Source organism: Pantoea sp. Ae19-2 (assembly GCF_059801205.1).
Map to the genome: position 1 here is coordinate 2,241,243 of NZ_JBCHWE010000001.1, position 56,234 is coordinate 2,297,476.

At 54.2% G+C, this 56,234-nt stretch carries 59 protein-coding genes, 3 tRNA genes and 1 pseudogene (2 of these 63 cut by a window edge); 23 read left to right on the top strand and 40 right to left on the bottom strand.

What is annotated here, in order from left to right; translation table 11 throughout:
* Positions 1-1,551, top strand: the final stretch of a protein-coding gene (gene rne / locus AAIE03_RS10355; RefSeq protein WP_498562994.1) for a ribonuclease E. It extends 1,743 nt beyond the left edge of the window; the window shows 1,551 of its 3,294 coding nt (coding positions 1,744-3,294); its start codon lies off the left edge, out of view; its stop codon occupies positions 1,549-1,551.
* 282 nt (positions 1,552-1,833) lie between these two features.
* Here the strand turns inward: rne and flgL are convergent, their stop codons facing one another.
* The 11 genes from flgL to flgB all read right to left on the bottom strand — a co-directional run bounded on the left by flgL (position 1,834) and on the right by flgB (position 11,766).
* On the bottom strand, positions 1,834-2,796 hold the full coding sequence (gene flgL / locus AAIE03_RS10360; protein WP_013025357.1) for a flagellar hook-associated protein FlgL: 963 nt from the start codon (positions 2,794-2,796) through the stop codon (positions 1,834-1,836).
* A 14-nt stretch (positions 2,797-2,810) separates the two neighbouring features.
* A complete protein-coding gene (gene flgK, locus AAIE03_RS10365) occupies positions 2,811-4,451 on the bottom strand; it encodes a flagellar hook-associated protein FlgK (protein ID WP_072136625.1) in 1,641 nt (546 codons plus the stop codon).
* A 124-nt stretch (positions 4,452-4,575) separates the two neighbouring features.
* A complete protein-coding gene (gene flgJ / locus AAIE03_RS10370) occupies positions 4,576-5,520 on the bottom strand; it encodes a flagellar assembly peptidoglycan hydrolase FlgJ (RefSeq protein ID WP_013025355.1) in 945 nt (314 codons plus the stop codon).
* The gene (locus tag AAIE03_RS10375) at positions 5,520-6,629 is read right to left on the bottom strand and encodes a flagellar basal body P-ring protein FlgI (RefSeq protein WP_014606133.1); all 1,110 of its coding nucleotides are present in this window, start codon (positions 6,627-6,629) and stop codon (positions 5,520-5,522) included. Before AAIE03_RS10375 ends, flgJ begins: the two co-directional genes overlap by 1 nt.
* Positions 6,630-6,638: 9 nt before the next feature.
* Positions 6,639-7,343 (bottom strand): flagellar basal body L-ring protein FlgH, encoded by a 705-nt coding sequence (locus AAIE03_RS10380; protein ID WP_014593420.1) that lies wholly within the window; start codon positions 7,341-7,343, stop codon positions 6,639-6,641.
* A gap of 65 nt (positions 7,344-7,408) precedes the next feature.
* A complete protein-coding gene (gene flgG / locus AAIE03_RS10385; RefSeq protein ID WP_013025352.1) occupies positions 7,409-8,191 on the bottom strand; it encodes a flagellar basal-body rod protein FlgG in 783 nt (260 codons plus the stop codon).
* Positions 8,192-8,208: 17 nt separating this feature from the next.
* Positions 8,209-8,967 (bottom strand): flagellar basal body rod protein FlgF, encoded by a 759-nt coding sequence (locus AAIE03_RS10390; RefSeq protein WP_014593419.1) that lies wholly within the window; start codon positions 8,965-8,967, stop codon positions 8,209-8,211.
* Between the two features lie 20 nt (positions 8,968-8,987).
* Complete coding sequence (flgE, locus tag AAIE03_RS10395) at positions 8,988-10,235, bottom strand: flagellar hook protein FlgE (RefSeq protein WP_014606134.1); 1,248 nt, start codon at positions 10,233-10,235, stop codon at positions 8,988-8,990.
* A gap of 26 nt (positions 10,236-10,261) precedes the next feature.
* A complete protein-coding gene (gene flgD, locus AAIE03_RS10400; RefSeq protein WP_013025349.1) occupies positions 10,262-10,933 on the bottom strand; it encodes a flagellar hook assembly protein FlgD in 672 nt (223 codons plus the stop codon).
* Between the two features lie 12 nt (positions 10,934-10,945).
* Positions 10,946-11,350, bottom strand: a complete 405-nt coding sequence (gene flgC, locus AAIE03_RS10405; protein ID WP_013025348.1) for a flagellar basal body rod protein FlgC — start codon at positions 11,348-11,350, stop codon at positions 10,946-10,948.
* 2 nt (positions 11,351-11,352) lie between these two features.
* Positions 11,353-11,766 carry a flagellar basal body rod protein FlgB gene (gene flgB / locus AAIE03_RS10410; protein WP_015700561.1) on the bottom strand — a complete coding sequence of 138 codons (414 nt, stop codon included), beginning with the start codon at positions 11,764-11,766 and terminating at the stop codon, positions 11,353-11,355.
* 153 nt (positions 11,767-11,919) lie between these two features.
* Here flgB and flgA point away from each other — a divergent pair, with 153 nt between their 5' ends.
* The 3 genes from flgA (at position 11,920) to AAIE03_RS10425 (ending at position 13,422) form a co-directional block, all read left to right on the top strand.
* Entirely contained in the window at positions 11,920-12,579 is a 660-nt protein-coding gene (gene flgA / locus AAIE03_RS10415; protein WP_013025346.1) for a flagellar basal body P-ring formation chaperone FlgA, read from the top strand.
* Between the two features lie 103 nt (positions 12,580-12,682).
* On the top strand, positions 12,683-12,985 hold the full coding sequence (gene flgM, locus AAIE03_RS10420) for a flagellar biosynthesis anti-sigma factor FlgM (protein WP_013025345.1): 303 nt from the start codon (positions 12,683-12,685) through the stop codon (positions 12,983-12,985).
* Between the two features lie 5 nt (positions 12,986-12,990).
* Positions 12,991-13,422, top strand: a complete 432-nt coding sequence (locus tag AAIE03_RS10425; RefSeq protein WP_013025344.1) for a flagella synthesis protein FlgN — start codon at positions 12,991-12,993, stop codon at positions 13,420-13,422.
* 371 nt (positions 13,423-13,793) lie between these two features.
* Here the strand turns inward: AAIE03_RS10425 and AAIE03_RS10430 are convergent, their stop codons facing one another.
* From AAIE03_RS10430 to rimJ, 5 genes are all read right to left on the bottom strand, one after another.
* Positions 13,794-15,485 carry a methyl-accepting chemotaxis protein gene (locus tag AAIE03_RS10430; protein WP_498562995.1) on the bottom strand — a complete coding sequence of 564 codons (1,692 nt, stop codon included), beginning with the start codon at positions 15,483-15,485 and terminating at the stop codon, positions 13,794-13,796.
* A gap of 356 nt (positions 15,486-15,841) precedes the next feature.
* A complete protein-coding gene (gene murJ / locus AAIE03_RS10435) occupies positions 15,842-17,380 on the bottom strand; it encodes a murein biosynthesis integral membrane protein MurJ (RefSeq protein ID WP_498562996.1) in 1,539 nt (512 codons plus the stop codon).
* Between the two features lie 121 nt (positions 17,381-17,501).
* A complete protein-coding gene (locus AAIE03_RS10440; RefSeq protein WP_498562997.1) occupies positions 17,502-18,422 on the bottom strand; it encodes a Gfo/Idh/MocA family protein in 921 nt (306 codons plus the stop codon).
* Positions 18,423-19,064, bottom strand: coding sequence for a DUF480 domain-containing protein (locus AAIE03_RS10445; RefSeq protein WP_013025340.1), 642 nt, complete (start codon positions 19,062-19,064; stop codon positions 18,423-18,425).
* Between the two features lie 15 nt (positions 19,065-19,079).
* Positions 19,080-19,670, bottom strand: a complete 591-nt coding sequence (gene rimJ, locus AAIE03_RS10450) for a ribosomal protein S5-alanine N-acetyltransferase (protein ID WP_014606141.1) — start codon at positions 19,668-19,670, stop codon at positions 19,080-19,082.
* A 433-nt stretch (positions 19,671-20,103) separates the two neighbouring features.
* Between rimJ and AAIE03_RS10455 the strand changes: the two genes are divergently transcribed.
* From AAIE03_RS10455 to AAIE03_RS10490, 8 genes are all read left to right on the top strand, one after another.
* Positions 20,104-20,667, top strand: coding sequence for a lipoprotein (locus AAIE03_RS10455; RefSeq protein ID WP_014593411.1), 564 nt, complete (start codon positions 20,104-20,106; stop codon positions 20,665-20,667).
* A gap of 156 nt (positions 20,668-20,823) precedes the next feature.
* On the top strand, positions 20,824-21,867 hold the full coding sequence (gene pyrC, locus AAIE03_RS10460) for a dihydroorotase (protein WP_498562998.1): 1,044 nt from the start codon (positions 20,824-20,826) through the stop codon (positions 21,865-21,867).
* Between the two features lie 62 nt (positions 21,868-21,929).
* Entirely contained in the window at positions 21,930-22,175 is a 246-nt protein-coding gene (gene dinI, locus AAIE03_RS10465) for a DNA damage-inducible protein I (RefSeq protein WP_013025336.1), read from the top strand.
* A 145-nt stretch (positions 22,176-22,320) separates the two neighbouring features.
* Entirely contained in the window at positions 22,321-22,593 is a 273-nt protein-coding gene (locus AAIE03_RS10470; RefSeq protein ID WP_014606143.1) for a hypothetical protein, read from the top strand.
* A 247-nt stretch (positions 22,594-22,840) separates the two neighbouring features.
* Positions 22,841-23,095: a biofilm formation regulator BssS gene (gene bssS / locus AAIE03_RS10475; protein ID WP_013025334.1), complete on the top strand. Its 255-nt coding sequence runs from the start codon at positions 22,841-22,843 to the stop codon at positions 23,093-23,095.
* 96 nt (positions 23,096-23,191) lie between these two features.
* Positions 23,192-24,307 carry an N-methyl-L-tryptophan oxidase gene (gene solA / locus AAIE03_RS10480; RefSeq protein WP_014593410.1) on the top strand — a complete coding sequence of 372 codons (1,116 nt, stop codon included), beginning with the start codon at positions 23,192-23,194 and terminating at the stop codon, positions 24,305-24,307.
* A 295-nt stretch (positions 24,308-24,602) separates the two neighbouring features.
* The gene (locus tag AAIE03_RS10485; RefSeq protein WP_014593409.1) at positions 24,603-25,178 is read left to right on the top strand and encodes a cytochrome b; all 576 of its coding nucleotides are present in this window, start codon (positions 24,603-24,605) and stop codon (positions 25,176-25,178) included.
* Between the two features lies 1 nt (position 25,179).
* A complete protein-coding gene (locus tag AAIE03_RS10490) occupies positions 25,180-25,755 on the top strand; it encodes a YceI family protein (RefSeq protein ID WP_498562999.1) in 576 nt (191 codons plus the stop codon).
* Positions 25,756-25,793: 38 nt separating this feature from the next.
* Here the strand turns inward: AAIE03_RS10490 and trhO are convergent, their stop codons facing one another.
* A complete protein-coding gene (trhO, locus tag AAIE03_RS10495; protein WP_019105715.1) occupies positions 25,794-26,843 on the bottom strand; it encodes an oxygen-dependent tRNA uridine(34) hydroxylase TrhO in 1,050 nt (349 codons plus the stop codon).
* A gap of 260 nt (positions 26,844-27,103) precedes the next feature.
* Here trhO and AAIE03_RS10500 point away from each other — a divergent pair, with 260 nt between their 5' ends.
* Positions 27,104-28,027: a Kdo(2)-lipid IV(A) acyltransferase gene (locus AAIE03_RS10500; RefSeq protein WP_013025329.1), complete on the top strand. Its 924-nt coding sequence runs from the start codon at positions 27,104-27,106 to the stop codon at positions 28,025-28,027.
* Between the two features lie 26 nt (positions 28,028-28,053).
* Here the strand turns inward: AAIE03_RS10500 and AAIE03_RS10505 are convergent, their stop codons facing one another.
* Entirely contained in the window at positions 28,054-28,662 is a 609-nt protein-coding gene (locus AAIE03_RS10505; RefSeq protein ID WP_028715004.1) for a TetR family transcriptional regulator, read from the bottom strand.
* A 114-nt stretch (positions 28,663-28,776) separates the two neighbouring features.
* Between AAIE03_RS10505 and AAIE03_RS10510 the strand changes: the two genes are divergently transcribed.
* The 3 genes from AAIE03_RS10510 (at position 28,777) to AAIE03_RS10520 (ending at position 31,325) form a co-directional block, all read left to right on the top strand.
* Positions 28,777-30,264: an MFS transporter gene (locus tag AAIE03_RS10510; protein WP_498563000.1), complete on the top strand. Its 1,488-nt coding sequence runs from the start codon at positions 28,777-28,779 to the stop codon at positions 30,262-30,264.
* 144 nt (positions 30,265-30,408) lie between these two features.
* Complete coding sequence (locus tag AAIE03_RS10515; protein ID WP_013025326.1) at positions 30,409-30,759, top strand: DUF3147 family protein; 351 nt, start codon at positions 30,409-30,411, stop codon at positions 30,757-30,759.
* Positions 30,760-30,923: 164 nt separating this feature from the next.
* A complete protein-coding gene (locus AAIE03_RS10520; RefSeq protein ID WP_013025325.1) occupies positions 30,924-31,325 on the top strand; it encodes a MysB family protein in 402 nt (133 codons plus the stop codon).
* Here AAIE03_RS10520 and AAIE03_RS10525 read toward each other — a convergent pair.
* The 3 genes from AAIE03_RS10525 to AAIE03_RS10535 all read right to left on the bottom strand — a co-directional run bounded on the left by AAIE03_RS10525 (position 31,316) and on the right by AAIE03_RS10535 (position 35,786).
* Complete coding sequence (locus AAIE03_RS10525) at positions 31,316-31,555, bottom strand: YceK/YidQ family lipoprotein (protein ID WP_013025324.1); 240 nt, start codon at positions 31,553-31,555, stop codon at positions 31,316-31,318. The genes AAIE03_RS10520 and AAIE03_RS10525 overlap by 10 nt on opposite strands.
* A gap of 147 nt (positions 31,556-31,702) precedes the next feature.
* Positions 31,703-34,255 (bottom strand): glucans biosynthesis glucosyltransferase MdoH, encoded by a 2,553-nt coding sequence (gene mdoH / locus AAIE03_RS10530; protein ID WP_013025323.1) that lies wholly within the window; start codon positions 34,253-34,255, stop codon positions 31,703-31,705.
* Positions 34,248-35,786: a glucan biosynthesis protein G gene (locus tag AAIE03_RS10535; protein ID WP_041457564.1), complete on the bottom strand. Its 1,539-nt coding sequence runs from the start codon at positions 35,784-35,786 to the stop codon at positions 34,248-34,250. The genes mdoH and AAIE03_RS10535 overlap by 8 nt, the downstream gene beginning before the upstream one ends.
* Positions 35,787-36,067: 281 nt before the next feature.
* Between AAIE03_RS10535 and mdoC the strand changes: the two genes are divergently transcribed.
* The gene (gene mdoC / locus AAIE03_RS10540) at positions 36,068-37,192 is read left to right on the top strand and encodes a glucans biosynthesis protein MdoC (RefSeq protein ID WP_019105717.1); all 1,125 of its coding nucleotides are present in this window, start codon (positions 36,068-36,070) and stop codon (positions 37,190-37,192) included.
* Between the two features lie 31 nt (positions 37,193-37,223).
* On the opposite strand, the gene AAIE03_RS10545 is transcribed toward mdoC, so the two are convergent.
* Complete coding sequence (locus tag AAIE03_RS10545; protein WP_019105718.1) at positions 37,224-38,684, bottom strand: phospholipase D family protein; 1,461 nt, start codon at positions 38,682-38,684, stop codon at positions 37,224-37,226.
* A 156-nt stretch (positions 38,685-38,840) separates the two neighbouring features.
* On the opposite strand from AAIE03_RS10545, the gene AAIE03_RS10550 reads away from it, so the two are divergent.
* Complete coding sequence (locus tag AAIE03_RS10550; protein WP_014593402.1) at positions 38,841-40,001, top strand: glycoside hydrolase family 1 protein; 1,161 nt, start codon at positions 38,841-38,843, stop codon at positions 39,999-40,001.
* Here AAIE03_RS10550 and AAIE03_RS10555 read toward each other — a convergent pair.
* From AAIE03_RS10555 to AAIE03_RS10580, 6 genes are all read right to left on the bottom strand, one after another.
* On the bottom strand, positions 39,992-40,165 hold the full coding sequence (locus AAIE03_RS10555) for a hypothetical protein (RefSeq protein WP_014606151.1): 174 nt from the start codon (positions 40,163-40,165) through the stop codon (positions 39,992-39,994). The two genes, AAIE03_RS10550 and AAIE03_RS10555, sit on opposite strands and share 10 nt — an antisense overlap.
* A gap of 32 nt (positions 40,166-40,197) precedes the next feature.
* Positions 40,198-40,341 carry a hypothetical protein gene (locus tag AAIE03_RS10560; RefSeq protein ID WP_014606152.1) on the bottom strand — a complete coding sequence of 48 codons (144 nt, stop codon included), beginning with the start codon at positions 40,339-40,341 and terminating at the stop codon, positions 40,198-40,200.
* A gap of 157 nt (positions 40,342-40,498) precedes the next feature.
* Positions 40,499-41,878, bottom strand: coding sequence for an efflux transporter outer membrane subunit (locus tag AAIE03_RS10565; RefSeq protein WP_013025316.1), 1,380 nt, complete (start codon positions 41,876-41,878; stop codon positions 40,499-40,501).
* Positions 41,875-42,975 carry an HlyD family secretion protein gene (locus tag AAIE03_RS10570; RefSeq protein WP_014593401.1) on the bottom strand — a complete coding sequence of 367 codons (1,101 nt, stop codon included), beginning with the start codon at positions 42,973-42,975 and terminating at the stop codon, positions 41,875-41,877. The genes AAIE03_RS10565 and AAIE03_RS10570 overlap by 4 nt, the downstream gene beginning before the upstream one ends.
* Positions 42,972-44,657, bottom strand: coding sequence for an MFS transporter (locus tag AAIE03_RS10575; protein ID WP_014606155.1), 1,686 nt, complete (start codon positions 44,655-44,657; stop codon positions 42,972-42,974). Before AAIE03_RS10575 ends, AAIE03_RS10570 begins: the two co-directional genes overlap by 4 nt.
* A 2-nt stretch (positions 44,658-44,659) precedes the next feature.
* Positions 44,660-45,088, bottom strand: a complete 429-nt coding sequence (locus AAIE03_RS10580; RefSeq protein ID WP_013025313.1) for a MarR family winged helix-turn-helix transcriptional regulator — start codon at positions 45,086-45,088, stop codon at positions 44,660-44,662.
* 154 nt (positions 45,089-45,242) lie between these two features.
* Here AAIE03_RS10580 and AAIE03_RS10585 point away from each other — a divergent pair.
* The 4 genes and pseudogenes from AAIE03_RS10585 to AAIE03_RS10600 all read left to right on the top strand — a co-directional run bounded on the left by AAIE03_RS10585 (position 45,243) and on the right by AAIE03_RS10600 (position 48,809).
* Positions 45,243-46,088: pseudogene (locus AAIE03_RS10585) on the top strand (AraC family transcriptional regulator).
* Positions 46,089-46,130: 42 nt separating this feature from the next.
* Positions 46,131-46,538, top strand: a complete 408-nt coding sequence (locus tag AAIE03_RS10590; protein ID WP_024470946.1) for a DUF2000 domain-containing protein — start codon at positions 46,131-46,133, stop codon at positions 46,536-46,538.
* Positions 46,539-46,908: 370 nt separating this feature from the next.
* Entirely contained in the window at positions 46,909-47,169 is a 261-nt protein-coding gene (locus AAIE03_RS10595; protein WP_013025310.1) for a biofilm/acid-resistance regulator YmgB/AriR, read from the top strand.
* A 134-nt stretch (positions 47,170-47,303) separates the two neighbouring features.
* Entirely contained in the window at positions 47,304-48,809 is a 1,506-nt protein-coding gene (locus AAIE03_RS10600; protein ID WP_014593397.1) for a SulP family inorganic anion transporter, read from the top strand.
* Positions 48,810-48,845: 36 nt separating this feature from the next.
* On the opposite strand, the gene AAIE03_RS10605 is transcribed toward AAIE03_RS10600, so the two are convergent.
* From AAIE03_RS10605 to uvrY, 10 genes are all read right to left on the bottom strand, one after another.
* On the bottom strand, positions 48,846-49,043 hold the full coding sequence (locus tag AAIE03_RS10605; protein WP_013025308.1) for a DUF6404 family protein: 198 nt from the start codon (positions 49,041-49,043) through the stop codon (positions 48,846-48,848).
* Between the two features lie 242 nt (positions 49,044-49,285).
* Positions 49,286-49,438, bottom strand: coding sequence for a hypothetical protein (locus AAIE03_RS10610; protein WP_498563001.1), 153 nt, complete (start codon positions 49,436-49,438; stop codon positions 49,286-49,288).
* A 109-nt stretch (positions 49,439-49,547) separates the two neighbouring features.
* Positions 49,548-49,817: a YrhK family protein gene (locus tag AAIE03_RS10615; RefSeq protein WP_013025306.1), complete on the bottom strand. Its 270-nt coding sequence runs from the start codon at positions 49,815-49,817 to the stop codon at positions 49,548-49,550.
* 739 nt (positions 49,818-50,556) lie between these two features.
* Positions 50,557-50,763 carry a hypothetical protein gene (locus AAIE03_RS10620; RefSeq protein ID WP_013025305.1) on the bottom strand — a complete coding sequence of 69 codons (207 nt, stop codon included), beginning with the start codon at positions 50,761-50,763 and terminating at the stop codon, positions 50,557-50,559.
* A 422-nt stretch (positions 50,764-51,185) separates the two neighbouring features.
* Positions 51,186-51,272 (bottom strand) — tRNA-Leu (locus AAIE03_RS10625).
* Between the two features lie 10 nt (positions 51,273-51,282).
* Positions 51,283-51,356: transfer RNA gene (locus AAIE03_RS10630), tRNA-Cys, on the bottom strand.
* A 40-nt stretch (positions 51,357-51,396) separates the two neighbouring features.
* Positions 51,397-51,472 (bottom strand) — tRNA-Gly (locus tag AAIE03_RS10635).
* Positions 51,473-51,663: 191 nt separating this feature from the next.
* Positions 51,664-52,212, bottom strand: coding sequence for a CDP-diacylglycerol--glycerol-3-phosphate 3-phosphatidyltransferase (gene pgsA, locus AAIE03_RS10640; RefSeq protein WP_006118776.1), 549 nt, complete (start codon positions 52,210-52,212; stop codon positions 51,664-51,666).
* 68 nt (positions 52,213-52,280) lie between these two features.
* Entirely contained in the window at positions 52,281-54,113 is a 1,833-nt protein-coding gene (uvrC, locus tag AAIE03_RS10645; protein ID WP_013025304.1) for an excinuclease ABC subunit UvrC, read from the bottom strand.
* Positions 54,106-54,765: a UvrY/SirA/GacA family response regulator transcription factor gene (uvrY, locus tag AAIE03_RS10650; protein WP_013025303.1), complete on the bottom strand. Its 660-nt coding sequence runs from the start codon at positions 54,763-54,765 to the stop codon at positions 54,106-54,108. The genes uvrC and uvrY overlap by 8 nt, the downstream gene beginning before the upstream one ends.
* 428 nt (positions 54,766-55,193) lie before the next feature.
* Between uvrY and AAIE03_RS10655 the strand changes: the two genes are divergently transcribed.
* Positions 55,194-55,418: a DUF2594 family protein gene (locus AAIE03_RS10655; RefSeq protein ID WP_013025302.1), complete on the top strand. Its 225-nt coding sequence runs from the start codon at positions 55,194-55,196 to the stop codon at positions 55,416-55,418.
* Positions 55,419-55,451: 33 nt separating this feature from the next.
* On the opposite strand, the gene AAIE03_RS10660 is transcribed toward AAIE03_RS10655, so the two are convergent.
* Together AAIE03_RS10660 and AAIE03_RS10665 are read right to left on the bottom strand one after the other, a co-directional pair.
* The gene (locus AAIE03_RS10660; protein ID WP_019106211.1) at positions 55,452-56,063 is read right to left on the bottom strand and encodes an acyl-homoserine-lactone synthase; all 612 of its coding nucleotides are present in this window, start codon (positions 56,061-56,063) and stop codon (positions 55,452-55,454) included.
* A gap of 122 nt (positions 56,064-56,185) precedes the next feature.
* Positions 56,186-56,234: the 3' end of an autoinducer binding domain-containing protein gene (locus AAIE03_RS10665; RefSeq protein WP_498563002.1), read on the bottom strand. Its footprint extends 674 nt past the window's final position; only the last 49 of its 723 coding nucleotides appear in the window; its start codon lies off the right edge, out of view; it ends in the stop codon at positions 56,186-56,188.

A 56,234-nucleotide genomic window follows, 5' to 3' on the forward strand; every position in this document is an offset into this window, starting at 1 on the left:
GCTGGCGAACCTGCTCCGGCGGCTGTCGAGCCGGTTGCCGAAGTGACCGCCCCGCAGAAAACCAGCGAGGACGAGAACGGCAACCCGCGTGGCGATCGTCGTAATAATCGTCGCAACAATAACCGTCGCGAACGTACCCCGCGCAACGGTGATAACGCACAACAGCGCGAATCTCGCGATAACCGTGACGCTCGTGATAACCGTGATAACCGTGGTGAGTCTCGAGATAATCGCGAGCCGCGTGAGGACAATCGTCGTAACAAGCGTCAGGCCCAGCCTAATGAGGCGCGTGACGATCGTCCGGTACTGAGCGATGAAGCGCGTCAGCAGCGTGATGAGCAGCAGCAACAGCGCCGCGAACAACGTGCTGAACGTCAGCGTCGTCGTCAGGAAGAGAAACGTGCTCAGCAGGACGCTAACAGCGCGGTGGAACAAACCGCCGAAGCGGTCGCGCCTGCTGCTGTGGATGCGCAGGAAGACGAGCGCGTTCAGGTGATGCCACGCCGTAAACCGCGTCAGCTGACGCAGAAAGTCCGCGTTGGTGATAACAATGACCAGCCGCAGGCCGCCGCCGTTGAATCAGCCGAATCGGCTGACGTTCAAAAGGTGCAGCCTGTTGTCGAAACGTCACAGGTTGAAGAGACGGAGGAGAACGAAGGTCGCGATAATGCCAATATGCCACGTCGTTCACGCCGTTCACCTCGCCATCTGCGCGTAAGTGGTCAGCGTCGCCGTCGTTACCGTGATGAACGTTATCCGACCCAGTCCGCGATGCCTTTAGACGCCGCTGCGGCTTCGCCTGAGATGGCGTCCGGCAAAGTCTGGATTCGCTACCCGGTCGCGCAAGCGAATGAAGAGCAAATCGTTCAGGATGCGCCTCAATCGACACCGGACTACAGCCGTGAAGAGACTGCACCTGCTGTTGCCCTGCCTGTCGCTACCGAGGAAGCGCCGGCTTCACAGGCTGCGCCAGTACAAATCGCAGAGCCGCAGGCTGACGCCCCGGTTACCGTGGTGAATACTGACGATACTCAGGCCATTGAAGCCCCGGTTCATCATGAACCTTCGGTGATTCCAGCCGCCGCTGAAGCCAGTGCTGAAGCGATCGCGCAACAGGCTCAGCCTGCTGACGCTGTCGAAGCGCCGGAAGTGAGCGTGCCGGAGGTGAAGGTGCCGGTTGTCGCAGAATCCGCGCCTGAAGAAACGGCGGATGAGCATGCGGGCACTGAAGTCAGCGCTGCGACCGAAGCGCAGGTGGAAGAGGTTTTACACGCGCCTGTTGCCGCTGAGGAAGCCATTACGCCGGTTAGTGAACCTCATGCACCTGTTGCCGCACGCGACATCCCTGTTGAGGCATTAAAAGCCAACGCCGAAACGCGCTGGAAGCACTTTGCTTCTGCACCGATGACCAAGGCGCCTGCGCCAGTGTGGCAACCCGAGCCTGCCCGTCAAAGTGACTGGCAACGTCCGGCCTTTAAATTTGAGGGCAGAGGTTCTGCTGGCGGCCACAGCGCCACCCATCAGGCTACTGCACCTGCCACCAAGCCGTAAGGCGCGCTAGCAGCACACATGAACCCGGCTCCGGCCGGGTTTTTTATTGCATGCTCGGCGTAACAGGCGATGGTTCGGGGATACGCAGCCCTTAACTGAATGCGGCTCTCAGACAGGGCAGCGTTACAGGGATAAAACCGCGCGCGCGAGTCACGCGTTAACGCATGCTTCTCAGAGTGGCCTTGTGGCAACGCACAGGCTGCAGGCAAAAAAAATCCCACCGTCCCTTATCAGGACGGTGGGAAAAACTAAGCGCACCCGGTTAAAGTACGCCCAAATTTTTTATGAATTTAACTGAAACAGCGACATCTGAGACATATCGGTAAAGGTCTTGTATGAAGCCTGCAGCGCCTGCTGTTGCATGGTGTAGCTGGAGATCGCCTGGGTGTAATCAACGTCCACCAGGCTGCTCATCTGGGAATCATAAATGACCTTGCGATCGTCCCCCTGCGCATTCAACGTATCTAACTCTTTCAACTGAGTACCGATCTCGGAACGGACGCTGAGCACGTTGTTCAACGAGTTGCTCAAACCACGGCTGGTTTTATCCATTGCCGCAGAAAACGTTGCTTTCGTCGCATCGTCCGCGCCGTTTTGCGGCACTTTCAGCGCACTGATGGCGCTGTCCAGCATGTTAAACAAGTTCGTTTCACTGGTACCGCCGTTAGGCTCTTTCACCGCATTGCTGGTGATAGACATCACGATGCTGTTACCAGTATGACCGATGGTCATGGTACGGTCAGTGTCCACTTTTTGCGTAATGGCGTCGGTTCCGCCCTGATAGGTCACACCGCCCGCACCGTCCACAAACGGCGGGCTATCGGTTTTGTAACCCGCGAAAATATAGCGACCGTTGGCGTCTTTGCTGTTGACCTGGTTTAGTAACTGCGCACGCACGCCTTCCAGCTGAGTCGCATAGGAGGCGCGGTCATCATCGCTTAAGGAACCGTTTGCCGCGGCCACGATCATCGACTGCGCGCTCATGATGCTGTTCGTGACGCCGTTAAGGGTATTTTCTTCCAGCGATAATCCCTGGTCGGCAAAGGTACGCGCAACAGAATACTGGCTTGCCTGCGCCTGCGTTTGCGACAGCACGACCGCACGCGATGCGGCAATCGGGTCGTCTGAAGGATTAGACACTCTGAGTCCGGTGGAAAGCTGTTTTCCCGCGTTTAACCAGGAGGATTGCGCATCGCTAACGCCGCGAACCTGCTGGTCAAAAATCATATTTGTACTGAGTCGCATGATGTCCTCTGCTTTTAGTTGATGCTAAGCAGGGCGTCAAAAACGGTGCTGGCCGTTTTTAAAACCTGCGCATTCGCCATGTAATATTGTTGGTATTTCGTCAGGTTCGCGTACTCTTCATCCAGGTTCACGCCAGAAACAGACTGCTGGCGGTTGGTTAGCTGCGTCACCACGTTCTGCTGTGTCGTGCTGGCGGTTTTGAGTGCCTGAGTTTTGTTGCCAACGGTACTCACCATCGCGCCGTAAGCCTGGGAAATCGTCGCGTTGCCGTTAACAATTTTGGCATCCTGCAACGCCAGCAGCTTTTGCGCATTGCGGTTATCACTTTCACCGCCGGTCGCGGCCGCAGCGGCGATTTGCGATCCGCTGGTAATAGCAACCGACATGCCGTTAACCACGTTCTGAACCGGCTTCACCAGGAAACTGTCTTTGGCGTTTGGCGTGCCGTTGACCGTCAGGCTCATTCCATCCAGATTAAGCGTCGTAACGCCGCCCGAGGTCGTGGGTGTAAGCGTGGTTTTGCTGTTATCTGACAAACGTGTCGCTGACCAGTTTGTCCCGTCATAGCTGACGGTATAGTTTGATGCCTGCAGGGCACTGGTGTTAGTCCACGCGGCCGTCAGGGTGGCAGAAGAGGTATTTTTGCTGTCCCCCTGCGCCGTAGGAGTGCCGATATTAAAGAAGTCGACGCCCTGATTACCGTTGCTGTCGAAGCCTTGCTTATGCACGGCGTTAAAACTGGTTGTAAAGGCCGCCGCTAACTGGCCCAGTTGGTTTTGTGCCAGGTCCAGATCCTGCGAACGAAAGCTCAGCATACCGCCCAGCGAACCCGTAGTTATGGATGATTCGGGAAGCTGCACGTTGCCAGCTTGTGGATCAACATAACCCACTGTGGTGCGGGTCAGGTCACTGCTGGAGGGCATAGCCACCAGTTTGGTGGACTGAAAACCATTCACCAGCGAAAGGCCGTTAGCCATGGAAACGGTATAGCTTCCATCTTGTTGTGACACTGTCACACCAACGATATTATTCAGACCATTTACTAACTGATCGCGCTGATCCAGCAAATCATTCGGTGTTGCACCGTTAGCCGTGCTGAGTTTGGCAATTTGCTGGTTAAGATTCGAGATCTGCGTGGTGAAGGTATTAATCTGATCAACATTAGAGGCAATGTTGGTGTTCACGCTGTTTTGCATGTTGGTCAGGTACTGCGCCTGGGTCTGGAACTGGTTAACCAGCCCCTGGGAGTTGCTGAGCATCGACTGACGCGCCGCCGGATCGTTGGCGTTACTGACCACGTTCTGCATGTTGCTGAAGAAGCCCTGAATCGCCGTCGACAGGTTAGTGGTCGAGGTCGACATCAGATCGTCAATGTTTGATACCTGCGAATACTGTGTATTCGCTGCATTATAGGTTGCTGACGAACCGCGCAACTGAGCCGCGATAAAACTATCATATTCACGCTGAACGCCAGTGACGTTAACGCCGTTGCCGTAATAGCTTTTCCCCTGCAGGGTACTGTTTGCTTCGGCCAGAATGGTGGTCTGACGTGAGTAACCCGCGACAGTATAGTTACTGATATTGTTACTGGTCGTGCTTAAGGCGGCCTGTGCGGCACTGAGCCCGCTCATTGCGGAGTTAATTATGCTGGACATCTCGGTTCCTTACATTCCCCCGTTAACCGGGTTGCTGTCATCAGTGTGGTCGCCAACATGCGCTGGCGCGCCTGGCTCTTGCTGTTATTATCGGCATGCTTAAGTGAAACTTGAGGCGGAATAATCAGAACAGCGTACTTAAATCCTGGCTATAGGCTTTAACGACTTTTTCGCCCATGCTCTTGAATTGCTGGATCATTCCTACCAGTTTTTGTGCGTATTTCGGATCGGTCGCATAACCCGCGGCCTGTAATGCCTGCGCGCCCTGCTCGGCACTTTGCGCATTGGCCACGGCCGCATAACGCGGATTATTCGAAATCAGTTTGACGTAGTCGTTTAACGCTTCGAAATAGGAGCCATAGACCCGGAATGTCGCGCGCACTTTTTTCGCTTCGCCATGCTCGTATTCGGTGGTCATGATATCGGTTGTTTCGCCCTTCCAGTTGCCGCTGGCTTTAATGCCGAAGACGTTGTAGCTCGGCTTGCCGTCACGGGTCAGGATTTGACGCTGCCCCCAGCCGGACTCCAGCGCGGCCTGCGCCAGAATCAGGTGGTGAGGAATACCGCTTTGCTGGCTGGCAGCCTGAGCAGGCTGCGTCAGTTGCGCAATAAAATCGCGGCTGTCGCTGGGCAGACCGGTCGGAGATGGCGCGGGCAGGCGCGGCATCGCTTTACGCACCATCTGCTCCAGCGGCGTTGCCCCTATGCTGCTCATGATAAAGCTGTTATCCAGCTTCATCGGAACGGTTCCGGCGGTTTCGTCCGGTGCTTTGGCGGGTTCCATCTGTTTAACGATAATATCCGCCAGGCCCAGGCCACGTTTACCAATATCCTGCGCAATCTGCTGATCGTACATTGACGTGAAAAGTTTGGTCTGTTCATTGCTGAGTATGCCGTCCTGCGGTAGCGCCTCGCGCATACTCTTCAGCATCATCTGAACAAACATCCCTTCGACCTGCTGTGCCACCTGTAGCGCTTTTCCTTTCGGATCAACAGTCACCTGGCGTTTAAGGTCATTCAGTGAGCGGCTGTCGAAAGCCGCATTCATCAGCGATTGCGCATCGTTCATCAGATAATTTCCAGTTTAGCGCGCAGGCAACCCGCGCTTTGCATTGACTGCAAAATAGACATCAGTTCGATAGGCGATGCCCCCAGGGCATTGAGCGCGCGCACGACACTGTTCAGGTTGGCGCTGGAGTTAACCCGTTGGAGAGCGCCGCCGCTCTGACGCAGATCGATCTGCGTATTGGTGGTGGCCACGGTTTGTCCACCCGCCAGTGGCGTATCAGGCTGGCTCACGTTTTGCTGCTGATTGACCGTGACTGACAGGTTGCCCTGCGCGACGGCACAGGTATTCAGTTTCACTTCACGGTTCATGACGACAGAGCCGGTACGTGAGTTGATGATCACCTTGGCATCTTCTACAGGGACAGACACATCGATATTCTGTATCTCAGCCAGTAAGCGAACCTGTGCACCGTTATTCGGCGATACGCGGACCTGCACAGTGCGCGCATCCAGCGGCTGAGCAGAACCGTATCCGCCACGGGCGTTAATGGCATCCGCAATACGCTGCGCCATAGAGAAATCTTCGGTGTTGAGCTGCAGGTTGATGGTGTTCTGCGAGCCAAAGTTGCTCTGCAGCTCACGTTCAACCGTGGCACCATCGGTAATACGTCCCCCGTTAAGCTGGTTGACCTGCACGCTGCTGCCGCCTGCTGCGGCACCCGCGCCGCCGACCAGGATGTTGCCCTGAGCCAGCGCATAGACCTGGTTATCGACACCTTTCATCGGCGTCATTAACAGCGTACCGCCGCGCAGACTTTTCGCATTACCCATGGACGAGACAACCACGTCCAGCGTCTGTCCCTGGCGGGCAAACGAAGGCAGTTTTGCCGTCACCATAACCGCCGCCACGTTTTTGAGCTGCATGTTGGTGCCAGGCGGGACGGTAATGCCCAGCTGAGACAGCATGTTACTCACGGTCTGCGTGGTAAAAGGCGTCTGGGTGGTCTGGTCACCGGTACCGTCAAGGCCAACCACCAGTCCGTAGCCCAGCAGTTGGTTATCACGCACGCCCTGAACAGTGGTTAAATCGCGAATCAGATCGGCACGGGCCATCAGGCTTACGCCTAACAGTAACCCCAGACCGACACGCCATAATGCTAACTTTTTCATTGCAACCTCTTAGAACGGCGAGATATTCAGGAAGAAGCGCTGCAACCAGCCCATATTCTGCGCTTCATTGATATAACCATTTCCGACGTACTCAATACGTGCATCGGCGACGGCCGTTGATAACACCGCGTTGCTGGCGCTGATGGTGCGTGGGTTAACCACGCCCGAGAAGCGAATAAACTCGGTGCCCTGGTTGATCTCAATCTGTTTTTCCCCGACCACGTGCAGGTTGCCATTCGACAGAACCTGATCCACCGTGACGGTGATGGTGCCGGTAAAGGTGTTATTGGCAGAAGCCCCGCCTTTACCAGCGAAATCATTTTTGCCACCCGCCGCAAAGTTGGCTTTCTCGCCCGATGCGCCGGCTAAACCGGCTAAACCGGTAGGAACGGCCGTGATGCCCAGACTGCCGCTGCCGTTACGGCTGGCATTCGAGGTTGAACTTTTGCTGGCGCTGACGTTTTCCTGCAAGGTGATGGTCAGCGTATCGCCGATATTACGTGGACGACGATCCTCAAACAGCGGCTGATAACCGTAGTTAAGCGGCGCGACGCCCTGAAAAATTGAACCGTTCACCACCGGTGGTGCAGATGGCAACGGCTGAGCCGTGGTCGCCCCTTGCACCAACGGCGTGCGCGGTACCAGTGCACAACCGTTAAGAGTGAGTAGCAAGCTTGCTACTAACCAATGTCCAGGCTTGAGAATATGTTGCATCGCCACGGAGTCACGACCTTATAAATGACTGTTCTTCAGGCCAGCCTGCGCCGGCCCTGTTCGTATTACAGCTGAGTTAACTTCGCCAGCATTTGATCGGAGGTGCTGATCGCTTTGCTGTTAATTTCATACGCGCGCTGCGTCTGGATCATGGTGACCAGCTCTTCCGCAACGTTAACGTTGGAGGTTTCGGCATAGCCCTGATACAGCAAACCTGCACCGTTCTGGCCCGGCGTACTGTCAGTCGGGGCACCGGATGCCTGGGTTTCTTTGTAGAGGTTTTCACCCACGCTATCGAGACCGGCATTGTTCATAAAGGTGCTCAGCGTTAACTGACCAACCTGGGCGGCCTGTGTCTGCCCCTGCTGGGTAACGCTCACCACACCATCGCGCGACACGGTAATGCTGGTGGCGTTAGCGGGAATCGTGATGCCAGGCTGAACCGGGAAACCGGAGTTGGTCACTAACTGACCATTCTGATCGACCTGAAACGAACCATCACGGGTGTAAGCAGACGTACCATCTGGCATCTGGATTTGGAAAAAACCCTGTCCGTTAATGGCGATATCTTTTGAGTTATTGGTCTGCGACAGGTTGCCCTGGGTATGCAGACGTTCGGTCGTCACCGGACGTACACCGGTACCAATTTGCAAACCTGACGGCAGCGTGGTTTGCTCAGATGACTGGGTACCCGGCTGACGCATCGTCTGGTACATCAGGTCTTCAAATACCGCACGTGAACGTTTAAAGCCATTGGTACTGACGTTTGCCAGGTTGTTGGCGATAACGTCCATGTTCATCTGCTGGGCATCAAGACCGGTTTTCGCGATCCATAAAGAACGAATCATGTATTTATCCTCGTGCCTTAGCTGCCGATGCTCAGCAACTGATTGGCTTTCTGTTCGTTTTCGTTGACGTTTGAAATGACTTTCATCTGCATCTCAAAACGTCGGGCATTGGCGATCATATCGACCATGGTCTCAACCGGTTTGACGTTACTTCCTTCCAGAACGCCGGGCATCACCTGCATGTTCGGATCGGCCTGCAGTGCGGCACCGCGAGTCGCCTGCGTTGCGGCGGTCGGACGGAACATGCCATCATCACCGCGCTGTAACTCTTTACCTGTTGCCTGAACCAGCTTCAGACGACCCAGTTGCACGGTGGCATTGGGTGAGTCGCCAGCGTTCAGTCCGGTAATCGAACCGTCAGCCGCAATCGTGATCTCTGAACCTTGTGGGATCACAATCGGGCCGCCCTCGCCCATGACGGGATTGCCCTGCACCGTCAGCGTGCCGTCCGAACGGATTTGCATGTTGCCGTTGCGGGTATAGGCTTCGCTGCCGTCTGCAGTACGCACTGCAAGCCAGCCATCCTGCTGCATCGCCACGTCCAGCGGACGTTCGGTGTAATCCATTGCACCCTGACTCATATCGGCACCCGGCGTGGATGCCGTTACCAGCGTACGCGTAGGCAGTGACCAGCCGTTAACCGGTACAGCACGCAACGCGTTCAACTGCGCCCGGAAACCGGGCGTTGAGGCGTTGGCGAGGTTGCTGGCGGTAACCGCCTGCTGATCCAGTGTCTGACTGGCCGCGCCCATCGCGGTATATATCGCGTGATCCATAGAGCAATCCCGTTAGCGAATTAACGTAAGTTGACCAGGGTGTTAAGGATCTGGTCCTGCGTTTTGATGGTCTGCGCGTTCGCCTGATAGTTGCGTTGCGCGACGATCATGTTGACCAGCTCTTTACTCATATCGACGTTCGAAGACTCCAGCGCACCTGCGGTCAGTGAACCAAATGTTCCGGTGTTCGCCAGGCCAACAGCGGCCTGTCCAGACGCATTCGTTTCTGCCCAGACGTTGTCGCCCTGAGATTTCAGACCTTCCGGGTTAGAGAAGCTGGCCAGTACGATCTGTCCCAGCAGCTGAGTGCGTTGGTTGGAGTAACTGCCGGTGATGGTACCGTCATTGTTGATGGCGTAGCTGGTCAGGTCGCCAGGCGCGTAGCCGTTTTGTGTGGCGTTACCAAACGTGGTGGCACCGGTGTTTTGCTGCAGGCTGCCCACAAAGTTCAAGGCGACGGTGGTACCGTTTGCGCCATTCACACCAGGAATGGTCACGGTAGCGGTGCTGGCCGTGGTTGAGCCCGCGACGACATTGCCGGTCGCATCCAGTGAAGAAACGCCCGTCAGCTGACCGTTGGCATTGTAGCTCATCTGGTAATTACCCACGTTTGAGCCCGCAGTGGAGTCAATGCCGTGAATTTTCCAGGTGTTGTCTGCGGTTTTAACGAAGTACAGGTCAAGCGAGTGCGAGTTACCCTGAGTGTCGTACATGGTGATGGTGTTTTTGGCGCTGTACGTCGTTGGGTCAGTCGCCGAGAACTTGGTGTCATCCAGTGCTGCAGACGTGGAGTTCAGCTTCGCAACCTGATTCGCCGTGGTGGTGGCATTCGCCGGCATTTGCGTGGTAGGGATTTTAATCGCAACCGGGCTCGCACCGGTCTGGATTGTGGGTGGCACGCCTGACGCCGGATAGCCGGTCACATTCAGACCCTGGGTATTCACCAGGTTACGGTTCTGGTCCAGCGTGAACTGGCCGTTACGGGAATAGGAAACCGCACCCGCCGAGTTGGTCAGACGGAAAAAACCGTTGCCGCTCAGCGCAACATCCAGCCCACGGCTGGTGGTGGTGGTAGAGCCATCGTTGAAGTTCTGGATAACGGCCGCAACTTTTGTACCCAAACCCACGTTAGAGCCGGCAAACATATCGGCAAACGCGATGGTACTGGATTTGAAGCCCGCTGTGGCGGAGTTAGCGATGTTGTTACCGATAACGTCCAGGTTACTTGAGGCAGCGCCGAGACCGCTGACCGCTTGTGAAAATGACATTTAAACCTCTCCTGTCTACAGGTGAATCAGAGAATCTGACGTACGTCGTCAAGGGTGGCGGAGCCCATGGTGCCGAGATCCAGTTTTGCGGTATTACCCGCCGTGCTTACGCCATTGACGTAGGCATAATTGAGTGGCTGAGCCACCTGTTGACCGCTGCTGTTACTGGCAGCAATCGCAACCTTGTATTTCCCGTCTGGCGCCACGCTGCCATCCGGTAATTTGCCGTCCCACGAGAACGTATGGACGCCGGCGCTCAGTGCGCCCAGATCCTGAGTGCTCACCACGTTGCCTTGCGCGTCGCTAATCGTCGCCGTGGCGGTAGTGGCCGCGTTGGTCAGCTCAACGCCGAATGGCGTCGTGGTGCCTTTGCCGACCAGAATCTGAGAGCCATTCACCATCACGCCATGCCCAATCAGCGTGGAGCTCTGCAGAGACTGGCTGGTGCTGATCTGGCCGGAAATGGATCCCAGCGTGGTATTGAGTTTTTCAATGCCGCTCAGGGTGTTGATCTGTGCCAGCTGCGTTGTCAGCTGGCTGTTATCCATCGGATTGGTCGGATCCTGGTTTTGCAGCTGCGTGACCAGCATGGTCAGGAACTGGTTTTGCAGGTCCTGAGAGCTGTTCCCCGTTCCGGTGCTGGATGAACTCAGTACCGTGGGGTCCAGCTTCTCGTTAACGCCTACCGAAATAGCCATTATTTTTCTCCGTTACTGACCCATCGTCAGCGTTTTCATCATCATCGACTTCACGGTATTCAGCACCTCGACGTTAGCCTGGTAGCTGCGTGACGCCGACATGGTGTTAACCGTTTCGGCTACCACGTCCACGTTAGGCATCTTCACGTACCCTTTGGCATCGGCCATGGGATTACCTGGGTCATACACCAGTTTTGCCGGGGTCGGATCGTCCACCACCTGCGCCACTTTCACTCCACCCGTTGCGGCGCCAGCGGCGGCATCGGTCTGAAAAACGACCTGTTTTGCCACGTAAGGCTGTCCGTCCGGACCGGTTACGCTGTCGGCGTTTGCCAGGTTACTGGCGCTGACGTTTAATCGCTGTGATTGCGCGGTCATCGCTGAACCGGCAATGTCAAAAATATTAAGCAAGGCCATAATTATTGCCCTTGTAACACGCTCATCATGCCCTTGATCTGGCTACTGATAAGCGTGAGGTCGGTTTGATATTTCAGGCTGTTATCCGCGAACTGCGTACGTTCACGGTCCATATCCACGGTGTTACCGTCGGCTGATGGCTGATCCGGAATGCGATACAGCAAGTCCATTGACGGTGCCGAATTCGTCTGCGCTTCAATGTGGCGCGCCGACGTGACTTTAAGCGCCAGGCTACTGCCTTCAGCACGTCCATTCGCCATTGCCCGATTCAGCTCGCTGGCAAAGTCGATATCCCTGGCCTGATAGCCCGGGGTGTCGGCGTTGGCAATGTTTGATGCCAGAATCTCCTGACGTTGAGCTCGCAGGTTAAGGGCTTCGGTACCGAAATGTAGCGCCGCATCGAGTTTGTCGAGCATGCTTCCTCCGCAAATGAGAATTTCGAGCTGGCAGCTTAATCGGGAAAAAGCAAGAGTCATCGTCTGAATAACGCCTCAAATCGTCGCTATTTTTGCTCTTGAGTTTTTTTTTATACGCGTACACTCGTTGGCATCATCAGTGAGGAAAAGCACATGCGTGGATATTCAGCCCTGTTAGCAAGCCTGCTGGCCCTGATTGCCCTACCCGTAATGGCAGGCGATTTCAGCGCCCAACTGAGCCAGTTTTTTAAGGCACGCGATCCCCAGCACGCGGCCGGAATGAATGTGGTGATTCGTACGCCGCAGGCCCAGTGGCCAGAATGTGAGGCCCCGCAGTTTACCCTGCCGGGCAACAGCCGGGCCTGGGGCAACATGAGCGTGGCGGCTAACTGTGGTGAGAACCGTCGTTATATTCAGGTCCAGGTTCAGGTAACCGGTGACTATCTGGTCGCAACAAAATTAATTGCCCGTGGCAGCACCGTCAGCAAAGAGGATTTCCGTATTGAAAACGGACGTCTTGATAACCTGCCCCCGCGCACACTGTTCACCGATGAGTCCGTAGCGGATTCGGTGGTCCTGCGTGACATTCAGCCGGGACAACCCGTGAGTCAGTCCATGCTGCGCCAGCCGTGGCGGGTCAAAGCGGGTCAGGACGTGATGGTGGTGGCCAGCGGAGACGGATTTGACGCCAGCGGCGAAGGCAAAGCGTTAAACAACGGTACGATTTCACAGTGGGTTCGGGTGCGTATGGGAAATGGCCAGGTTGTGAGTGGCCGGGTGAGCGATGATGGGAAAATTCTTATAACACTATAAAACATTAAAGAAGCCTGTTTATCTGCCGATAGAAGAATCAGCTAAGCGATTACGCTATTATGATTCAGGTGGCAGACTCCCCTGACTTTACAGGAGCCCGAATATGAGCATCGACAGAACACAACCGACAAAGCCCGCCAGCACTGTGCAAACACGTGACAGCAGCGAGCAACAAACTACCCGCGTGCGTCAGAGCAGCACCACGACTGCCACAACGCCTGCGGCCGCTCAGGTCAGCCTGAGCAGCGCACAAGCACAGCTGATGCAGCCCGGCAGCCAGGACATTAACGTCCAGCGCGTAGAACAATTAAAAACCGCCATTCGCAATGGCGAGTTGAAGATGGATACCGGCAAAATCGCTGATGCGCTGATTGCCGACACTAAGGCGTATTTAGAGGGTAAATAATCCCCATGAGTAATTTGCTGACCACGTTAGATAAGATGCAGGAAGTGCTGGTTTCTCTGGCCATCGTTCTGGATGAAGAGCAACAGCAGCTGTCGTCTGGAATGATCAACAGCAACAACCTGCAGCGTATTACGGAAGACAAGAGCGCGCTGCTGAGTACGTTGAATTATTTAGACGAGATGCGTCGCAGCAACGAAAAAAGTCTGGGTACATCTGCACCTTATCGTGGTCAAAGTGACATGGCGCGCCGCTGGGAAGGTATTCAGCAGCATACGCGTCGGTTGCATAACGCAAATACGCACAATGGTATTCTGTTGCAGCATCAAATTACCTTTACCCATGACGCGTTAGACATTTTGAAGCCGCATCAGACGCAGGCGTTTTATGGTCCGGATGGTAAAGGACAGGGCCAGGCAACGTTAAGTCGTAAAGTCTGACCTGTTTTCCTCCCTCCCGGTATCGCGGGCTGCCTCAGCGAATCTGATGCAGGCGTGACCCGGGCAGGCGTAAAAAAGCCGTCATCTCGCTGAGAAGATGGCTTTTTTTGTGTCCGCTTGCTGGAATCTCTCCTCCTCTGCGCCCTGCCTAACCCTTCTTCTCTCTGCTTCGCGCCTGACGGAATGACGCAATGCACTCACGGGTACGCCAGGCGCATCCCGCGATATTCTCCGCAAGGCAGGCGATTCAGCCTGTTCGCCCAAAGGCCTACGGTTGAACGTCTCAGTTATTGCTGTACGACGTTGTGCAGAGTGCCGCCAGACGCGCGTTCACCAGACAGGTAAACCGCGCGCCTTAATCCTTTCCCGGCTTAAAATGCCTCCCAGTTTTCATGTCCACGTTCAGGCGGAATGATTGGCGCCACAGCCGCTTTCAGGGTCGCAGGGAGAGTGGCGTTCGCATGTTTCAAAGGCGGGCTTTCAAGTTTGAAAACCGAAACGGCCTGGGTCAGTTTGTCAGCCTGCTCTTCAAGCGAGGCGGCTGCAGCCGAGGCCTGCTCAACCAACGACGCGTTCTGCTGTGTCACATCATCCATCTCGGTAACGGCCAGGCTGACCTGCTGAATGCCCCGGCTCTGCTCATCGGAGGCCGCCGCGATCTCCGAAATGATGTCATTTACCCGACGGAAAGCTTCTACCGTTTCCATCATGGTGCTACCCGCATTGCTGACAAGCGTGGTGCCGCCGTTGATGAGCCCGACCGAAGCAGAAATGAGCCCTTCGATCTCTTTGGCCGCCTGCGCGCTTCGCTGCGCCAGACTGCGCACTTCGCTGGCAACCACGGCGAATCCGCGGCCCTGTTCTCCTGCCCGCGCGGCTTCCACCGCCGCATTTAGCGCAAGAATGTTGGTCTGGAAGGCAATGCTGTTGATGACGCTGGTGATCTCGGCAATCTTTTTCGAACTGCCGGAGATATCGTCCATGGTTTTCACCACGCGATTAACGATGTTCCCGCCCGTATGGGCTTTGTCAGAAGCGTCAGAGGCCAGCTGACAGGCATGGTGAGCATTGTCAGCGTTCTGTTTTACCGTGGCGGTCAGTTGCTCCATGCTTGCCGCTGTCTGTTCCAGTGACGCCGCCTGTTGTTCTGTTCTTGACGAGAGATCGGTATTCCCGGAAGAAATTTCTCCCGCGCTCTGAAGAATGGCAATGGCACCATCGCGCACGGTTCCAACCGTACTCGACAGCGAGGACTGCATCAGTTGAAGACGCGAGAGCAGCAGGCCTGGCTCGTTTCGGCCACAAACGTCAGGCGGTAGCGTCAAGTCACCATGTGCAATCAGGTCGATACGCGAGAGGGATTGCCGTAATGGGGTGATAATGACCTTTTTCAACAGAACAAAAGCCAGGAGTACGATCGTCACCGATGCCACAAAAGCCGCCAGCATCGTGATATAGCCCGTATTCACCTGATCCACCGCATCCTGTTTTATCGCCTGCGACCGCTGATTGCGCATATCAATCGCTTTCATCAACACATCTTTATAAGCTTTATCGAGTCTGTCGGCTTCCGTTTCATCGGCGATGATTTCTTCAAAGCTTCCCTGTTTCGCCGCGTCAATCATCGGCAGCAAACCTTTACGAAGATAATCGCTGAAACGTGCCTGAAGCTGTGTATCAATATCCGCGCCTTCGGGCGATTTGACGGCGCGATGCAGATAAATGTTAAGCCCTTTCTCTGCCTTCTTCAGGCTGACATCTGTTGCAAGTAAATGCGCTTTATAGTTATCCGTGTCCGCAATGCGCGCGGCGGCACCCGCCTGAATAATTTGCAGCCGCGCCGAACGCATATGTGTCGAACTGTCGAGCAGCCCCTGACGAACCGCAATCTCGTCAGTCGAATCATCCAGCGAGTGTTTGCTCTGCGCAAGAAACCAGGCCGAAAGGCCTATGCCAGAGACGAATAACAGTAAGATGCAGCCAAATACCAGGCTGAATAAAGGAACAAGCTTAAGGTTATGCCAGAGACTCAGCTTGACGTTGTCATTGGCTGTGATATGCATTTTCGTCCTCTCCTTATGTGATGAACTGTTTATAGTCATCGGCAGGAAAAGGGCAGTTTTTACGATGAAATTGACCTCAGAATCAATTCCTTACAACATGTCATCATTCTCACGTGATGTTTTTAATAAAGCTAAATATCACGTCAACAGACCTGTTTTTTTAACGATTTTTTAGGAAAAAACATCTTACTGTCACAAAGACGTTCAACGTGAATATCAGGCTGAGCGCGATATTCACGCGGCAGCTTATGACGTTCACTGTCGCCTTGGGTTAAACAACAAAAAGGCCGCAACGTGCGCCGTTGCGGCCTTGCTGACAGGTGACGCGCCGAATGAGGTTCAGCGCAGGTTGATATTCAGACGGTTGTGCGCCGAGCGTAATCCCGCAGGCGAAAACCCATCAGCCCCAGGGCCAGGAAGTAGGCACCCCCGCCTACCGCACAGACTAATGCGAGTCGCAGCAGGCGCCAGAGCATATTCCCTTGTTCCCAGACGGGCATCCAGTACAGCATGCCAAACAGCGCGGCTGCCATTATCGCGACGGCCACCAGTAAGCGCAGCAGGAAACCCAGCCAGCCCGGCTGCGGCTGGAAGATCGCCTTTTTGCGCAACTGCCAGTAAAGCAGTGCAGCATTGAGGCAGGCCCCCAGACCAATCGAGAGCGCGAGGCCAGCATGCTTAAGGGGGCCGATAAAGGCCAGGTTCATGAGCTGAGTCACGATCAGCGTGATAATGGCAATTTTGACCGGGGTTTTAATGTCCTGGCGCGAATAAAATCCCGGAGCCAGGACTTTCACGACAATCAGCCCCATCAGCCCGACCGAATAGGCAACAAGCGCGCGCTGGGTCATGGCGGCATCGAACGCGGTGAATTTGCCATACTGGAACAGCGCGACAGTCAGGGGACCGGATAACATTCCTAAGGCTACCGCGCTGGGTAACGCCAGCAAAAAGCACAAACGCAGGCCCCAGTCCATTAAGCGTGAATACTCATCGTGATTGCCGCTGGAGAAGCTTTTCGCCAGCGACGGTAACAAGATGGTGCCCAGCGCCACGCCCAACACGCCGGAAGGAAACTCCATCAGACGATCGGCATAGTACATCCAGGAGACAGAGCCCGATACCAGGAAAGAGGCAAAAATGGTGTTGATAATCAGCGAGATTTGACTGACGGAGACGCCCAGGATGGCGGGCCCCATCTGACGCATAACGCGCCACACACCTGCATCACGCAGGTTAAGACGCGGCAGTACCAGCATGCCGAGTTTCTTGAGATGCGGTAACTGATAGCCTAACTGCAGCAGTCCACCCACGACGACGGCCCACGCCAGCGCCATCACTGGCGGATGGAAATGCGGCGCCGCAAACAGGGCAAAACCAATCATGCTGACGTTCAGCAGCGTGGGCGCAAAAGCCGGTACGGAAAAGCGGTTCCAGGTGTTAAGTATTGCTCCGGCCAGGGAGGCAAGGGAGATCAACAGAATATAGGGAAAGGTCACGCGCAGCAGCGCGCTGGTCAGGACGAATTTATCCGCCGTATCCGCGAATCCCGGCGCAGTGACCAGAATGACCCAGGGCGCGGCAACCATTCCCGCAACCGTCACAACAGCCAATGCCAGCGTCAGCAGCCCCGATACGTAGGCAACAAATAACCGCGTCGCCTCTTCTCCCTGCTTGCTCTTGTACTCGGCTAAAATAGGCACAAAAGCCTGCGAGAATGCGCCTTCCGCAAAAATGCGTCGCAGCAGATTCGGCAGTTTAAAGGCAACAAAGAAGGCATCGGTAGCCATACCGGCCCCGAATACGCGCGCCACAATGGCATCACGGGCGAAGCCCAGCACGCGGGAAAACAGCGTCATGGAACTGACCGCTGCCAGCGATTTCAACAAATTCATAATTGACGGGGCATCCTGAAAAAAATCGGCAAAATGCGTGACTTAGCACGGGTTATGTCACATCTCGGCCGATAGTCTACTGCCATCGCGCGAAATGACCAGTGCTGAGTGTTACAAGGCGTTATTCCCGTTCGGCATCGCGCCACATCGATTCGACCACGCGTTGCGCCAGCAGGGCCTGCTCGCCACTGGTCTCCGGCTTTGTCTGATTTTCGACACACTGGATAAAATGCTCTGCCGCCCCGACAAATCCGCGCTGGGCCAGATGGCTCTGCCAGGAGGGAGAAGGCATGATCACCACCCCCGCCCCTCGCTCCACTTGCCCGTCGCGCATGTCATGAATATCAATGCATTGGCCATCGCCTATGGCGCTAACGCGTTCGCGCTGGCTTCCTGCCCGACGATGCATGCTGGTCGTGATCTGCAACTGTCCGGCATTGAAATGGTGCTCCGCATACAGCATCTGTCCCTGCTCATTGGTCAAGATGTGCCCCTGACGCGGAAGCGAACGTCCCCCGGCCAGCCACAAGGCGGTATCGACAACATGGAGATAATCATCCAGTAACGTGAAGCGCAGATCCTGTGGACCCACGCTGTCGCTGCGGTGTTTCTCAACACGCAGCGAAGCAACCGATGCCATCTCGTCTTTGAGCTGCTGATAGGCGGGCGCAAAACGGCGATTAAAGGCCACCATCAGTCGGCGCTGTTTCTTTTCGGCCAGCGTAACAAGCGCCTCGGCCTGACTCAGGGTTTCTGCCAGCGGCTTATCGACACAGACGTCTTTTCCCGCCTGCAGCAGTGCATGCACCACCTCATAATGACTGGCCGTACTGGTATGAACAAACACGGCATCACAGGCGGCCGCCAGGGCATTCAGCGTGCTGAAACAGGGGATCCGGTAACGTTCGCACACGACCTGCGCGTTCGCCTGGTTCGGCGAAAATGCCCCCACTAACTGCCAGGCACGCGCCTGCGATAATACGGGCAGCCAGGCCTTTTGCGCGATGCCGCCTAAGCCGACCACACCAATACGAATCGTCATTTAGTGTTCTCTTTCCTGTAGCAGCGCCAGCTGCGCCTGTAAGTCTGCCACCTGCTGCTCCAGCGCGACGACGCGTTCCAGCAGGGCGACATCATGTGTGACTGCGTCAACCTGCGTCGGTGCGGGCGCTACCTCGCCGGCCAACAAGTGCATAAAGCGGCTTTCACGCTTGCCGGGCTCACGGGCCAGGCGTACAACCATCGGGCCGTCATCGCGTGACGCCAGCCCTTCCAGGGTCTGTTCGACTTCAGCCACGTCGGCAAACTCGTGCAGGCGTCCGCTTCGCGTGCGCAGTTCACCCGGCGTCTGCGCGCCGCGCAGGAACAGAAGCGTCAGAACGGCTACTTCTGCACGGCTGAGCTGCAGATGTCCAAATGCCGAATTGCAGAAGCGCTGCTCATATTTAACGACCCGCTGGCCGAAGCCACTGTTCGCCGTCACCAGGTGTTTTTTAACCAGCTGGTCGAGCTCATTCTGGACATCGCTTTCGCTCAGTTCCATCACCGGCTCGCGGTTTGACTTCTGATTGCAGGCGTTAACCACCGCGTTCAACGAAAGCGGGTACTGTTCCGGCGTGGTCACCTGTTTTTCCAGCAGGCAACCTAACACGCGCAGAGCCTGTACCGACAAGGCTATCTTCATTTACCCCTCCTCGGGTTATCCACGACGGTTGGGCGTCCATTCTTTGCAGGTCAACGCCGTCAGGACATGATCCTGCCACTCGCCATTAATCATTAAATAATTTTTAGCATATCCCTCTTTTTCAAACCCGAGGCGCGCCAGCAGATCGCCACTACGCTGGTTGTGCGGCATATAGTTAGCCATGATGCGATGAATATACTGTTGCCGCTGCATATAACGAATCGCCGACTGCAGTGCCTCAAACATCATGCCCTGCCCCTGCCATTTTTCGCCGAGGGAATACCCAAGGTAACAGGCATGAAAGGCCCCGCGCAGGACATTGCTGAAGTTAGCCACGCCGCGTACCTCGGTTTCGTTGCTGTCCATCAACACAAAGTAGAAAGCCGATCCCTGTTTATGCATATCCGCAATCAGGCCGAGCCGCGCCTGCCAGCCAGAGGGATAACAATGGCTGTCATCGCGAACCGGTTCCCACGGCCTGAGAAAGTCGCGATTTTCCGCATAGTAATCCGCTAACCGCCACGCATCGCGTTCGTGAACCAGTCTTACCACCAGCCGCTCGGTCGTGAGTCTCACCCTCAGCGCGGCAGAACGATAGCCAAACATCATCTCTCCTGAAATCCATGGCGGGAAGGAAATGCCAGTCTTTGATAACGTTCACTATAACCGTCGCCAGGTCTGCGGTAAAACGTTACGCACGCAATCACAGACGGGCTGACCGTTTATGCTCCTGTGCGCTGACAGTGAAACCGCTCTTAACTGTTTCACTGCAGTCTGCGCGACACAAAAGACGCGTCGCGTCCCCTGTCCTGCACGTGAACAGTTACCCTTGCTGGCATTGGTGGGTTAGCCGTCACTGATCACGATGCCTGACCTGCCGGACGGGGCCTGGCTGACCCGGTGATCGCCGGCGAAGGGCGGACAGCCCTGCAGCGAAAGGCACGTTCGGTTACTCTAACTCAGCCCATTCCTGATGACAGACTGCACGCATTAGGGCAGGCTATGCCCTGATCTACTTTTTCATTTAAACGAGGGAATTATGAAGAAGGCTTTTCACGGGCTGATTGCCCTGTTTTTCGCGGTATTGCTGAGCGGCTGTAATCAGTTAACCCAGTACACCATCAGCGAGCAGGAGGTCAATCAGGCGCTGCAAAAACACAATAATTTCGAAAAAGACGTTGGCGTCTCAGGGCTGGTGAATGCCCATATTGTCCTGAATAACCTGACCAGTCAGATTGGTCGCGAAGAGCCGGGTAAAGTAACGTTATCAGGTAATGCGAAAATCAACGTGTCTTCGCTGTTTGGTCCACAACAGGCCGATATGCAGCTGAAGATGCGTGCGCAACCGGTGTTCGACAAACAGCAGGGTGCGATTTATCTGCGCGATATGGAAATTGTGGATGCACAGGTTCAGCCAGACAAGATGGCGTCCATCATGAAAACGCTGACGCCCTACCTGAATCAATCGCTGAAAAGCTATTTTGACCAGCAGCCTGCCTATGTGCTGAGTGCCGATCGCAGTAAAGCTGAATCGCTGGCGAAGAAATTTGCTAAAGGGTTGGAAGTGAAGCCAGGCGAGCTGGTGATCCCGTTCACCGATTAGCGCGTTCCGACAAATTTATCGCCTGCCTGATCCGCGCCTTTCGGCGCGGATTGCTTATCAGATGCAAAAACAGGTGCAAACGGTTGCCTGAGTCCTTATGCTTATAACCCGGCCTAAACACGCCATTCGTTTATCCTTCATGCCGGAGCCGTATTAATGACCGCACAACCTCAGCAACTTACTATCCGCCGCCCAGATGACTGGCATATCCATCTTCGTGATGACGAGATGCTTAAAACGGTGCTGCCCTACACCAGCGCGGTGAACGGTCGGGCTATCGTGATGCCCAACCTGGTTCCGCCGGTGGTCAGCGTCGCGGCGGGCGAAGCCTATCGCGACCGCATTCTGGCCGCGTTGCCTGAAGGTCATGACTTTATCCCGCTGATGACCTGCTACCTGACCGACTCGTTAGACGCCGAAGAACTGGCGCGCGGTTACCACTCCGGCTTGTTCACTGCGGCCAAGCTCTATCCTGCCCATGCGACAACCAACTCCAGCCACGGCGTGACCAACATTGCGTCAATCGCGTCGGTGCTGGAGCGGATGCAAACGCTGGGCATGCCGCTGTTAGTGCATGGCGAGGTGACTGATTCACATATTGATATCTTTGACCGTGAAGCCCGCTTTATTGAAACGGTGATGGAACCGCTGCGTAAGCAATTCCCTGCGCTGAAAGTCGTGATGGAGCATATTACGACCAAAGATGCCGCAGACTATGTGGAAAGCGCCAATGAAAACCTGGCCGCTACCCTTACCCCCCAGCACCTGATGTTTAACCGTAACCATATGCTGGTGGGCGGAATTCGTCCGCACCTTTACTGTCTGCCCATTCTGAAGCGCAATACGCATCAGCAGGCGTTGCGCAAGGTGGTGGCCAGCGGTCATCCACGTTTCTTCCTGGGTACCGACACCGCGCCTCACCTGAGCCATCTGAAAGAGAGCAGCTGCGGCTGTGCTGGCGTATTCAATGCGCCTACCTCCCTGCCCGCTTATGCCACGGTGTTTGAAGAGATCGGTGCGCTGGCGCATTTTGAAGCGTTCTGTTCAGAGAACGGTCCCCGCTTCTATGGTCTGCCGCTGAACGAAGGCACCATCACGCTGGTGCGTGAGCCCTGGACAGTCGCAGAAACAATTGAAATGGGCTCACATCAGCTGGTGCCTTTCCTGGCCGGTGAAACGCTGAACTGGCGTGTAAAATAATTTCACTTGCCTCCGGCATATTTATACTGTATTTATATACAGTATCTTATACGGAGGCTTTTATGCGTGTTGAAATTACCGTTGCCAAGACCCAACCTCTACCCGCTGGTGCGATAGAAGCCCTGAGCCAGGAACTGTCGCGCCGTATCGATGAACAATTCCCGCAATTCACCAATCACGTCAAAGTGCGTTACGCCACGGCTAACCAGCTCAGCGTGATGGGCGGAGATAAAGAGACGCGTGAACAAATCAGCGAAATCCTGCAACAAACGTGGGAAAGCGCTGACGACTGGTTCATTACCGATTAACCGCCACTGTGCTGTTTTTTGCCGGGTTTCGCCACCCGGTTTTTTTATCTTCATTTAAAGTCTGCCTAACCCCTCTCCCCATCTGGACTCTGAATGATCAATGTCCTATGCTGGCGCTGATCATGCATAAAAGGAGTTGCATCCCATGACTACAGATAAACCCGAAGAAGCGATGACCTTTGGCGAGTTGTTAACGCTGATTGGTGAACAGCAGCGTCGTTTAACGGTGCTGGAAAATGCGTTCTCCAGCCTGATTTTCTGTCTTGATGACCGGGCCAGTCAGTTACTGGTGCATAATCTTTCTCTTGAAGCCCAGAATCAAAACCATGATGAGCAACTGCAGCAGCAGTTTGCGCGCCTGGCCGAAACGTTACAGAAGCGCAGTGGGACAACCGGCGCGGAGACCGCCCTAATCTGACGTGCGGTTAACGCCAGTGATGAACAACTTTTACTGTTTAAATAGGACGATTAGCTACCTGTCATTCTGGTATTATATCTTCTCAGCTTTACCGTTTTAGAGACAAACATTCTGCTTTCAGGCGTTCCGTGATACGTTTTAATCAGTAAATCGCTATATTGCTGTTATAATTGTTTCGCAGTGGAAATAAAAAAGCCGCATTGAACCTCATCATGCACTTCGTTTAACGAGTAATAAGGAGGTTATAATGGACAGTCGCAAAGATGTAATTCAGACCCATCCACTGGTGGGCTGGGATATCAGTACTGTTGACAGCTATGATGCGATGATGATCCGCCTGCACTCCCTTTCGTCGCAAGATCAAACAGAAGAAGACGCAGACGTTGGCCCGACTTACTGGCTGACGACTGATGTAGCAAAGCAGTTCATCTCCATTCTTGAAGCCGGTATCGCCAAGATTGAATCTGCCGAGCAAGTAGAACGACTACTAAAGAAGCATTAATACTGCTGCATCAGCAAGGCACCCTTCAGGGTGCCTTTTTTATTGGGCTTTCTGGTATGCTGTTGATTATGTAACCCTTTCAGGAGTTCCATTTTCATGATTTACGATCTTATTGTGGTCGGGAGCGGCTCAGTCGGCGCAGCAGCAGGCTATTACGCCACGCAGGCCGGCCTCTCCGTACTGATGATTGACAGCGCCCATCCGCCTCATACTCAGGGCACCCACCACGGCGAAAGCCGCCTGATTCGTCATGCTTACGGAGAAGGCGAGCGCTATGTGCCGCTGGTATTGCGTGCGCAGACGTTATGGGATGCGCTTGAGCAGCAGGCTGGCGAGCGCATTATGCACCGGTGCGGCGTCCTGAATATCGCCCCTGCTCACTCCGTGTTTATTCAAAACGTCATCAACAGCGCAAAAGCCTGGCAGCTTCCCGTCGAGATATTACAGGCCGCGGAGGTCAGAAAACGCTGGCCGCAGTTTAACGTCCCCGATGAGTACCTGGGCGTATTTGAGCCACAGTCCGGTTTTTTAAAAAGTGAACAGGCGGTGCGGAGCTGGATTCAGCTGGCGGAAAAACAGGGCTGCGCGCAGCTGTTTAACTGCCCCGTCACGCAAATCAGTCGTGAAGGCGATTTACAGCAGGTCACCACGATTGACGGCATTTACCGTGGGCGAAAAATGCTGGTGAGCGCCGGGACATGGGTCAGCAAACTGGTGCCGAATTTGCCAGTGGCACCAACGCGTAAGGTCTTTGCCTGGTATCAGGCTGATGGTCGTTACAGTGAAAACAATGCCTTTCCCGGATTCACCTGCGAAATGGCCGATGGCAGCCAGTATTATGGTTTCCCTGCCGATAACAACGCCCTGAAGTTAGGCCGCCATGATGGGGGCCAGTTGATGACCCAACCCGAAGATCGTAAACCCTTCGGTAGCCTGGCCGCCGATGGCAGCGAAACATTCCGCTTTTTGCGCCAGTTTTTACCCGGCGTTGGCGTGTGTTTGCACGGGGAAGCCTGTAGTTATGATGTCAGCCCCGATGAAGACTTTATTATCGATACCGTGCCGGGCGATCCTGACCGTCTGGTGATAACGGGCTTAAGCGGACACGGTTTCAAATTTGCCAGCGTTTTAGGCGAGCTTGCCAGTCAGTTTGCTCAGAATCAGCCTTTCAGTTTTGATCTCACACCGTTCAGGCTGTCACGCTTTCAGTAAATAGGGTGCGGCGGCCCGGTTTTACGCGGCGCCGCACTGACATATATTTACACTCCGGTTTTATCTGACGCCCTTCCTGCTGTTATATCCACGCAAACAGGCCCGTTTATCCACTTTTCCACGTCTCAGCGCCCGCGTAAAACAGCCTTGTTCAATAATATTGTGCTTACGCGCACCGCTACGCGAGCCGATTTCATTAGTACAGGAGATATTTATAGAAAAGTAAGCATTATTGCTTTTGTGTTTCATTCTGTAGATTCTTATTTCTACATATTCTTAAGATACCGCTGCAAAAATGTTGCTAAGAAATTCACCCGGTCGTTATGGATGGCTCTCCATTTTCCTACACTGGTCAATGGCATTGGTTATCTATGCCATGTTCGCCCTGGGATTATGGATGGTTGGGCTGAGCTATTACGATACCTGGTATCACAATGCGCCAGAGATTCATAAGAGCATCGGGGTCATTCTGATGCTGGCCCTGATTATTCGCCTGATATGGCGCGTGGTTTCGCCGCCGCCTAAACCCCTGAGCAGTTATTCCCCTCTTGTGCGCATCACGGCTGTCGTGGCGCACGGATTACTCTATGGCCTGCTGATCGCCATCCTCTTCAGTGGCTATTTAATCTCTACCGCCGACGGCAAACCGGTTTCGGTGTTTGGCTGGTTCTCTCTGCCTGCTGTACTGACCGGCGCGGGCGAACAGGCAGATTTAGCGGGAGATATTCATTTATGGCTGGCCTGGAGCATCGTGATCCTGTCGGTGTTACATGGCCTGGCCGCACTAAAGCACCACTTTATCGATCGCGATATCACCCTGAAAAGGATGCTGGGTCTGGGCATCCGTTCACCCTCTGAAAAGGAAAAATAATATGTTCAAAAAAACGCTTGTGGCCATCACAGGTGCCGGCCTGCTGCTGGGTTCCCTGACCGCCAGTGCCGCTGATTACAAAATTGATAAAGAGGGCCAGCACGCCTTTGTACAGTTTCGTATCAAGCACTTAGGCTACAGCTGGCTGTACGGCACCTTTAAAGATTTCGACGGTTCGTTCAGCTTCGATGCCAGTAATCCTTCAGCCGATAAAGTGGATGTGACCATCAACACCAACAGCGTGGACACCAACCATGCCGAGCGTGACAAGCATATTCGCGGTCCTGAATTCCTGAATGTGGCCAAACATCCCACTGCGACCTTTAAATCAACCTCGGTGAAGAAAGACGGCGATAAACTGGCCGTTACAGGAGATTTAACGCTGAATGGCGTGACCAAACCTGTGACGCTGGAAGCCAAAATGATGGGTGAAGGTAAGGATCCGTGGGGCGGCTATCGTGCCGGTTTTGAAGCGGAAGGCGAGATTGCGCTGAAAGACTTTAATATTACTCAGGATCTTGGGCCAGCCTCTCAGAACGTTGAGTTAATCATCTCAGTAGAAGGCGTACGTCAGTAATCTTAAGCCGCCTGAAGCCAGGCTTCAGGCGGCTCCGGCTATTTGCGGGTTGGCGCAGGAATGGTCATATTCAGCAAGCCACGCGACTTGTTGAAAATTTTATTGCCATTCTCACGTCCTGCCCGGCGAGCGCGTTGCTCTTCGGGTGACAGGCGGGCTTCCTCCTGACAGAGCGGGCTACAGCAGTGCTCGTACTTTTCGGCACAACGTTCACACTGGATAAACAGCAGGTGACAGCCGTCATTAACGCAGTTTACGTGGGTATCACACGGCGTCCCGCACTGGTGGCAGTGGGATAACACATCATCCGAAATACGCTCGCCCATGCGTTCATCAAAAACAAAGTTCTTGCCTTTGAAACGCACCGGAAGATTTTGTTCCCGTGCGCGGCGTGCATACTCAATAATGCCGCCTTCGACGTGATAAACATCTTCGAACCCGTTATGGCGCATCCAGGCGCTGGCTTTTTCACAGCGAATCCCCCCGGTGCAGTACATGACGATTTTTTTATCCTTCTTATCCTTCAGCATGTCCACCGCCATCGGCAACTGGTCACGGAACGTATCGGCAGGCACCTCAAGCGCATTATCAAAGCGCCCGACTTCATACTCGTAATGATTTCGCATATCCACGAATACCGCATCGGGATCGTCAAGCATAGCGTTCACTTCCGCCGCTTTCAGATAGTTGCCGACGTTGCTGGCATCAAAAGTTTCATCGTCGATGCCGTCCGCGACAATGCGGTCACGTACTTTCAGACGCAATACCCAAAACGATTTGCCATCGTCGTCGAGCGCGATATTCATACGCAGATGATTTAACGCCGGATCAAAACCGTATAAATAGGCCTTCATCGCCTCGTACTGGCTGGCGGGCACGCTCAGTTGGGCGTTGATGCCTTCGTGCGCAACGTAAATACGCCCAAACACCTTCAATGCGGTTAACCCGAGATAGAGTTCGTCGCGAAACGCTTTTGGATCGGCAATAGTGAAATACTTGTAAAAAGAGACTGTGGTGCGCGGCTCGGTTTCCGCCAGCATGCGCGCCTTCAGCTCTTTATTGGAAACAAGGTTGTGTAACACTGGCATGGTGTTCGTTCCTGTTATCAATAGAAGAAATTTAGCGCGCACATGATACCTGAATTGAAAAAAATGCGAAGCGTATAAGAAAAATTGATAGTTTAACCTGTACATTTTCGCCGGTCCGGGTATTCATACTTCTCTTTTTGCTCCCGACAACAACCTGCGAAATGCTGTAACATTTCAGCAGTGGGAAAAAAATGGCACAATAACCGCAACTGACGAAAAACAGCACCGCTGGTGCACGACGCAGGATAATAATATTTAAGATGACCCAATTGCCCCAATTTTCACGCGCGCTTTTGCATCCCCGCTATTGGTTAACCTGGCTGGGCATAATTCTGTTGTATATCCTGGTATTGCTGCCCTATCCACTACTCTATGCACTTGGTTGCCGTATTGGTCGCCTTGGTATGCGCTTCATGAAGCGACGCGTGGCCATTGCGCGCCGTAATCTGGAGCTCAGCTTTCCCGAGATGCCGGAAGTCGATCGCGAAGCCATGATTAAGCATAACTTTGAATCGGTAGGGATGGGGCTGATTGAAACCGGCATGGCCTGGTTCTGGCCCGACTGGCGCATCCACAAATGGCACAAACCTTCTGGTCTGGAACATATTCAGCAGGCCCATGATAGCCAGCGCGGCGTACTGTTAATTGGCATGCATTTCTTAACGCTGGAGATCGGTGCTCGCATGTTTGGCATCCATAATCCCGGCATTGGCGTCTACCGGCCTAACGACAATAAATTAATCGACTGGCTGCAGACGCGCGGTCGTATGCGCTCAAACAAAGGGATGTTAGATCGTAAAGATCTCAAAGGCATGATTCGGGCGTTAAAGCGCGGCGATATCATCTGGTACGCGCCCGACCATGATTATGGCCCGCGCAGCAGCGTATTTGTGCCCTTCTTTGGCGTGGAAAAGGCGGCAACAACCGTGGGTACGCATATGCTGATCCGCACCGGTAAACCCGCCGTCATCCCCTTTGTTCCACGTCGCCTGCCCGAAGGACGCGGCTACGAACTGATTATTCTGCCTGACGTCAGCGCGAATTTTCCCCTGACCAGCGACGAAGACACGGCTCTGCGCATGAACAAGGTGGTTGAAGAAGGCGTGCTCATCGCCCCTGAACAGTACATGTGGCTGCACCGCCGTTTCAAAACCCGGCCAGAAGGTGAGCCTTCACGCTATTAGGTCCGCTGCTCAGCCGCTGTTCGCGCTTACTGCGAGCAGCGGCTGCCGGGCGATAACGGACTGAACAGTTCCAACGTAATCAGGCGATGAATATGATTATCCGAGGCGGCGATGTCCAGCCCTGGCATATTGAGTATGCAAAGCCCGTCGAGCCCACAGACCAGACTAATTAGCCGCCAGGCAATATTGTCCGCTTTATCAAGTAGCCTGAACTCACCGGCTTCCTCCCCCGCCTTGATGACGGCGACGGTTTCCTGCTGCCACATCTCCATTGCAACGATATAGGCGCCGCGCATTTCTGCATCGCGTCCTGCCAGGATCTGGGCTTCGCGCCACAACCGAATGTAGGGCTCAAACCGGCCATCATCGCTACCCAGCATGGAGAAGAGTCGCTCACGCCAGCTGGCGTTTTCCGTTACGGTTTCGGTGTCCAGTATTCTTCGGCTCAGGCGAATAAACGCCTGGGACTTAAGCTCGCCAATACCCGAGAAGTGATGATGCACCTGACCGACGGCAACCTGCGCCTCTGCGGCGATACGTCTTACCGTCATGGCCGCATAGCCTTCCTGAAGGGCAACGGTCATTGCGGCCTGCAGTATGCCTTCCCGGCGCTCATCGCGACTTAAATAGTTCATCTCAACCTACCTGAAACGGTAAAGCGACGAGTCTAACAAAAAGCTGGACAAGCGTTCAACATTAAGTAGGATCCGTCTTGGACATGTGTTCAACTTTATTTCAAAGGGATCGTAATGCTTCGTCAGTGGGTCGCGTTGGTGATTATCGTCATGCTGTATATCCCGGTCGCAATCGATGCCACGGTGCTGCATGTTGCCGTACCGACGCTGAGCATGACGCTAAACGCCAGTGGCAACCAGCGGCTGTGGATCATTGATATCTACTCACTGGTCATGGCCGGTATGGTGTTACCTATGGGTGCACTGGGCGATCGTATCGGATTTAAACGCCTGCTGATAACGGGTAGCCTGCTGTTTGGCCTGTCATCGCTGGCGGCGGCGCTGGCCCCTTCGGCTGCGTGGCTGATAGCAACCCGCGCGTCACTGGCTATCGGGGCGGCCATGATCATCCCGGCAACGCTTGCCGGGATCCGGACACTGTTTGTTGAAGCGCGCGATCGCAATATTGCGCTGGGCGTCTGGGCCGCCGTCGGTTCCGGAGGCGCCGCGTTTGGCCCGCTGCTTGGCGGTGCCGTACTGGAACATTATGACTGGGGGGCGATTTTTTTCATTAACGTTCCGCTTGTCGTTGTGATGGTTGCGCTCGCCGTCTGGCTGATTCCAGGACAGCCGGGGCGACCGGAGCAAAAACTGAATCTGCCCCATGCGCTGCTGTTGATCGCCGCCATACTGCTGTTGGTCTACAGCGCCAAAACGGCGCTCAAGGGTGATGTATCGCCGTCGCAGGTCACGGCAGCCCTGATCGCAGGCGCCACGATGCTTGCCTTGTTTATCCGTCTTCAACGGCGAGCGGAACAGCCGATGATCGATTTGCAGCTGTTTTGCCATCGCATAATTTTAAGTGGTGTGGTGATGGCCCTGACCGCGATGATCGCGCTGGTGGGGTTTGAACTGCTTATGGCGCAGGAGCTGCAGTTTGTTCATGGCTTTACGCCCTTCGAAGCCGGAAAATTTATGTTGCCGGTCATGATTGCCAGCGGCTTCAGCGGCCCCATCGCAGGGATCCTGGTCGGCAAGCTGGGTCTGAGGCCGGTCGCAGTTGGCGGCATGGGATTCAGCGGTATCAGTTTTCTGGGGCTGTCGATGCTGGACTTCAGTACCCAGCAGTGGCAGGCCTGGAGCCTGATGGTGCTGCTGGGCTTTAGCGCATCCAGTGCCCTGCTGGCGTCGACCTCTGCCATTATGGCGGCTACGCCAAAAGAAAAAGCCGCCGCAGCCGGCGCCATTGAAACCATGTCCTATGAGCTGGGTGCCGGACTGGGCATTGCCCTCTTTGGTCTGCTGCTGACCCGTAGCTTTACCGCTTCGATTGTGCTGCCGTCGGCACTGGACCCTGGGCTTGCAGAAAAAGCCTCATCCTCCATCGGTGAGGCCATTAAAGTGGCACAGACGCTGGAGCCTGCACTCGCCGGGGCAACGATTCAGGCAGCAAAAGCGGCCTTTATCACCTCTCACAGCGTGGCGCTGGTCAGCGCGGCTGTGCTGTTACTCCTGCTGGCTGCCGGTATTGGATTTAGCCTGGCAAAGAGCGCGCAGAAGTAACCGATGCGTAGCCGCGAACCGGCGCTGCAACGGGAGAACGATCCCGCAGTAACGATCGTGATAATATTCGCGATCGTTACTGCCTGAAGCCCAGTGATCAGGCTGGCGATAGCGCCGCTGAGCGGCTCAACAACGGAAAAATCTATGCTCTGGCTTATCTCTAAATATGCGATAACTGCCCTGATGGTGGTGATTATTTCTGAAGCGGCTAAACGTAGCGATCGCCTGGGTGGGCTCCTGGCCGCCCTGCCGCTTGTCACCATCCTGGTGTTGATCTGGATGAAACTTGAAGGACAGAGCCAGACGAAGATCGCCGCTCATGCCTGGTATACTTTCTGGTATGTGGTACCGACCCTGCCGATGTTTATACTCTTCCCGTTTTTGTACCAACGTACCGGCTTCTGGCTCACGCTGGGGCTGAGTTGCCTGATCACGATCGTCCTGTTCATGCTGTGGGCAGGTTTTCTGAAAAGGTTTGGTATTGACCTGTTGTAGCCTGCCGATATGGCCAGCAGGTGTTCAGCTATAGCAGCTAACGGATGCGATTCAGGACTGGCTGTATGTGCAGAACGTTCGTCCGCTAAAGTGGCCCGACTTTCCCTCCTGAGATTTTCGTCTATTCTTCACTGAAATCACGTTAATCAGGCAAGGAGAGAAGCATGAGTATGTTCACTACACTGGAAGAAGCGATTGATGCTGCGCGTGAAGAGTTTCTCGCCAGCCATCCGGATATTGAGCAAGACGATGCGGCCATCAACCAGTTTGGCCTGCAAAAATATGTGATGCAGGACGGTGACATCATGTGGCAGGCAGAGTTCTTCGAAGACGAAGGGGATTCGGGCGAGTGTTTGCCTGTGCGCAGCAATGAAGCCGCTCAGGCTATCTTTGACGGCGATTTTGATGAGATTGAACTGCGTCAGGAGTGGTTAGCAGAAAATACGCTGCACGAGTGGGATGACGGTGAGTTTCAACTTGAACCTCCGCTGGACAGCGAAGAAGGTAAAGCCGCGGCGCAGGAATGGGAAGACGATAACAGCGACTCTGACCGCAGTTACTCATAAGGTCCATGGCTGGCATCTACCGGAATCAGCAGCGTGTCGACCACCAGTGACAGCGGCAGGTCGAGAATGGTGATAACCCGCCATGCGCCATCACGGATATCCCACTTTACGCCGGGGTAAAACTGATTACCGTGTCCCTGCCCGGGCACGGTGCGGCTGATGATACTGCCACAGCCGCTCAGCGTAACGACGGCGAGGGATAACAGGATGACTTTAGCGAATGTATTCACAATAGCGACTCAGGTTAAACAGGCGCTATTTTAATCATGAGTTGAGCCGGGTTGCCATCCCCATTCGTGCAAAGTGCAAAATAATGTTGCCGTCTGTAACCGGCGACGGGCGTAAAAAAAGCGGCATTTCTGCCGCTTTCTTCGTTGCTACGCCTGATGCGGTAAGGCATCGGGGTTGAGAGGCATTTTTTGATAGCTCTCTACCCACTGATGATACTTTTCACCACTTTCCCACAGGCGAGTATGTACACGCGCCAGCACCACCGGATCGCTGATCAGCTGCAAGCGCTGCTCTCGATTCAGTTTTTCCGGCGCATCGCTCAGTGCCTGATCGACGCGGCGATCGCGCGCATGATCAAGTAACTGACTCTGCTTGTGGCGTGAGGTCGCAAGCGCGGTCGCCAGGGCGTTAAACGCAGGATGGAACAGCGCATGCATAAAGCCATTTTTCAGCACGCGCTGACGGTTGAGTTCCACATAGCGATCGGTATCCACCAGCTCTTTCGGCGGATCGTACTCTTCCGGGATCAGGAACAGCTTCGCTTTCTTACTCTTGATGCCGAGGCCAGAGCGGCTCGACATCACCGATACAAACGGCGACAGAATAAGCGAGAACACGATTGGCGCCAGCCACCACAGGAAGTTGAGATCCAGCCACCCCATCCCGGCAGCCCAGACAATGCCCAGGGCCATCTGCGAACCGTGACGCTTGAAGGCTTCGCTCCAGGGTGTGGCATCATCGTCACGCTGCGGTGAGTTCCAGACCACTTCCCAGCCCAGGAACGCGCTTACCACAAATACGGTGTGGAACAGCATACGCACCGGTGCCAGCAGCACCGAGAACAGCATCTCCAGCAGCAGCGAGACGAACAGACGTAGCGCACCGCCGTAGGGTTTCGCCCCCTTACACCAGATCAGCACGACGCTGAGCAGTTTCGGCAGGAACAGCAGCACCAGCGTGGTCGAGAACAGCGCAATCGCCAGTTCAGGACGCCACTGGGGCCAGACCGGGAACAGCTGCCTTGGCTGCAGGAAGTAAGTGGGCTCCATGAGCGTATGCACCACCTGTAACGCGGTGGACAGTGCCAGGAACAGGAACCACAGCGGTGCCGACAGATAAGACATCACGCCCGTCAGGAAGACGGCACGGTGCACCGGGTGCATCCCTTTCACCAGAAACAGGCGAAAGTTCATCAGGTTACCGTGACACCAGCGGCGATCGCGCTTAAGTTCGTCCAGCAGGTTTGGCGGGAGCTCCTCATAGGAACCCGGCAAATCATAGGCGATCCATACGCCCCAGCCAGCACGGCGCATCAGTGCCGCTTCCACGAAGTCATGCGACAGGATGGAACCGGCAAACGAGCCTTCACCCGGCAGCGGTGCCAGTGCGCAGTGCTCGATAAACGGCTTCACACGAATGATGGCGTTATGGCCCCAGTAGTGCGACTCACCCAACTGCCAGAAGTGCAGACCGGCGGTAAACAACGGGCCGTAAACGCGGGTCGCAAACTGCTGACAACGCGCATAAAGCGTGTCCATGCCCGAGGCTTTTGGCGAAGACTGGATGATACCGGCATTAGGGTTAGCATCCATCATGCGCACCAGGCCCGTCAGACATTCACCGCTCATGACGCTGTCGGCGTCCAGCACCACCATGTAGCTATAGTTGCTGCCCCAGCGACGGCAAAAGTCATCGATGTTGCCGCTTTTACGCTTCACACGGCGACGACGACGGCGATAGAATATCTTGCCCGCGCCACCGACGTCACGTACCAGCTCCATCCAGGCTTTCTGCTCAGCGATAGCGATATCGGCATCGTAACTGTCACTCAGGATGTAAACATCAAAGTGCTCAGCATTTCCGGTACGCACCACTGATTCCCAGGTCGCCCGTAAACCAGCAAAAACGCGTCCTACATCTTCATTACAGATCGGCATGATCAGCGCGGTACGGTGCGCAGGATTAAGGGGTTCATCGCCGACGGTAGAATAGGAAATGCTGTATTTATCCCGACCAATCAGCAGTTGCAGGAAGCCCATCAACGCCGTCCAGAAACCCGCCGACACCCAGCAGAACAGGATCGCAAACAGGAACAGAATCCCGGTCTGCAACACATAAGGCAGAATCTGCATAACAGACTGCTGCCAGTTCTGGTTGATCATGTCCATGGGATCCAGCAGCGTCCAGCCCTGGTAAGGCAAAATGGTTTTCATGTACCACGTCGCCACCACGGTCTGCATAATCGTGAGGATCAACAGAATATAACGACGAATGGACCCCACGTGGCGCCACTTCTCTTCCGCGCGCTGCTCTTCGGCCGAAGCATAACGGGGAACAGACTTGTGTCCCCGTAGCGAGTCCCAGGCGCGAGCCAGCGGGTTAGTGCGCCAGGCTTCCGGGAACATCAATGAACGCTTCACTTTTGGCATCGCCTTTAACGTGGTGCGATCAAGATAGTCCTTGCCTAGCTGCTGTCCCCCGGCAAGTGAATCGGGCCAGGCCATTTCCACTCGCGACGACACCGATTTTAAAGGTGCATCCTCAGGGCGATCGCTGGCAGCCACATCCTGGCCCAGCGATTCGTGTAACTGGTGAAACGTCTGCGCATTTTGCAACGAAGCGGCCAGACGCGTTTTTCCTGCCGCATCCAGCGGCAGGGCTTCTACATAGCGTTGAGGTGTAAAAGTCAAATTATTCATTGGCAGGTAACTGATAGCTCCAGGTTTCCGTCAATGTCTTGTCACCGCTGACCAGCGCTGCACGCATCTCTGTCGCCTGCTTGTTATCTTTCACGCGCAGACGCAATACCAGACGCCAGCCTTTGGTGACCGGATTGTAGCGAACGCTTTGTTCGACCACTTCGGCGTTCTTGCCTACGCTGACCTGCGGCGCAACCTGACTGTCGGCAGGCATTTCACTCATGTCTTTGCCGACGAAATCGATGGTGAAGGCAACAGTGCCATCCGGTTGACGGACTAAATTCGACTGCTTCACATCGCCCGCTGAACGCAGCGTATCTTTCACCCAGGCAACATCGTCAGAATGCAGTTTGTTTTCATTACGGCCAAAGTGCAGACGGTATTTGAAATCCATCGCTTTACCCGGTTCCGGCAGGTTTTCCGGTGTCCAGAACGTCACGATGTTATCGTTCGTCTCATCTGCGGTAGGAATCTCAACCAGCTCAACGCGTCCTTTACCCCAGTCGCCGATTGGCTCAACCCAGCCGCTTGGACGCAGGTCGTAACGGTCATCCAGGTCCTGATAGTTATTGAAATCACGTCCGCGCTGTAACAGCCCGAAGCCTTTTGGATTTTCAATGGTATAGGTGCTGACGGCCAGGTGACGCGGGTTATTCAGCGGACGCCAAATCCACTCACCGTTGCCGCTGTGAATCGACAGACCGTCTGAATCATGCAGTTCAGGACGGAAATTAGACACTGGCGACGGCTGATTGCGACCAAACAGGAACATGCTGGTTAACGGTGCAATACCCAGTTTACCTACGTTGTCGCGTAAATAGACTTTGGTCTGCACATCAACCGTGGATTCCTGGCCTGGATGGATGGTAAAGCGATAAGCACCGGTCGCGCGTGGAGAATCCAGCAGTGCGTAGATCACCAGCTGTTTGTCCTGCGGTTTGGGTCGTTCAATCCAGAACTCTTTAAAACGCGGGAACTCTTCGCCTGATGGCAGCGCGGTGTCGATAGCCAGACCACGGGCAGACAGGCCATAAACCTGACCGGCACCGATCACGCGGAAATAGCTGGCACCGAGGAAGCTGGCGATTTCGTCATCTTTCTTGTTCTTGCTGTTCAACGGATACAGCACTTTAAAACCCGCAAAGCCGAGGTTTTTCACCGCATCGGCATCGTGTTTCACATTGCCGAAGTTGAAATAATCAGGACTGTATTTGATTTCGCGAACGGTATTGGCGGTGATCTCGTTAATTTTCACCGGCAGATCAAAGTACATCCCCTGATGGTAGAATTCGAGTTTGAACGGCGTACGCAGTTTGCCCCAATACGCTTTATCGTGGTTGAACTGAATCTGCTGGTAGTCAGCAAATTTCATATCACGAAATTGAGAGGGTAAATTGCTTTTTGGCGCTTCGAAGCTTTTTCCGGACAGATCTTTGGCTTGTTTTGCCACATCATCAAAATTAAACGCCCAACTGTTGTTGGCATACAAAGCCAGCAGGACTGCCGCGCCAATCCAGCGCATTTTCGTCAGCCCAACATTATTTTTTTCTTTAGTCAGCACATCCCCCCCTTTCGTGTGCTTAATACAAACCCGCTTATCTTAATGGATAATTCGGCTTTCCGACAGCACATGCACAACAATGTTCCCGATAATCCTCTGCTCGAGGGGTGATTTTAGGACAATTAAACGTTACGGGCTCAACTGAGATTCAACTGATAGTATACTCTGTTATCTGCAGCTAGAATTTCCTTCCGACATAATACGGTTTCAGGGCGAAACCGGCTAAAAACGTACTAACGAACTGGAACTTTATGAGTACAACAAAAACTGAGCGTGAGTATTTTCTCGACTCGATCCGGGCCTGTTTGATGTTATTGGGCGTGCCGTTTCACGTTTCCCTGATCTATTCGTCGCAGAAATGGGCCGTCAACAGCAGCGACGCTTCGTTATGGCTTACGACCCTGAATGATTTTATTCATGCGTTCCGCATGCAGGTGTTTTTTGTCATCTCCGGCTACTTCTCTTACATGCTCTATCTGCGCTATCAGCCCCGACGCTTTCTGAAAGTTCGTCTGGAGCGGGTCGGCATTCCGATGCTGACGGCGGTGCCCTTAATTACGCTGCCACAGTTCTTTATGCTGAAGGCATGGACAAGCAAATACGCGGACTGGAGCGCCCTGCCGCCCTACGCCAAATTCAACAACCTGATGTGGGAGCTGATCTCCCACCTGTGGTTTTTACTGGTGCTGTTAATTCTTACCACACTCGGCATGATCACGTTCCGCTGGTTGCGGGATCAAAAGCGTAACATTGATTATCAACGCGTGGGCTGGGGGAAACTGGCGCTTGGCCTGTTGATCTGGGGCCTGATGTGGGGCGCTTTTCGACGTGTTGTCTTTTACACGAATCCAACCCTTTTAAGCGATGCGCTGTTTAATTTCGTGGTGATGCAGTCCCTGTTCTACCTGCCCTTTTTTATGCTGGGCGCACTCAGTTGGAAACATCAGGCGCTGAAACAGCTGTTCGTGCGAGTGAATCCCGTGCTGTTCATTGGCGCAGTGCTGCTGCTGGTGGCATATATTGTCAATCAACGCACAAGCAGTGGTGAAGGCTGGTTGTATGAGCTGGACGCGTTAATCACCAGCATGATGGGACTTTGCATGCTGAACGTCTGTTACAGTCTGGGACATAAACTGCTTAACTCACATTCGCCAGGCATTATGTATCTGGTTAACGCCTCGCTGTTTATTTATCTGGTGCACCATCCCCTGACGCTGCTGTACGGCATTTATGTGACGCCTGTACTGCATAACAATACGCTGGGCTTCCTGCTGGGTCTGGTCATGGTATTTGGCGTGTCATTCACGTTGTATGAGTTGCACCTGCGTATTCCTCTTCTGCGTTTTCTGTTTTCCGGTAAGCCGCAGAAGCGCTAATGATAAGGCGATCGCTGCCGATCGCCTTGCTTCAAAGCAGCCACTCAATAGGTAATCGCCACACCAGTCGAACCTGCAGACGCTGCCACCAGCTACAGCCGGGTTCATGCTTGTGAACAACTTGCTGCGCCTCGCCGGGATACTCCAGCCAGTTTACTCTTCCCCACTTGTCCAGCCGCAACGTCCAGGCCCGATCGCGCATCGAGTCGCTAAAACGCTGATGGGTTTCGGCGGCCAGTTTTTCACTTTCAATGACCAGCCCCATTTCGGTGTTGAGCACCGCCGAGCGTGGATCGAAGTTAAATGAGCCGATAAACAGGATTTTTTCATCCACTGAAAAGGTTTTCGCGTGCAAACTTGAGCCTGAATTACCGGTCAAGCCGCGATCGTGCGGCGTATCATTCAGGCCGGCCTGGGGTTTTAATTCGAAAAGCGAAATGCCGTGCCGCAACAGTTTTTTCCGCCATTTTGCATAGCCCGCATGCACAATGGACACATCGTTTGCCGCCAGCGAGTTCGTTAACACCGCGATCTTCACCCCTTTGCGCTTCATCGCCAGCAGTTGGGCAACGCCCGCGCGGGTCGGCACAAAGTAAGCGGAAATGATGTCGAACTGATGCTGAGGCGCACCGATCACTTCCATCATACGCTGAGGCAGAAGTGACTTGCGTCGGGCTTTTCCCAGGCCCTTGCGCGGATCGTCACTCAACAGGCGCGTTTTGGCCCAGACAAAAGGCAGATCGTCCTGAGTCAGTTGATCGATCAGCGAGGACTTATTCAGGCGCTGAAGATAATGCTGTACGGTCTCGCTTTCACGCCACTCCGGCGGTAACACCACATCCGGATGCGCCGACATCGGCTGATCCAGCACCTCGCTTAGCGGCGAAACGGGTTTACTGTTCCAGTAGCGTTCAAAATCTTCGGCCACTTCGTTAACCACCGAGCCGATAGCCAGCACGTCGAGATCGGCAAACAGGGGTTCGTTGCCCGTACCAAAATATTCGTCGCCAATGTTACGTCCACCGACTACCGTCGTGACGCCATCCGCCGTGAAGCTCTTATTATGCATCCGCCGGTTGAGGCGGGCGAAGTCGGTGAGATAGCCCAGCGCGCGCAGGGTACGAAAGGAGAACGGATTGAACAGCCTGACGGTAATGTTGGGATGGTGATTCAGCTGCGCCAGCGTATCATCCAGCCCTGGCGTATTGTTATCGTCCAGCAGCAGCCGTACGATCACCCCGCGATTGGCGGCCTCCAACATGGCACTGAACAGCAACCTGCCCGACATATCGTTTTGCCAGATATAGTATTGTATATCCAGCGTCTTCGCGGCTTTCTCCATCAGCAGGTAACGTGCGGCAAAAGCATCCAGCCCGTCACTGAGTGGATGAATGCCGCTCAACCCCGGATGGTGCAAACAAAGCGGAACCAGCCGCTCTTCAAGCCAGCTCTGCCGTGATGGGCTCTGGGGCAAATCAAACGCTTCGGTCATGGATATTCCCTGAATCATACTGTCATTTATTATTATTCCTCCGGGCGCCAGAGTATGCCAGCGCCGGTTGCACATCAGCCATGCTGATGGCACCGTTTTTTAGTCTAGACTTAGTCGAACGATCTGTGACTGTCATTTGCCCGGCAGGAGAGGAATATGAGTCAATCGCCCTTAACTGACGACCGTTTACGCCATCATCCCCGCCTGTTTCAGAGCTTTTTTCAGGGCAGCTTCCCCTGTTCCACCGCCTGCCGCACGCCGGGCAAACGGCTGGATATGGTGATCAGCAGCGGGCACGATATGCTGCTTAAAAAAGACTATGCGGCACTGGTCGATCTGCATCTGTTGACCGCGCGGGATGGTGCACGCTGGCACCTGATTGAAAAAACGCCTAACCAGTACGACTGGAGCAGTTTCCTGCCAATGGTCGAAGCGGCACGGGATAACCAGTTGCAGATCATCTGGGAACTGGCCCACTTTGGCTATCCCGATCATATTTCTGTCTGGAAAGCCGGGTTCGTCGACCACTTCGAACGTTATGCCCGGGAAATGGCGCGCATTATCCGCGATCAGGGCATTCAGCAGGCTTTTTTCACGCCCGTAAACCAGATCTCATTCTGGTCCTGGGCAGGTGCCGACGTGGCCTGGTTTAATCCCCATGCCAGTCAGCGTGGTAAAGAGCTTAAGCGGCAACTGGTTCGTGCTTCTCTGGCTGCCATGAAGGCAATTCGTGAGGTGATACCCGACGCCCGTTTTGTGCTGACCGATCCTTTGGTGCAGATTGCCCATCATCCCGATAACCCCGACAGTAAACCCGGGGCTGATGCACAGCATCAGGCGCAGTTTGAAGCCTGGGATATGTTAGCCGGACGTGTCGATAAAGAACTGGGCGGGCACGAAGATTTTCTGGATATTCTGGGCCTGAACTACTATCCGGATAACCACTGGTTCTTCCCCGATCGGCCAATGGACAGAGACGACCCGGTACGCGCCCCGCTCCATATTTTGCTGGCGCAATACTGGCAGCGTTACCAACGTCCCATGCTGATAGCCGAAACCGGTGCCGAAGGCGAAGCTCGCGCGCCCTGGCTACAGGAGGTCAGTGAAAACGTTGCCGTTGCCCTGGATCAGGGCATTGCGATGGAGGGCATTTCGCTCTATCCCGTGGTGGAGTACCCGGCATGGGCAGACGACAGGCGTTCTCCAGGGTCACTGCTGGGCCTCGCCGATCCCAATGGCAACCGCACCGTGCATGAGGACCTGGCACTGGTGCTGCGCAGTCAGCAGATAAAGTTCACTAAGCGCGATCAGAGCTGACGCGAGGGCGGTTTGGGATAACAGGTTTGCGTATCAAGGCGCTCCGGCGGCGAGGCAAGGCGGCTGTCGTTTAGCCACGTCACCACAAACAAGAAAGTGACACCGATCAGGCAAGCGGTCAGCAGGCCAATAATCGCAATCAGTTTATCATCTCTCGATTCCATCCCTCACTCCTTTCAGGTCCGGTTGATAAACACTAACTCATCCAAAGCGTGACGATCAAAACGAAAATAATCAGCGTGACCGAGGTTACTGCCAGCACCACAATCGCAAAGTGAGCATCGGCAAGGGGCTGAACCACAGGTTCATCGTGCTCTTCTGGTGGGCTGGGTAAAAGCATGCTCTTCCTGGTTAACGCGTGGCTCAAAGGTGCATTTGCGGGCTACAGTGTAGAGCAATCTTATTCAGGAATCCGTTATTTTACAAACCCGCCCTGATGGAGCGGCACGACCGGAATGTGCCGCCCTTCAGCCCCTGCCATACCGGCTAGTGCGGCGCTATTTCCCGGCAGACCAGCCGCCGCCCAGCGCGCGATACAGCTCAATTTGCGCCTGCAGTAGATTATTTTTGACCGTCACCAGGTTCAGTTGAGTCGCAAACAGGGTGCGCTGTGCATCCAGCTCGTCCAGATAAGAGGCATAACCGTTTTGGTAGCGTTCGGTCGCGATGCGCAACGCGTCGGCGACAAACTGTTCCTGTTGACGAAGCGCTTCCTGTTGCGCCTCGCCCTGGCGAATCGCATCCAGTGCATTATTCACCTCTGAAAAGGCGTTTCGCACCACTTTCTCATAGCTGTACAAAGCCTGATTACGCGAAGCCATGGAGACATCCACCTGCGCGGTTAACGCTTCACGATTGAGTAAGGGGGCCAGAATACTGCCGCCGACGCTCCACAGGCGGAAAGGATCGTCCACCAGCTGATGCAACACGGAACTCTGAAGCGTGCCTGAGGCAGTGAGGTTAATTCCCGGCAGCAGCTTCGCTTTGGATGACGCCAGCGTGGCATCGGCGGCCAGCAGTTGACGCTGTGCCTGCACGATATCAGGACGACGATTCAGCAGTGCAGACGGCAGTACGCCCGGCATAACCTGCGGCATGATAGCCGTGAACGCCCGATGGCGTGCGATTTCACGTGGATTCATCCCTACCAAGATGCTGAGCGCATTTTCCTGTTGCGCAATTTGATGCTGGAGTTGCGGAACCTGAGCTTTAGCGGACTGATACTCAGATGAAGCCTGCATCCACTCCAGCCGGGAGGTATATCCCGTTTCGAACTGGCGCTGCGCCAGTTTGAGCGAGTTGTGCCGCGTTGCCAGCGTAGCCTCGGTAACGCGCAGTTGCTCATCCAGCGCGCACAGCGTCATATAACCGGATGCCACCGAACTGGCGATGGTCAGCTCGGCTGCCGAGGCGGCGGCCTGCTGTGCCTCCAGCGTCGCCTGCGCCGCATCGATCGAACGGCTGCGCGCGCCCCACAAATCCACATTGTAGCTGGCCTGTAGCTGTCCCTGAAAAACCGAGGTGTCATTAGGCTGACCCGTCGCCGCGGATAATGCGCGCTGACGCGTCGCCGCGACGCCGCCGCTGAGCGTCGGAAAATTGTCCCCTTCCGTTGCACGTAGCTGGGCCCGATACTGATCAACCCGTGAACGGGCGATCAGGATATCCGGATTATTACGCAACGCCTGATCCACCAGGCGATTCAGATCGGCGTCGCCGAAGGCCTGCCACCATGCGGCTTCCGGTGGCGCAGAAGGCCCTACCCGATCGCGCCACTGTGGGGGAATGGGCAAGGCGGACGGGGCTTTGTCGACCTGGGTGCTGCACCCTGCCAGCACGACCGCCAGCAGGGCAGCGGCTATACGCAAGCCCTTCATGGCGTTTTCTCTCCCTCTCCGTCCACGTGTGCGGCCGTGTCAATGCTGACCTCAACCGACATCCCGGGACGCAGCTGTTGCTGGACCTCTGGCGCCACATCAATACGTACCGGAATACGCTGAGCGATTTTAACGAAGTTGCCGGTCGCATTGTCCGGCGATATGGCACTGAATTCTGAACCTGCAGCAGGTGAAAGATATTCAACGCGACCCTGGAAGGTTTTACCGTCCAGTGCATCCACACGAATCGTTACCGGCAGCCCCGGACGAATATGCGCCAGCTGCGTTTCTTTGTAGTTCGCGATAATCCACTTATGGTTGGGCACCACCGACGTCAGGCGCGTACCGGCCGTCACGTAGGCGCCTTTACGCACGGATAGCTGTCCGAGTTGCCCTTCGTCAGGTGAGGTAATGCGCGTGTTGGCCAGATCGATTTCCGCCAGTTCCAGAGCGGCCTTTGCACTGGCCACGTCCCCTTCAAGCGAGGCACGGTTAACAATGACCGTTTGCAAGTTTTGCTGGGCCACCGCAACCTGCGCTTCCGCCTGATGCAGCTGAGCCAGCCCCTGCGCATTCGCCGCGCGCGCCGCATCGCGTTCGCGCATCGAGAGCGAACCGTCTGCGGCCAGATTTTCAACACGTTTTAGATCCAGACCGCTTTTCACCGCCTGGGCTTTGGCGTTTTCCAGCGCCGCTTTATTACTCTGAATCGTGGCCTGCGCGCTGAGGCGCTGCTGCTGATTATTATTGAGTGCAGCCTGCTTCATGGCCAGCTGCGCCTGCGCCTGGTGCACGCGCTGACGATAGATACGATCGTCAATGGTCATCAGTAACTGACCTTTTTTAACCGGCTGCAGGTCAACCACATCCACCTGGGTCAGATAACCATTTACCTGCGGGCTGATAAACGTGACCTGCCCGCGGACATAAGCATTTTCCGTGCTCTGAACGGAACTGGTGAAAGGCCAAAGCTGCCAAGCATACAGAATAACCAGCACGCCTGTCACCACAATACCGCTGCCTAAGGCAATCGAGAGAATACGACGGCGGTTGGCCCGATCGCGCTCTGCTGCCTGAAGTTCATCCTGTTGACTCATTGTTGCTCCGTTCGTTCTTGTGCGGCGGCAAGCTGACGCTGCTCTGCCAGATTGAAGGTGGCCTGTCGCCAGTCGAGATAGCGCCGACGCGTTAAGCGCCACAGCACCCACATCAGGGTAATCAGCGCCAGAGCCGCCGTCAGCAGATAGGTATCGTTATAGGCCAGTACGTTGGCCTGCAAGGTTGCGACTGACTGAAGCTGGCTGGTGCTTTGTGCACTAAGCAGGGCGCTGTCGCTGATCTGACTGGTAAACAGGGCGCCATATTGGCTAAGCCGTTCACTGACGTTGGGATCCAGTAACGATAATTGATCGCCAAGAAGACTGGAGTGATATTTTTCACGCCAGGTTTGAAAGGTGCCCAGAATCGCCGAGCCGATTAAGCCGCCCAGATTTTGGCTCATGCCAAACAACACCACAAAACTGACCAGATTTTTCGGCTGGGTTACCACGCTACCAATGCCCATCAACATGGCGGGCGCCATAAAAAAGGCGCTGCCGAATCCCAGTAAAAACTGGCTTAAGTACATGTTGTTCGCGCGGGTAACCGGGCTGGATTGCGCGTCCATCAGTGAGGCGATGATCATCACGATGAGTGACACCACAATCGGCCAGTTGAGATGCGTTGGCTTAATGGTTAGCGCACTGGCTGCAATGCCGGCAATCACCCCGGCGATGATCGCCCAGGCTAAGCCGTGCAGTTGATCGTTTTGTAGGCCAATCTGCTGCAAAAAACCTATCGCACCGGTATTCTGCTCCGCCAGCACGATACGAATCATGATCATCACGATGCCCAGACGCACGATCATCCCGTTGCTGAGCCAGCGCGTATTGATCAGCGGATTGCGGCGGTTATGTTCAATCACGAAAGCCGTGACGATCAGCACCAGCGCCAGCGCAGCACAAACGCCGAGCCAGGGCGTGCTAAACCACCATTCAATTCGGCCGAGTGACAGTACGCCGCACAGCAGTGCCATGCCCGGTGCCAGCAGCATAAAGGTGACAAAATCCATCTTCTCAAACGCCTTAATACGATCGCCCGGCGGCAGCTTAACCACCAACACCGCGCCCAACGCAATCAGCGCTAACCCCAGTTCAAACAGATAAAGCCCGCGCCACTCCTCAAGCTGGAGCAACTCGCTGGAAAAGAGTCGGGCCAGCGGAATCGCCAACTGCGAAACGGTCAGGCCAATAACCAGGGCCTTCAGGCGATGTTTCGCCGGCCACGCCTGCACCTGATAATAGATCCCCAGCGAGCTCAGGGCAGCGCCCACCATGCCATGGGCGGTGCGTACGATAATCGCCGAACTGAGATCGTTGGCAAAGAGATGGAAAAAGGCGACTAAGACATAAAGCACCAGAAAGGCTTCGGTGAAAACCCGCAGTCCAAACTGCTGACGAAATTTCACCAGCAGCAGGTTGATGGAGATATTCCCCATCACATATACCGCCGGTAGCCAGGCGATTTCATTGGAGTAAGCGGCAAAGGTTCCTTGCAGATTCGTGAGGTTCGCACTGACCAGCGCGTTGCTCAGTGCACCGGTCAGGGAGATCAGCAGGCCAATCAGCCCAAACGCAATGCGTTTAGGCGTTGAGTGCAGCGGCGTCGAAGGCGACCCCGGCAGCATAGGTTTTTCATGTGGCAACCATTCACGCGCAGCGTAGGGATTGCGCCGGGCCATAATTACATCGTTCCCATTCGGGTCAGCAGTGTCTCTAAAATTCGCTCAACCACCGCGAGCTCCTGAGGATCGATATCAGCCAGCAGCTCAGCACGTAAGGCATCCGCGTGGGTTTTAACGTTGGCGAACGCGTCATTCCCTTTTTCGGTCAGCACCAGGTGACGTTTGCGGCGATCTTCGGCTGGCTGCACGCGCGTCAGTAAATCCTGCTTCACCAGACGATCCACCAGCGGCACCATACTGGCATCCTCCAGCCCCATCCGTTGCGCCAGTTCCGTTTGCGTAAGCCGCTGAGGTTCGCTGGCAATAAGCCCAATCGCCATCCAACTGCTGGTACTTAAGCCACTGTCTTTCAAATGACGATCGACGGCCAGACGCCAGGCATGAGCAGTAAGATGGAGCAAGTGCGTAAAGGTACGGGTAGATGACATTTAAATAGCAACCTAATGATTAGAGTTCTAATTAGTTGAATAAGTTATTATACGCAAAGCAAATTGCGAATGAAAAGTGTCTGCTCTGTTAAATACTGGATAATCGCGGCAGAATGTCCAGGTTGATACTGTCGTAAAAGTTTCGTGGAGTAAAATGCGTGTGAAAGACTCAACAGACAGCTGGGTGGATTTGCGTCGCGACCCAAACAGCGGTATTGAATCTCTGCGGGCGCATTTTACCGGTCATGCCTACGATCCTCACTGGCATGACAGCTATTTAATTGGCGTGACTGAGCAAGGCGTACAGCAGTTCCATTCCCGACGTCAGCGTCATCACAGCCGCCCCGGCACCGTCTTTATGTTAGAACCTGAAGAACTGCATGACGGCGATGCCGTTGATGCCCAGGGTTTTACCTACCGTATGCTGTATCTTTCGCCTCACCAGCTACATCAGCAGCTTGCGCCAGCCTGTCTTGATGGACTCCCCTGCGGAGAGCTACGCTTTGCCAGCACGCTGAAAGACGATGGTCAACTCTCCTGGGCGGTCTGGCACGCGTTTGACGCTTTCTGGCACGATCATCCCCAGCTCATTAAAGATGCAGCGCTGGATCGCTTATTCCAGCAACTCCGTTATTCTCCCGTCTTGCGCGGCGCCCGGGCAGAGACAGCACCGTCGCTGGCGCATCAGGCGCGCGACTGGTTGATGGCTTATCATGCGGAAAATCCCGGCATTGCCGAGCTGGCGCAGGCGCTCAACGTCGATCGGTTCCGCCTCTCCCGGCTGTTTCAAAAATAATGGGGCCTGCCGCCGCACGCCTGGTTAGTGCAGTGGCGCCTGAGCCAGGCGCGCCGTCGGCTGGCCATCGGTGAATCGCCCGCACAGGTTGCAGCCGAGCTGGGTTTCGCCGACCAGAGCCATCTGGGGCGCTGGTTCAAACGCGCCTGCCAACTGACGCCCGCGCGTTACCAGCAACTGTGCACAAATCTTCCAGACGCCTGAGCTGAGCCTTGCCACAATGGCTTTTTGCCTCAGGAGATGAAAATGACACAACCACGATGTGTAATGATATTGAACAGCGCGTTACCCGCTGGCAAAGCAACCAATGCCGCAGCCGTTATCGCCCTGACCGTGGGTCAGCGGCACCCTTCCCTTGCAGGCGAAGCCCTTGAGGATGCCGCCACCCGGCGCTTTCCCGGCCTGATTCCGGTAGGCATCCCCGTGCTAGCCGCTGATGCACAGCAGCTCAGCGCATTATGGCCGCAGGCTGAGCAGGCGGAATGCGATATTGTGGTGTTTCCGGAAGAAGGTCAGTCGACGACAGACTATGGCGCCTTTACTGCCGCCATGAAGACACAACCGGCAGCGGAATGGCGTCTGCTGGGCGTGGCTATCGTCGGGGACAAGAAGAAGGTCCGTAAACTCACCGCGAAACTTCACCTGTTTGCTTAATCTGCTGTGAATCGTGCTGCTCACGCGCCGATTTTTCAACTTGTACACATTTCCCTGTACAGATTAACGGCAAATAATTTACCTAAAATGCTGATTGTTAATCATTAGCATTTTTTGCTTAATAATTTACTTGTACAATCAAAGTTACATTGTATAACTTTACAGCCAACGAGTTGTGATCACGACTCTGTAACGAATGATGCATCTGCGTCGCCTCTGAAGGTGTAATGGATTTCCACCCTCAGAGGTTTCTTTTTTGATTATCTCGACCTGTTTACGGCGTTGGGTTCCATTGTATTTTATGCGATGGCTTTTAGGTCTGTTTGTCCTGCTGTCCGCCCGGGTAGCTGGCTATTTGAAAGGCTAACACATGCAAAACACACTGCCCCAAACTGATAAAGAGATTGCTGACTACTTTACCGTTGCTGGTAACAAGCCTGACAGTGATATGGAAATTCTTGGACTGGTGGTTGCAGAAATTCTGCAGTCAGGCATGGCTGTGAATAACAAAGCGATAATTTCTAAGCTGATTCATCGTCTTGAACTGGAAAGTGACGAAGTTTCACTGGATGTTTATCGTCACCTGCTGGAGATGGTGGTGTATAAAACCCCTGACGACTTAACGGTATAGTCCTTTCTCCATGGATGGAGTCATTTCGCTTTCTCTGGCTTCTTCTTTTATCCATCGGTAACATCTGCCCCTCACCATATCCAGTCCTCCTTGCCTTTCGCGCAAGATATGAATAAAAGAGCCTGCACAACATTATGATTCAACAAAACGATGTCGCCACGACCGCCGTTGTGGAAAACGATATCAGTGTGGGGCGCGTACTGCGCTCGCCTGCACTGCTTACCCGAGAATGTCTGGCTGGCGTCATTACGGCCCTGGCACTGATTCCTGAAGTGATCTCTTTCTCTGTTATCGCGGGCGTCGATCCCAAAGTCAGCCTGGTCGCCTCTGTTGTACTTTGCCTGACGCTGTCCATTCTTGGCGGACGGCCGGCCATGGTGACCGCGGCGGCGGGTTCGGTGGCGCTGGTGATTGGCCCGATGGTACATGCCCATGGCGTGGCCTACATTCTGCCTGCGGTCGTGATGGCCGGACTGATTCAGATTCTGTTTGGTGTCACCGGGATGTCACGGGCGATGCGCTATATCCCACGTTCGGTGATGATCGGCTTTGTGAATGCGCTTGGCGTGTTGATTTTCTTTGCTCAGGTTCCCCATGTCTGGGGTCAGTCGCCTGTAGTATGGGCTCTGTTCGCACTCACTCTGGCGATTGTGCTGCTGTTGCCCCGAGTGCTTAAAAGTGTTCCTTCCCCTCTGGTCGCCATTATCGTTGTGACCGGCGTGGCGCTGCTGATGGGTTACCGGGTACCGGATGTGGGGGATGAAGGCCCGATGAGTGCCGGCTTACCTGACTTTACGACCTTAGCCGTACCGCTCGATCGCCACACGCTGCAAATCGTCTGGCCCACGGCGCTCAGCATTGCGTTTGTCGGGCTGATGGAATCGCTGCTGACCGCCAAATTAGTTGATGATCTTACGGACACGCCTTCCAGCAAACGGCGCGAATCCTGGGGGCTGGGCATAGGCAATATTTTTGCTGGCTTTTACGGCGGCATCGCCGGCTGCGCCATGATTGGCCAGACCATTGTTAACGTAGAACTCGGCAAAGCGCGCAGTCGGGTATCAACGATTGCGGCGGGCCTGGTCCTGCTGCTTCTCGTCACCGGCCTGAGCCACATTATGGCGAAGATCCCTATGGTTGTTCTGGCCGGAATCATGATGGTGGTCGCCGTCAAGACGGTAAACTGGCACAGCCTGCAACCGGCAACCCTGAAACGGATGCCCTGGTCAGAAACGCTGGTGATGGTGCTGACGGTAGGCATTACGGTACTCACCGGTAATCTCGCGCTTGGGGTACTGTCCGGGGTTATCGTTGCGATGATGTTATTTGCACGCCGCGTTGCGCATGTCATTCATGCCGAAAGGCAGCTAAGCGAAGACGGGCAGTCGGTGCGTTACACCGTGCGCGGGCCGCTGTTTTTTGCCAGCAGCAACGATTTGTTTGAGCACTTTGATTACGCACAGGATCCGAAATCCGTCATTATCGACCTCACCCACGCGCAAATCTGGGATGCCTCCAGCGTCGCCGCGCTGGATGGAATCGAATATCGCTACCAGCGCTATGGCACGCACGTGACCATAGAAGGGCTGGATCTGCGCAGCAGTGATTTCCATCGCCGCTTGACCGGTAATCTGAGCTGAGTCACTGGCCTGCTGCCTGAGCGCAGCAGGCCGCAGTCAGGCTTGCTGGCGGCGGGCTTTGTAGCGGGCCACCATGGTGATGAGTGCCTGGTATAGCAACCCGGCATACAGGCTCATTAAAATGGCCAGTCCAATCTCTTTGCCCTGCGCCTGCCATGACATAAACCACATGAAGACGCCCCACAGAACCGAAAAAATCAGCCAGCCGCGGACGAATTTCAAAATGCCATTCATAACATTACTCCTCTACATTGATGCGCTACCTTAACCGGAGTGAAGACAAAAAGCCGAATCATCATCGTGAGATGAGAAGTATCTCAAAAAACAAACAAATGGCCTTCCTCGCTTCGCTTTTCCCCTTCGCCACCCTATTTTTAGTTACGGGTGTCTACAATTAGCTTACTGTTAATTTCATAAGGGAAATAGAATGAATCGTCGTCTGACCTTTTTAGCCGCTGCTTTTGTCGTTTCCACGCTCAGCGCCTGCGCACCGCCGCCGCCAGGTCCGGGTTGCGGCGCGCCACCGCCGCCGCACGATCGTCGTCCACCACCACCGCCTCCACCTCCTCGGGCTGACGCCCCTCCTCCGCCCCCTCCACCCGCAACCGGCGAACAACCGCCTCCGCCACCGGCTCGCACCTGGTAACGTTTTAGCAGCGATGTTAAGTCTGACCGCCTTACAGCCGGGCCGCAGAATAGCGGCCGGGCTGACTCATCTGAACCACCTATCTCAGGCTGTCACCGCGAAGTGGCAGGGCGAGAGCGATAAACACGTTTGACATGAATAAGCTCTGCCAGGGTTATCGCCGGGCGTAACAGAAGTTGAAGGCTGCCGACCACAAATAACCAGGTACCGCCAGTCATTAGCGAATCAAAGAAAAAAAGAACGCTTCCTGTCAAAAACCATATCGCGATAAAGAGATCGTTCAGTGCCCCAAGGGCCCGGTAGCGGCGCGCTATGATGATGTGGTCTGAACCGAAATCGATTTCTGCTTGATGTCCGGGCACGGCTTGTCCTTGTCAGTTTGGTCGGTATGTATTGACAAGGTTAGTGCACTGAATGGGATAAGTACGCCTTTGTTGATTTAAGATCGCGATGACAGGAAAGCATCCTGTGCCAGAGCGAACAGTCGGCTGTTTTCATTTCGAAAGACGCGCGCCAACGCCACTTAACGGATCGCTGGCAACACTCTGGTTTAATGTTAAAAACAAGATTCGAAGCTTAGCTCGTTGTTTTAGCGAAGCGCGTAAATTCATGCTTGCGCTGTAAAGGCATCTGTTGAAACACTTTTGTATTTCACGGCGCAAGAGGCCGTGAAGGCATGGCAGGGATACGCATTCGGAAGAGAGATTTTGGGCACACCGATGGATGAAGAGGACGGGCGAAATCACTATCAGAAACAGGCTCTGCAAAGCGCGCAACTTAGAGAGCAAATGGTTGAAATATAAATATTTTATAAAATAATCTCGTCGACCTGGTTTTATTCTTACTCATGCCTGAAGGTTTCTTCTTTACGGCCGATAATCAAAATGTAATCGATAGTACCTTATCTTTATAGCCCTGTTCGCTATGCCCACATCCGAGTGGGCTTTTTTCTATCTGACACAGGCATATCGTGCCTTTTATCGATCAAATCTCATTCAGTTGTATCTAAAAAGCACGATCACTGTATGCTTCCACAGTCAGTCAAAATTGACTGCTGGATTTTCCCTTGTAACAGTTTCTGCCTGTGTAACGCAGGCCTTTTTAATTTACTGCCTTCCCTGCCCTGACAAACTCCGCCGCCATTCTGTAAACCTCCGCCTGAAGTGGATTCGTCTCCTCTTTCATCCAGTCTTCAAGTATTTCAGCAAGCTCTAAATCAAAAAAACCTTCTTTTACATCAAGCAGTTCCAGCACGGCTTTACCGATTGCGGTAAAGATAATATAGGGCCGTTCATCATCGTCGTCCATGTGAGCCTAAGTTGTGAAACGGAAATTCAGCATAGCACATAAAATGAGCAATTAATTTTATTCCTGCGGTTGAAGGCTTCCCTGCTCTTTTGGCTGTTGCCCATCAAGCTCAAACGCTAGCGCTGATGCCGCTGACTACAGCCTGCACGCATCTGTTTTCCTTTTCAGTTCGTGAACGACCTGGCCTTGAGTTTTCGACGCGGGCATGAAGCTGAGGGATGCCAAAATGCAGGTTTATGCAAGGCAGGAGAGTACGAGGATAAGGATGGGCTGACGGTCCGTGATGAAAGGTGGCAGCAAAAAATGTCATCGCTAATTCATCGCCATTTCATCGCCACTGCCGAATGTCAGATACAAAAAAACCGCCCAAAGAGGCGGCTTAAACGACACTGCTACTACTTGATTTTATTGATGTTTCAATATGGTGCCCGGGGCGGGACTTGAACCCGCACGACCTTGCGATCGAGGGATTTTAAATCCCTTGTGTCTACCGATTTCACCACCCGGGCGAGGTATAACTGGAGGCGCGTCCCGGAGTCGAACCGAGGTACACGGATTTGCAATCCGCTGCATAGCCACTCTGCCAACGCGCCTTAAACTTGTCTGCTGCCAGGTTATCCTGGCCTGCTAATTTGGAGCGGGAAACGAGACTCGAACTCGCGACCCCGACCTTGGCAAGGTCGTGCTCTACCAACTGAGCTATTCCCGCATCATCTTACCGTTCAGTTTACTGCCTGCTGAAGGGCTCGATATTTAATGCACTTCATCGAACTTACTGATTTTTCTTAGCTTCTGCAGCTGTGCTGCCGTTCGATGCGATGCATTCTACTGAGATGACGCGATGAGTCAATAAAATTATCCCCACAATGCGTCCGTTTGCTGCTTTTTAAATCGTATCGATCACGGTTCGAGCAAATCCCCGCGCGCCGCGCTCAGATACTGAAACATCGACCAGAAAGTCAGCACTGCCGCAATGTATAACGCAACGACACCCACACCGACAACCATGCTGTCCGGACGCCACAACAAGGCAAAAAGTGAGAACATCTGTGCCGTTGTTTTTACCTTACCAATCCAGGAAACGGCAACGCTGCTGCGTTTGCCGATTTCAGCCATCCATTCGCGCAGCGCGGAGATAATAATTTCTCGTGCAATCATCGTTGCGGCTGGCAGCGTGATCCACCAGGCATGAAAGTACTCTGCAACCAATACCAGGGCAATTGCCACCATGACTTTATCGGCAACTGGATCGAGGAAAGCGCCAAAGCGGGTTGTCTGCTTCCAGCGACGCGCCAGAAAGCCGTCGAACCAGTCGGTCACGGCTGCCACAACAAAGATCAACGCGGTAACAAATGGCGCCCAGTGGAACGGCAGATAGAAAGCCAGCACAAAGAACGGAATAAGAACGACGCGAAACAGGGTAAGACAGGTCGGAATGTTAAATTGCATATGCTGGTAACTGTCTGGATTGGGTGGTGTTTAACGTATGTTCCTACATTGCCCACCCTGTTTCAATGCTAGTGTTTCAACGAGTAGTAGATTTTTTCCGCCAAAGCATGGGATATGCCAGGGACATTCGCGATCTCTTCCACCGATGCATTCATCAGCGGTTGCAGGCCCCCCATGTACTTAAGCAACTGCTGGCGTCGTTTTGGCCCCACACCTTCAATGCTTTCCAGAGCACTGGTATTTTTCACTTTGGCCCGCTTTTTACGGTGCCCTGAAATAGCATGATTGTGAGCATCATCACGAATATGCTGAATCACGTGCAGCGCTGGTGCATCAGGCGACAGGGAAATCCCCTCGCCCTCCGCCTCGAAAAACAGCGTTTCAAGACCGGCTTTGCGATCGGTGCCTTTTGCCACGCCCAGTAAAATGGGACGTGATTTATCCCAGCTCACGTCCAGTTCGGCAAAAACCTGCTTTGCCTGAGCCAGTTGGCCTTTACCGCCGTCGATCAAAATGACATCGGGGATCTTCTCTTCCTCAATCGCTTTTCCATAACGGCGACGCAGCACCTGATTCATCGCTGCATAATCATCACCAGGCGTGATGCCGGCAATGTTATAGCGGCGATAATCGGCACGGAGGGGACCGTTTTGATCGAACACGACACAGGACGCGATGGTCTGCTCTCCCATGGTATGGCTGATATCAAAACACTCCATCCGGGTGATTTTATCCAACTCCAGAAACTCGGCTAGCGCAGTGAGACGCTGATGAATGGTCGAGTGCTGAGACAGACGGGTTTTTAATGCCGAACCGGCATTGGTTCGTGCCAGTTTGAGATAGCGCGCGCGATCACCACGAGGTTTACTTTGAATATTCACCCGACGCCCGGCTAATTCGGTCAGCGACTCAGACAGCAGTTCGCGCTCAGGTAAGGTGAAATCCAGCAAAATTTCACCGGGCAGCGTCCGCATTTCGCTACCCTGCAAATAAAACTGCCCCACAAAGGTTTGCACGACTTCCGCCAGATCGGTATCGGCGGGCACCTTTGGAAAATAGCTTCGGCTTCCCAACACTTTACCCTGACGAATAAACAGCACGTGTAAACAGGCCATACCGGCATCGTAGGCCACGCCAATCACATCCAGGTCGTCGCCCTGATTAGACACAAACTGTTTTTCGGTGACGCGCCTGACGGCCTGGATCTGGTCGCGCAGGCGTGCCGCTTCTTCAAACCGCAGGGCATGGCTTGCATCTTCCATACGGCGGACCAGTAAATTCAGCACCTGATCATCCTTACCCGCCAGAAAAAGCCGCACGTAATCCGTTTGCTGTGCGTACTCTTCCTCACTCACCAGCCCGGCAACACAGGGACCAAGGCAGCGGCCAATCTGGTATTGCAGGCAGGGGCGCGTACGGTTGCGATACACGCTGTTCTCGCATTGACGGATAGGAAACACTTTTTGCAGCAGCGCCAGCGTTTCTCGTACCGCGTAGCCATTGGGGAACGGGCCGAAATATTCGCCTTTCGCGTGTTTCGCGCCCCGATGCATCGCCAGGCGAGGATGAACATCGCTGCTGAGAAAAATGTAGGGGTAGGATTTATCGTCGCGCAACAGAACGTTGTAGCGCGGTTGATAAAGCTTGATGTAATTGTGCTCAAGCAACAACGCTTCGGTTTCAGTATGGGTTACGGTGACATCGATGTGATGGATGTTACTCACCAGCGCTTCGGTTTTTCGGCTGCCAACGTTCGTACGAAAATAGCTCGTAAGCCGCTTTTTCAGATCTTTGGCTTTGCCGACATAGATAACCGTTCCGGAAGCGTCATACATCCGGTATACGCCGGGTTCACTGGTGACCGTACTCAGAAAGATTTTGGGATTAAAGAGGTCACTCACTACTTATTAACGGCTCCGCATTATACAGGCCATGTCTGATGGCCAGATGCGTTAACTCTACATCGCCACTGATATTCAGTTTGCTGAACATCCGGTAACGGTAGCTGTTAACGGTTTTAGGACTGAGATTAAGCTGCTCGGAAATTTCCGTCACCTTTTGCCCCTTGGTGATCATCAGCATAATCTGCAATTCCCTTTCCGACAAACAGCTGAAGGGAGATTCGGCTTTTTGTGGCTCAATCTGGCTAAGCGCCATTTGTTGAGCGATGTCCGATGCAATGTAGCGCTGCCCGGCGTTGACCGAGCGAATCGCGTTTACCACTTCCTGTGGCGCTGCGCCCTTACTGAGATAACCTGCGGCACCAGCCTGCATGACTTTTGCCGGCAGGGGGTTTTCAGTATGGATAGTCAGCATGATGATTTTGATATCAGGGTTGTAGCGCACGATTTTTCGCGTCGCCTCCAGCCCGCCGATGCCCGGCATGTTCATATCCATTAAAATGACATCAACCTGATTAGCACGGCACCACTTAACGGCATCTTCACCACAACAGGCTTCGCCAGCGATCACCAGACCTTTAATATCTTCGAGAATACGGCGGATACCGGCACGTACCAGTTCATGGTCATCGACAAGAAGGACAGTGATCAACGCGAAGCACTCCGCAGCTAATAAGAGGTAGCATTTAACGATTGCAAGCGGCAATCATACCCGTTTTTGCATTAAAAGCACATATACAAAGTCGTGGAAGGAGAGCTTTCAATGATTTATATCAATGCAAATCCTGGGTTATTGGAAAGCCCATCCCAAAAAACAGCTACTGCAATGGGATTTTTAAAAAAATAGTCTTTTCATGAAGTTAAAAAAAACATAACGTCTCAATTAATCATCTTCCTGACATTGCTGTCTGTTTTTTTGACCTGACCATTCCTGCACGTGATTAATAAATTTAACTGAACAAAGTCAGGCGGGAACGCCTGCTGTCGTGATGCACTCAGCAAGCGTAATCCCCTGTGGTATACTCTCGGATTGCTGTGCGTACCGAATAAGAGACGACGTTAACCACCAAGGAGAAATTCATGAGCGATGAAGATTTCGCGACCTCGCAGGAAACGCAAAAATTATCTGATGAAGTGGCTTGCCTGAAGATGATGATCACACTGATTCTGAAAGGAATGGGCCAGGCCGATGCGGGCAAAGTGATCATTAACATGGAACGCTACGTCAAAACCCTGGGCGACATGCCGCAGGCGGAAGTGTTCAGCAACACGATCAAGCAAATCAAAGCGGCTTATCGTCAGTAACGCTAAGATGCCCCCGTCACCGGGGGCATAAACTCAACCGTGCGGGTGCCAGTTAACCGAGACGCCCAATGAAGGCAGAACCTCCTCCGGGCTGAAGCGACGTGCACCACGGTATTTTTCTGCCAGTGCTGGCTGGCTGACGGGAATACGGATGGCAAACAGGTTATCTTCCGACTGAATCAGTCCGGGCGTTAAGGGCTGATAAACGACCTGATGCTGCTCGAACATCTTTTCCAGCATCGGCGTGGCCGAGCTGATAATAAATTCAATACCGCTAATTTCGGCCAGTTGAACAGCATGCCAGAGAATCGTAAGTGGCAACTCAGCATCGACCTCCAGCCGCGCTGAGAAACGCGACATTTCCCAGACTTTTTCGTGGTTGAACGGTAAAACGATACCTTCCGTTTGCTCGGGTTCAGTCCAGGGCATTAATCGCGCACAGCCACTGATACCATTGCGTACACTCCATGCGATCAACCAGGTTACATCAGAGCGATCAAAACGATCGTACTCTTGCCCAGGCGTGCTCAGACGCGGCGGAATCGACCAACCTTCACCCCGTGCAAACACGCTATAACGGTAACTGCCAAGCTCGGCAAGCAAGGAAGATGGCATATCCTTTAACTGCGTTTGAACTATTTTCATCATGCGCCTCTGACATCCCCATGTTTGCAATGATTTCTTTGCGCCTGCCCAGGAGCGCACTAGCGCAGGGTAGACAAGTGACCTCAACGAGGGAACTACTAAAGTTGGCAGTTGCTTTTCATTTAAATCAGTCCAATTGCTGCGGCGTAGCATGCAATTTGAGTTTTATTA

Excerpts from the sequence above, each read along its gene's own strand:
- flgL (WP_013025357.1), bottom strand. The coding sequence starts at position 2,796 with ATGCGACTCAGTACAAATATGATTTTTGACCAGCAGGTTCGCGGCGTT.
- flgK (WP_072136625.1), bottom strand. The coding sequence starts at position 4,451 with ATGTCCAGCATAATTAACTCCGCAATGAGCGGGCTCAGTGCCGCACAG.
- flgJ (WP_013025355.1), bottom strand. The coding sequence starts at position 5,520 with ATGAACGATGCGCAATCGCTGATGAATGCGGCTTTCGACAGCCGCTCA.
- AAIE03_RS10375 (WP_014606133.1), bottom strand. The coding sequence starts at position 6,629 with ATGAAAAAGTTAGCATTATGGCGTGTCGGTCTGGGGTTACTGTTAGGC.
- AAIE03_RS10380 (WP_014593420.1), bottom strand. The coding sequence starts at position 7,343 with ATGCAACATATTCTCAAGCCTGGACATTGGTTAGTAGCAAGCTTGCTA.
- flgG (WP_013025352.1), bottom strand. The coding sequence starts at position 8,191 with ATGATTCGTTCTTTATGGATCGCGAAAACCGGTCTTGATGCCCAGCAG.
- AAIE03_RS10390 (WP_014593419.1), bottom strand. The coding sequence starts at position 8,967 with ATGGATCACGCGATATATACCGCGATGGGCGCGGCCAGTCAGACACTG.
- flgE (WP_014606134.1), bottom strand. The coding sequence starts at position 10,235 with ATGTCATTTTCACAAGCGGTCAGCGGTCTCGGCGCTGCCTCAAGTAAC.
- flgD (WP_013025349.1), bottom strand. The coding sequence starts at position 10,933 with ATGGCTATTTCGGTAGGCGTTAACGAGAAGCTGGACCCCACGGTACTG.
- flgC (WP_013025348.1), bottom strand. The coding sequence starts at position 11,350 with ATGGCCTTGCTTAATATTTTTGACATTGCCGGTTCAGCGATGACCGCG.
- flgB (WP_015700561.1), bottom strand. The coding sequence starts at position 11,766 with ATGCTCGACAAACTCGATGCGGCGCTACATTTCGGTACCGAAGCCCTT.
- flgA (WP_013025346.1), top strand. The coding sequence starts at position 11,920 with ATGCGTGGATATTCAGCCCTGTTAGCAAGCCTGCTGGCCCTGATTGCC.
- flgM (WP_013025345.1), top strand. The coding sequence starts at position 12,683 with ATGAGCATCGACAGAACACAACCGACAAAGCCCGCCAGCACTGTGCAA.
- AAIE03_RS10425 (WP_013025344.1), top strand. The coding sequence starts at position 12,991 with ATGAGTAATTTGCTGACCACGTTAGATAAGATGCAGGAAGTGCTGGTT.
- AAIE03_RS10430 (WP_498562995.1), bottom strand. The coding sequence starts at position 15,485 with ATGCATATCACAGCCAATGACAACGTCAAGCTGAGTCTCTGGCATAAC.
- murJ (WP_498562996.1), bottom strand. The coding sequence starts at position 17,380 with ATGAATTTGTTGAAATCGCTGGCAGCGGTCAGTTCCATGACGCTGTTT.
- AAIE03_RS10440 (WP_498562997.1), bottom strand. The coding sequence starts at position 18,422 with ATGACGATTCGTATTGGTGTGGTCGGCTTAGGCGGCATCGCGCAAAAG.
- AAIE03_RS10445 (WP_013025340.1), bottom strand. The coding sequence starts at position 19,064 with ATGAAGATAGCCTTGTCGGTACAGGCTCTGCGCGTGTTAGGTTGCCTG.
- rimJ (WP_014606141.1), bottom strand. The coding sequence starts at position 19,670 with ATGTTTGGCTATCGTTCTGCCGCGCTGAGGGTGAGACTCACGACCGAG.
- AAIE03_RS10455 (WP_014593411.1), top strand. The coding sequence starts at position 20,104 with ATGAAGAAGGCTTTTCACGGGCTGATTGCCCTGTTTTTCGCGGTATTG.
- pyrC (WP_498562998.1), top strand. The coding sequence starts at position 20,824 with ATGACCGCACAACCTCAGCAACTTACTATCCGCCGCCCAGATGACTGG.
- dinI (WP_013025336.1), top strand. The coding sequence starts at position 21,930 with ATGCGTGTTGAAATTACCGTTGCCAAGACCCAACCTCTACCCGCTGGT.
- AAIE03_RS10470 (WP_014606143.1), top strand. The coding sequence starts at position 22,321 with ATGACTACAGATAAACCCGAAGAAGCGATGACCTTTGGCGAGTTGTTA.
- bssS (WP_013025334.1), top strand. The coding sequence starts at position 22,841 with ATGGACAGTCGCAAAGATGTAATTCAGACCCATCCACTGGTGGGCTGG.
- solA (WP_014593410.1), top strand. The coding sequence starts at position 23,192 with ATGATTTACGATCTTATTGTGGTCGGGAGCGGCTCAGTCGGCGCAGCA.
- AAIE03_RS10485 (WP_014593409.1), top strand. The coding sequence starts at position 24,603 with ATGTTGCTAAGAAATTCACCCGGTCGTTATGGATGGCTCTCCATTTTC.
- AAIE03_RS10490 (WP_498562999.1), top strand. The coding sequence starts at position 25,180 with ATGTTCAAAAAAACGCTTGTGGCCATCACAGGTGCCGGCCTGCTGCTG.
- trhO (WP_019105715.1), bottom strand. The coding sequence starts at position 26,843 with ATGCCAGTGTTACACAACCTTGTTTCCAATAAAGAGCTGAAGGCGCGC.
- AAIE03_RS10500 (WP_013025329.1), top strand. The coding sequence starts at position 27,104 with ATGACCCAATTGCCCCAATTTTCACGCGCGCTTTTGCATCCCCGCTAT.
- AAIE03_RS10505 (WP_028715004.1), bottom strand. The coding sequence starts at position 28,662 with ATGAACTATTTAAGTCGCGATGAGCGCCGGGAAGGCATACTGCAGGCC.
- AAIE03_RS10510 (WP_498563000.1), top strand. The coding sequence starts at position 28,777 with ATGCTTCGTCAGTGGGTCGCGTTGGTGATTATCGTCATGCTGTATATC.
- AAIE03_RS10515 (WP_013025326.1), top strand. The coding sequence starts at position 30,409 with ATGCTCTGGCTTATCTCTAAATATGCGATAACTGCCCTGATGGTGGTG.
- AAIE03_RS10520 (WP_013025325.1), top strand. The coding sequence starts at position 30,924 with ATGAGTATGTTCACTACACTGGAAGAAGCGATTGATGCTGCGCGTGAA.
- mdoH (WP_013025323.1), bottom strand. The coding sequence starts at position 34,255 with ATGAATAATTTGACTTTTACACCTCAACGCTATGTAGAAGCCCTGCCG.
- mdoC (WP_019105717.1), top strand. The coding sequence starts at position 36,068 with ATGAGTACAACAAAAACTGAGCGTGAGTATTTTCTCGACTCGATCCGG.
- AAIE03_RS10545 (WP_019105718.1), bottom strand. The coding sequence starts at position 38,684 with ATGACCGAAGCGTTTGATTTGCCCCAGAGCCCATCACGGCAGAGCTGG.
- AAIE03_RS10550 (WP_014593402.1), top strand. The coding sequence starts at position 38,841 with ATGAGTCAATCGCCCTTAACTGACGACCGTTTACGCCATCATCCCCGC.
- AAIE03_RS10555 (WP_014606151.1), bottom strand. The coding sequence starts at position 40,165 with ATGGAATCGAGAGATGATAAACTGATTGCGATTATTGGCCTGCTGACC.
- AAIE03_RS10560 (WP_014606152.1), bottom strand. The coding sequence starts at position 40,341 with ATGCTTTTACCCAGCCCACCAGAAGAGCACGATGAACCTGTGGTTCAG.
- AAIE03_RS10565 (WP_013025316.1), bottom strand. The coding sequence starts at position 41,878 with ATGAAGGGCTTGCGTATAGCCGCTGCCCTGCTGGCGGTCGTGCTGGCA.
- AAIE03_RS10570 (WP_014593401.1), bottom strand. The coding sequence starts at position 42,975 with ATGAGTCAACAGGATGAACTTCAGGCAGCAGAGCGCGATCGGGCCAAC.
- AAIE03_RS10575 (WP_014606155.1), bottom strand. The coding sequence starts at position 44,657 with ATGGCCCGGCGCAATCCCTACGCTGCGCGTGAATGGTTGCCACATGAA.
- AAIE03_RS10580 (WP_013025313.1), bottom strand. The coding sequence starts at position 45,088 with ATGTCATCTACCCGTACCTTTACGCACTTGCTCCATCTTACTGCTCAT.
- AAIE03_RS10590 (WP_024470946.1), top strand. The coding sequence starts at position 46,131 with ATGACACAACCACGATGTGTAATGATATTGAACAGCGCGTTACCCGCT.
- AAIE03_RS10595 (WP_013025310.1), top strand. The coding sequence starts at position 46,909 with ATGCAAAACACACTGCCCCAAACTGATAAAGAGATTGCTGACTACTTT.
- AAIE03_RS10600 (WP_014593397.1), top strand. The coding sequence starts at position 47,304 with ATGATTCAACAAAACGATGTCGCCACGACCGCCGTTGTGGAAAACGAT.
- AAIE03_RS10605 (WP_013025308.1), bottom strand. The coding sequence starts at position 49,043 with ATGAATGGCATTTTGAAATTCGTCCGCGGCTGGCTGATTTTTTCGGTT.
- AAIE03_RS10620 (WP_013025305.1), bottom strand. The coding sequence starts at position 50,763 with ATGGACGACGATGATGAACGGCCCTATATTATCTTTACCGCAATCGGT.
- pgsA (WP_006118776.1), bottom strand. The coding sequence starts at position 52,212 with ATGCAATTTAACATTCCGACCTGTCTTACCCTGTTTCGCGTCGTTCTT.
- AAIE03_RS10655 (WP_013025302.1), top strand. The coding sequence starts at position 55,194 with ATGAGCGATGAAGATTTCGCGACCTCGCAGGAAACGCAAAAATTATCT.
- AAIE03_RS10660 (WP_019106211.1), bottom strand. The coding sequence starts at position 56,063 with ATGAAAATAGTTCAAACGCAGTTAAAGGATATGCCATCTTCCTTGCTT.